Below are 57671 nucleotides of genomic sequence, written 5' to 3'. Positions count from 1 at the left end.
TTTCCTGGAGGTTTAAAACGGCATCCAGTTTTTGGTGCGGACGCTGCCGGAACCTGATAGTAGTGTTTTCAGGAAAAATGGTCGTCAGCATGGAACGGTCTTTATCCGTATCTCCCGATAACACCTGCAAATTAAATTTAGCGAGTTTCGAAACCAGCTGAGCCAATCCGGGCCGCCATTGCTGTTTGATATCAAAACAACCTTTATAAGTATGGTTGATCAGAATATGCACACCGGTTTCACCAGCCGATTTTACCGTTATCGGTATCATGGATAAATGTCCGGCATAAATAGTATGATTATTGATCCGGGCAGATAAACCTTTACCAACCACTTCTTTATAATCGTTAAGTGAATAAAATCTTTCAACATTTAAAGCCTTTAAAATATGCCTGCTTAAAGGATGTGTAGAGTTACGCAATAGCGAAGCTACAATCAGTTTTTCTTCATTTGTTAAGGCCCCACTAAAAGAGATTTCGGCATTTTCATTACTGGTTAAGGTACCTGTTTTATCGAAAATCAAGGTATCACATTTGGCGAGTTCTTCAACCGCATCTGTATTTTTTACATAAAATCCCTTTTTATCAAAAACAGATAAGATAGCAGATAAAGTGAAAGGCGTGCTTAAAGCCAGTACACATGGACAGGCAACAATAATAACTGCGGTAAATGCCGACCAGGCCTTATGGCTATCGTGCTGAAACAACCAGTAAGCTGTAGCCGAAAATGCGATCAGAAAAACCCCAAGGCTGAAATATTTTGCGACAGAATCGTTAAAATTCTGTTTATTGATATTGTTTTTGTAATTCTCGTTATTCCAGAGTCCGGTAAGGTAACTCTGCGAAACCGGCTTGATTACTTCAAGTTCTATGGCTTCGGTAGTTTGCCTCCCCCCTGCATAAATGATTTCGCCCAGCACTTTATGAATCGGCTCCGATTCACCGGTAACAAAACTCATATCTACCCAGGCATCGCCTTTCATTAAAATGGCATCTGCAGGCACCAGTTCTCCGTTTCTGATCCATAATCTATCACCGATTTTAATATCATTAATGGATACAGGTTTCTCTTTGCCCTTCTGTAAGGTAGTAACCGCAATCGGGAAATAAGAACGGTAATCGCGGTCGAAAGAGATGTGGTGATAAGTTCGCTGTTTAAGCCATTTCCCCATGAGAAGTAAAAAGACCAGGCCTGTTAAGGTATCGGCAAAACCTGGGCCGGTGGCAAAAATAACTTCATAAGCGGTGCGTAAAAACAATATGGCAATAATCAGTGCCAAAGGTGTATCTAAATTGATGTGTTTGTGTTTGATACTGGTAATGGCAGAGGTAAAATAATCTCGTCCGCAATAAAAAGCCGCTGGAATGGAGAATGCCAGGTTTAACCAACCGAATAAAGACTGGAACTGTTTTTCAAAACCTGATAAACCAAAGTATTCGGGAAAGCTAAAAAGCATCACATTGCCCATTAAAAATCCTGCGACAGCAATTTTCAGCACTAAAACTTTATCAACCGAGGTACTGTGTGCCTTTACCACATCCTGCAAACTGATCAGGGGTTCGTAACCGATCTGGTTTAAGGTTTCTACCAAATATTTTAGCGAAATTTCTTCATGGTTGAAGTTGATGGTTACCTGTTTTTTGAGAAAATCGATCCGTGAACTGAAAATAGCGGGATTGATTTTATAAAGGTGTTCCAATAACCAGATGCAGGAGCTGCAATGGATGGCGGGAATGTAAAACGTAATGATGCTCGAACTTTCATGTTTGTAATCGAGCAATTGATCGATAATTTTAGGATCGTCGAGGTATTCTAAATGGCTTTCATTTTTTAATTGCCTGCCGGGGTTATTGTTGTACACATAATAATTGCACAAGTTGTTTTCTGAAAGGATTTTGAAAACAGCCATACAGCCCGCACAGCAAAAATCTTTATCATCTGTTTGATATTTTACCTTGGGCAGATCCTCTCCACAGTGGTAGCAAATGGCTTTGGTTGTGGTTTTACTTTGATCTTCCATTGTAATTATTTCTTATATTGATGAACTGAATAGTTGTGTTTTAGGCTGCTTAAGCCATAATTTTTCGTCGAATGCCATGCAAACATTTCTCAGGAAGGACTTTCCTTTGGTGGTAATCCTGATTTCTTTTTCAGTTATCAAGACCAGTTTATCGTTTAACAAGGGTAAAAGCCGCTCATGTACCTTTTCGGGAATGCCTTCGCTGTACGCAGTATTGGCCCTGCACATGATATTAAGAATGTGCTTTCTTACGGTGAGGTCTTCATCCGTTAAAAAATGTCCTTTTTCTACAGGTAATAATTTCTGTGCTATTTTTTCTAAATAAGCTTCTACCGTTTTAGGGTTCTGCGCAAAGGCAGTCCAACTATCGCTGATCGACGAAACGCCGAGCCCGATAAGTAAATGGGTATGCTGACTGGTGTAACCCATAAAATTCCGGTGGAGTTTATCTGTTGCCATCGATTGAAACAAAAGATCGCTTTTCAGTGCAAAATGATCCATTCCCACATCTTTATAACCGGCTTCAAGCAGTAGCTTTCTGCCAAACTGATAAAGCGCAAATTTTTCATCTCCCGCGGGAATATCCTTTTCGGTGTAATGCCTTTGCCCGGGTTTTAACCAGGGCACATGTGCGTAACTATAAAAGGCAATGCGGTCTGGCTGCATGGTAATTACTTCATTTATGGTAGCTGTTAATCCAGAAATGCTTTGTCCCGGAAGGCCATAAATCAGATCAAAATTGATGGAAGTATAACCGATTTCCCTTGCTTCGCCAGTTACTTTAACTACCTGTTCAGGTGTTTGAAAACGGTTAATCAAAAATTGAACTTTCGGATCAAAATCCTGTATCCCCAAACTTAATCTTTTAAAACCAAGCTGGTAGAGTGCTGTTAAATGTGCGTTGCTGGTATTGGCCGGATGCGCCTCAAAAGAGAGTTCGGCATCAGGAGCCAAAGTAGCATTTTGCATAATGCCGTTAATGAGTAGCCCGAGATTTTCTGCACTAAAAAAAGTAGGCGTTCCGCCACCGAGATGCAGTTCTTTTAGTTTAGGTTTCTCCCGCAAGGCATCCACATACATGCCCCATTCTGCAAGTAAAGCCTGGATGTAAGGCGCCTCTACCGAATGATTCTTGGTAATACGGGTATTACAACCACAATAGGTACACAGGCTTTCGCAAAACGGAAGGTGGATATACAAACTGATGCCTTCCTCTTTATAGCTGAGGTAAGTGTTGGCCACACTGGCCAGCCAACCATTTGCATTAAAATTTTTAATATCCCAGTACGGAACAGTTGGATAACTGGTATAGCGTGGGGCGGCTACATTATATTTTTTAAGCAATTCGGCACTTTCCATCTTTACAGTTTTTTAGCCGTTGCACAATCGTTCTGGCAGCAGCAGGCTTTGCCTACGCATTTACCAGCTGCCCACTGATCGAGGTTTTTGATAACCTGCTCCATCCTCGCCTTGGTATCGGCCTGATCGGAAAGCAATGGCACATTGGCAATCTTCATACCGGCAAGTCCGGCAGCGGTAAGGTCGAGGTGATCTGTTTGTGAAGATGAAGTTGCGATATACTTGATACCAAGCGCCCTAAGTCCTAATATCATGTTACCACTGAGTTCATCGTTATTAAAAACCAGAAGGGCTTCTTTACCGGTTGCAAATGAAAGCGTATCGGCTGTTAAGCTATTGGCAATTATGGTGATATCGTGTTTTTTATAATTGGCCAGTACCAACCATTCCTTTTCATCGGGCTTAATGTTGTAAGCTATAGCTTTCATATACAATGTTTATGGATACAAAACTATGAAGGAAGTGTAAGGCAACAGGTGAGAATGCTTAGAGAAAAAAATGATACTGGTTACATTTTGAGTGTAGCGTTGGGCGTTTGGCGTTTGGAGGGGATTAACCGATTTAAAAAGAAACATAGGACCGATGAACTAATTTAAGAATTAAAACTCAGCCAATTTTTATAATAAAATCTTCCCTTCGATCCGATAGCTATGGATCAAGCGCAGCCCCGACTTAAAGTCTACCGTGTATACAGATCTTTTTTAAGAATAGTTTAGGCATTTTGCTAGCCAACTTTAATAATGCACGGATTTTAACCAAGGACGCTGTCAATCCCAAGAGCCAGGGAAATCAAAAAAACAGTTGTAGTTTAGGTATATTGGCACTAACAAACCTGAAACACAGTGGTTTTGTGTTCATAACAATGATTTAATTTTAAAAAATATTGAACACAAAACGAAGTGCCGCTGTTTTTTTGATGTGCATGGGATTGTGCAAAAGGCTCATTGCCGGATTGACAAAGCGCTTTGGGTACTTTGGCGTTCCAAAGTACCATGCCCCGCGGCATAGAGCGGTAGATGATTGTTATAATTAATTGTGTCCCAGCTGAAGAGATTGCTTCGGCTCCCGCTTGCCCGGCCTTATAATGACGAATGTGGCTATGAACTAATGACTAATGAACCAATGAACGCTATTGTTTAATATTCCTGAGTTTTTCGATAGAGAGAATATTAATGGCATTACCTGTTTTATCGATCAGTTTTTCATCTTTAAAATCAGCGAGCATCCGGCTTACTGTTTCGCTGGCAGTTCCTACCAGTGCGGCAAGGTCATCGCGGGAAATGCGGATGGTGCAGCTATCTGCTATGCCATCGCCAAATTTTGTTGCAACCTGCAATAGGGCTTCGGCTACCCGTTTTCTTACGGAGGAATAGGCCAGTTGGAGCATCTGTTTTCCTTTATCGCGTACGTTTCCGGATAACAGACCAATAAATGTTTTAGATACAGCCTGGTGACTGAGCAGGTATTCCATAAAATCTGCTTTGGGAATATGGATAATTTCTGATTCAGTGAGCGTTGCAGCATTTTCAGCATAAAGCTCGCCGTTGCATAAACTTTCGTAACCAAAAAAATCTCCATCATGGTAAAGTCCTGAAGAAAGTTCCCTCCCATCTTTAAAACGTTTGTAGGTTTTCACCTGCCCTTTATTTACGTAATAGAGGTGTGTAGGTTCATCGCCTTCAATATAAATCACCTGTTTGCTGTTTACCCCTCTCGGTTTACCTTTTTTGCGCAGTTCATCCATTACCGTTTCACTATTGCTTTCTGTTGAACTAAAACTGGTGGCCTGCTGCTTTTTCTTAAACCTGCTTTCTATCGCCCTGAAAAGTTCTGTATCATCAAAGGGTTTGGTGAGGTAATCATCTGCGCCCATTTCCATGCCTTTTCTCATATCTGCCCGCTCTGTTTTTGCGGTGATGAAAATAAAAGGAATATTGGCCGTCTTAGGATTTTTATTCAACAGGTACAAAACCCCGTATCCATCCAGTTCGGGCATCATAATATCACACAGAATGACATCAGGTAGATGATTAACAGCCATTTCAACACCGATTTTTCCATGTTTAGCTGTAAAAGTTTTATAACCTGCCAAATCAAGCACTTCAGCAGTACTTTCCCTGATATCGTCGTTATCTTCAATGATTAAAACTTTCTTGTCCATGGGATAGATCTTAAATTATAAAATTATTTTTAAAGGGAAAAATAAGGGTAAATACCGTGCCCGAGTGCTGCTCGCTATTGCAGGTTACGGTGCCGTTCATCAGGCCAACATATCTTTTTACAATGTTCAATCCTAGTCCTGTTCCCGGAATATCGCCGGTATTGTGTGCCCTGAAAAATGGTTCGAAAAGATTGCCCTGATCGGCTGCCGGAATACCAATCCCATTGTCTTTAACCTCTAAAATCAGTTCATCATCTTTTAAAATGGAATTAAACTGGATAAGCGTATCCTCACCACTGTATTTGATCGAATTGGAAATCAGGTTGATGATGCAGTTCTTCAACAGGTTCGGGTCAAGGTAAACCTCTGCGGTTGTTCCGGTATGTTCGTAAATAATATGCTGGTTTTGTTTGGTCATCATCTGCATCTCTTCAGCTATTTCTTCGGCAAAACTGATGATATTAAAAGCTTGTACCGATGCCTCCACTTTCCCGGCCTCCAGTTTCTCGAGCGAAAGGAAATCGTTTAATATCGTAGTGAGGTTATTGATGGAATTTTTAATTTTCAAGGTATGCTTCTCCACACTGGCCACATCCTGTTTGGTGGTATATTTATCAATGAGTGATGCTGAAAGCTGAATGGCACTGAGCGGTGTTCTAAACTCATGCGAGGCCATAGATACAAACCTGGTTTTAAGCTGGTTGAGTTCCTTTTCCTTTTGAAAAAGTGCACGCATATTTTCTTTGGCCATTTCCAGTTCCGACACGAGTTTAACCAGGTCCTGTGTACGTTCTTTTATCTTAACTTCCAGTTTTTCGGTATAACTTTTAATCTGTTCTTCGTTGGCTTTTTCTTTGCTCAAGTCGTGGATAAAACCCGTATAAATTTTACGATCACTAAATTTGATCTCGCTCACCCCCAGCCTGAACGGAAATACAGAACCATCTTTACGCTTGCCAGAAACCTCTCTCCCGATGCCAATAATGTGTTTCTGCCCCGTGTGTTCGTACCTGGACAAGTATCCATCATGACGCGAATGATCGGGTTCAGGCATCAGCACCGAAATGTTCATCCCCACTAACTCTTCCCTTCCATAACCAAAAAGCTCAAGCGCAGCAGGATTTAAATGTTCTATAATCCCCTTATCATCGATGGTAATAATCCCATCAATAGCATTTTCAATAATTGCATCCAAAAATTTCGACCTATCCATTATGCTTCAAGTATATCTCCGTAAATATAGATAAAAGTATTAGCGATCTTTTTTCTTAGCCAACAATCAGTGCATCAAGTTTATGTTTCGAACTTGCCAGCTGTTCATATAATTGCTTAATGTCGTCAGAAGCCTGATCTGTCATTTCGCTGAAAAGCTTTTTATAATAATTGATTCCTTTGGCCAGTTGCTGTTTAAACCCGTTTAACTGTTTTATCTTTTTATCACTAAATTGCTGCAACTGCTGTTTAATATCTTCCTGCAGGTAATCGATATAAAGGTTAAGCTCTTTGATAAAAACGTGAGGCCGCTCTACCTGCTCCAGGAGATTAACTTTACCATAAATATGACCGACCATTTCATCAAAAGAATATACATCGGAGAAATAGGCCAGATTTGGTCCCGGACAGATAGCCACCGCCTTATTTTCTTTGCGTTTAAGAATATTATATTTTAAGTAAGTGGAAGAGCAGAGCCCTTCGCAAAGACATATTTTTCCGGTAATTTCCTTAAATTGCTTTTCATATTCATCAGCGCTTAGGTTAGCTGTTTTAAGGCTGTTGATCTTTAAGTGCTGATATTCCCGCGATGCGGTGCAGATGGCCTGTTCGGTAAATTCGGTATTATTGCAGAGGTATTTCTTGGTACAGGGGCTTCCCGGTCTCCCCTTTTCAATCCGCCCGGTGCGCTGCTGCTCTATGGTACTGTTCCTGAAATTATTAAAACGGATCCCTAATGGTGAGGCATTGCTTAAATAAAAATCCTGTGTTGTTGCGCCGGTAAGTTGTAATAAGGTATCAGCATCTACATTGGTTACCTCTGGTACCAGTAAAAAAGGACTTCCCCAGCCTGTGGCATCGAGATGATAATGTTGCAACAGAAACTGATGTTCTGAAGCAGTTCCGATTCCGCCCTGCACTGTGATCTTTTGCTTGGGTTGTTTTTCGACCGTAATTTCCTTTTGCATCAAGGCAAGCTGATACATTTCAAAAAGCTCCCGGTACATGTCGTTTTTTTTAGTTTTAAATTCCTCCAGAATCGGTCCCAGCAAATAGCCTTCTGTGGCAAATGCATGGCCACCACAATTTAAGCCCGATTCGATCCTGAACTCTGATACCCATAATCCTTTTTTGGCCAAAAATTTAGCCTGAATCAAGGCCGACCTGAAATCACTTACTTTTAAAATAATCCTCTTTTTTAATGAAGCATTTTCACCTGGAAAAAAGTCCGGAAAATGTTCCATATAGCTGTATAATTTGGGGTTCATCCCAGCAGAAAGTACTATTGAAGCATTAAGTTTACTTTCTGCAAAACCGCGTAAAGCCGCTAGCGCATCTGTATTTCCATCACCAGTGTATTTGCCATTCACATAGTTCATTTTATCCACCTTAGCCATAATGTTAACGTCAATGGTACCCATGCGCATCGCATTTTTCAGTAGGGATTGCAAGCTTTGTTTGGTTTCCCCTTCAGGATACCCCATCATCAATTCGTAACCATGCTTTAATTTTGAGTTATCGGGCAAAAGTTCGAAATAGCGGCAGATATCATTCCCTCGCTTAAAATCCTGCTGTTTTAAAGCTTTAAAATCCTGGTTGACGCAATCGGATAAAAGGTTGAGGTATGCAGTAATGCGTCGGCTACGGCTATCGCTTTCACCTTTGGCAATCGCCTCGAAATCCACCGATCTGTTCTGTGAATGATAAGCCCGCATACGCTCTACCAATTCGTCATCAACAATAGAGAGTACGGAAGAAATGCCATACCTGGCAACTTTTAATGGGGTATCAATAGAGTAACCCAAGCCTAAAACAGGAATATGAAAGGAGTGTAACATGGTGTTTCTTGATGTAAAATGGTCCCCGACATAATGAATGACCAAATAATTTCTACAGCAAAACTACCTTGGTTTAATTGATACAGCGATGATAAGGCTCAAAACAAAAAATGACCGCGATCACTTTTTCACGACCAAAAATTACCGTCATCAGGCATTCTCATTAGGTTAAGGTTTTTAACCACTGATGCACACAGATAAAAACAGATTTTTATAGCTGTGTGCATCCTTTTTATCTCCCGAAAGACCGGGGCAAGTTAAGGTTATTTGTTTTTTCACCTATGCCAATGGCTTAAATAACGACATTCTTCATCAGGACAAAAATTGGTCTAAATCAGGTTTTAGATGGTAATGCTATAAGCAGTAGGTAAAACCAAAGGTGATTACAAGCACTTTACTTCTTTACCAGTTTATTATTAATGGGAAACATTAAATTTTCCAAAACCTGATCGCGGCGATATATATCAGGATATACACTGAGCTGACCGTCATTAATCTCGCAGGTGATGTAGGTGATCTTTATCGGAACAGTACTTTTAAGGCGAAAATCTTTTTTAATCATGTTAAGCATTGATGATTTTAAAGCTGGCATTTTATCTGCTGCTCCATCATTCTGCAATAACAGTTCGGCAAGTAAACCAGCATTTTCTACCCTGATACAACCATGGCTAAATGCCCTTTCTTGTTTTTTAAATAATTGCTGTTCCGGGGTATCGTGCAGGTAAATATCAAAAATATTCGGAAACCGGAATACAACCTTACCCAGCGCATTATCACAACCAGATGACTGCCTGGCATGATACAAGTTAGGACTAGCCTTAATGGAGGCGATGGTACTTTTGGTTAAAGGCACCACGTTTTCCTTCCGGTCGTAAATACTGTAATGGTTGCTGATCAGGTAGGTTGAATCTTTCCATATTTTTGGCAACAGTTCGGTTGTAAATATTTTATGCGGAACTTTCCAGTCTGGCGACGTGGTGATTTTATTAACTGTACTTTCCAGTTCTGGCGTAGAACTGGAAGGCTTGCCTACAACGGTTTTAAATACCACTATGCGATCATCCTTTATCAACTTAAGTGTGTATGAGGGGATATTGATCTGTATAAAATAACGATCGTCAGTATTTATCCAGCGTAACCGCTCCATATTAATGGCCATTTTTCTGGCATCACCTTCCGGGAACTCATAACAATCGTCTATATATTGCCCTTTTACCAAATGGAGGTAATCCTGGAGCATTCTATACATATTTGTTTGCGGCTGGGCCGATGTAACATTGCTCATAAAATTAGGATGCCCAATGGCTTTCCCGAGCTGTAACACCGGATCAAAACCCAAAGGTATTTTCGATTCCAATCGCCCGGTGGTAACTACCGGATTAAATTTACCGTAATGAAGATGATTGATCAGGGTAATCAGGGCATCCGTTAAGTAAATATCAAAAACTTCCTGCTCTTGTACTTTGGCACCTGGTTTGGTAAGCGGACGAAGCGCATCATAAGTGAGCTGATCGGGATGAAAATCGTTTCTGTTCAAGCCAAACTGCAATACGCAGTCCATCAATAACATCGACATCCAGACATCTGATTTAACCGTGTCCTGCCTTACCCAGGCATTTTTATATAATCTTTCCTGATAGAAACGGTCAACAAGATTGGGGTAATTCAGTTTTGGACGCAGGCCAGCGATTTCTTTTCTGATAGAGAGCGAATCGGCATTTACTGATTCAGCGTTTTTAAGGGGCACCCCAAAAGCGTTAAATACCAATAAGAAGGCCCAAAACAGCGTTAAAGAAATAAAAATCACCTTAATGGTAGCGGAGCTTTTGCAAATATTTTTATTTTTCATAACACATTGATTTACAGGTATAAATATCAAAACTTAACAGTTCGATATTTATGACTCCCATCATATATTGTTATGATCTACTGCACATTACGGATTTTGAGATGATTTTACAGAATTAAATTACCTCTTAGACCAACTAACTCACAAATGAGCTTCTAAAGGCTTAAAGACTCATCCCCTTTTGCGAGTTAAAAAAGCCAGCGTTTTACAAAACTATATCAGTTTATATTTGCTATATAAAAACAATATATTTAATTAAAAATAATTCATCAGCAATGAAAGCCATAGGATTTAAAACCTCACTCCCAATAAGCGAAAACGAAAGTTTTATCGCGTTTGAAACACCTGTTCCACAGCCGGAAGGACGCGACCTGCTCGTAAAAATAAAGGCCATCAGCGTAAATCCGGTTGATTTTAAAATCCGCCAGAACAGCGCCAAAGACACTGTACTGGAAACACCGAAAGTAATTGGCTGGGATGCTGTTGGAACAATTGAAGCTGTTGGCGAAGGCGTTACCTTTTTTAAAGCCGGAGATGAAGTGTATTATGCCGGAGACTTAACGCGAAGCGGATCAAACGCCGAATATCAATTGATTGATGAACGTATAGTAGGTTTAAAACCTAAATCATTAACGGACACTGAAGCAGCAGCCATGCCATTAACAGCACTTACGGCATGGGAATCACTTTACGACCGCATCCGCATCAGTGAGCAAAAAGATAAAGGAAAAAGCATCCTGATTATCGGTGGTGCAGGCGGTGTTGGTTCCATTGCCATACAGCTGGCGAAGAAAATAAGTGGCTTAAAAGTGATTACTACAGCATCGCGGCCAAAAACAAAAGAATGGTGTAAAGCCATGGGTGCAGACGTAGTGGTAAATCATAAAAACCTGGTTGAAGAAGTACGTGAGGCAGGTTTTAAGGAAGTGGATTTTATTCTCGATTTTGTAGACCTGAACAGTTACTGGGATGACCTGGTAGAGCTGATTAAACCGCAGGGCCATATCGTATCAATAACAGGCTCAGCCACTCCAATTGCGCTAAACAAATTAAAAAACAAAAGTGTTACCTTTTCGTGGGAACTGATGTACACACGCTCGATGTACCAAACTGATGATATGGAACAGCAACATCACATTTTAAATGAACTGGCCAAATTATTTGACAATGGCACACTTAAAACGACCTTAAACCAAACATTGAAGGGATTTACGGTTGAAAACTTAAAAGAAGCCCACCGTTTATTGGAAAGCGGTAAAACCATTGGTAAAGTGGTAATCGAGTACTAGAAAAATCCAGGTCAAAAAAAGAGAGAGGCCGGTTAAGCTTCTCTCTTTTTTTATATCCTGTTTCAACTAAACTTTAGTCCGGTTTTCGGCACTTCTTTTTAATTGTGCATGAATACGTTCAAGCACATCATCAATATCGAAAGGTTTGCTGATGTAATCATCTGCAAGGGCATCAATCGCTTTTTGCTCGCTATTGTTCTGTGCTGACATTACAATAATCGGGATGTGTTTGGTAAAAATATCGTTTTTTAAATCTTCGCAAATCTCAGCTCCGTTTCCATCTGGTAACATTACATCTAACAAGAAAAGATCAGGCATTGCATCCTGGATATTTTTCTTCAGCTCTGCAAAAGATGAGGAAAGCTGTAATTCAAAACCCTCTTCTTTTAACAGGATTTCAATCACGTTTCTGATCTCCTGATCGTCTTCTAAAATGTGTATTCGTTTTTTTTCCATGTTCAAATTATATGTTTGGGATTTACCGTTCGCGTGGAATGCGCTACACGATAGTAACAGTAACACCCAAGCCTTCTAAATGTTTTACAATTTGTTCAGAAATTCCTTTATCTGTGATGATATGGTCAATTTCTTCTAATCCGCATATCTTTCCAAAGCCTCTTTTACCAAATTTGGTAGAATCGGCCAGTACAATTGTTTTTTGTGAAGCACCGATCATTTTGCGGTTTAAATGGGCCTCCATAGCATTTGTAGTGGTTAATCCGAAATCCAGATCAATTCCATCTACCCCCAAAAACAGCTTATTGAAATAAAAATCCTGTAAAACCTGTTCGGCATAAGCGCCCATTACGGAGGAAGAACTTTTTCTCAGCAGCCCACCTAATTGTATTACTTCAATACTCGGTTCGCGCATTAATTCCAGCGCCACATTTAATGCAGAAGTAACAACGGTTAGGTTTGTTGCGGGCGCAATGTTCTTCGCAAAATACAGTACCGTGGTACCTGATGCTATTACGATAGAATCATTGTCGTTTAATAATGCAGCGGCAGCTATCCCAATTTTATTCTTCTCGGTAGATTGTATTTTCTCTTTTTCATTAACCGGACGATCTACCGTATATGGATTGTTTACGGTTGCACCACCGTGTGTTCTAAACAGAAGGCTCTTGTCTTCCAGTAGTTTTAAGTCCTTTCTTATTGTTACAGACGACACTTTCAATTCCTTACACAAATCCACAACATTTACGTATTGATCACGTTGCAGGCGACTTAAAATAAACTGGTGCCTCTCAGCCAAATTCATCATAGTATATTAAATTAGCGTGCTGCAAATTAGTAATAAAAAAATGCTATAAAATATTTTACACAAATATTTAATAAATTTTTAACGCACATATTATATCATTTCACTTACGATTTCTTATAATTGCGTATTGTTTCGTTTTGTTACTTTTAAATATAAAAATGAAAAGATTACATCAGCCGCTGGTAGCAGAAAACATAAATTGGGACCTGATCATCATTGGAGGCGGGGCAACAGGCTTGGGTACAGCGCTTGATGCGGCCAGCCGTGGCTATAAAACCTTACTGGTAGAGCAGGCTGATTATGCAAAAGGAACATCGAGCCGGAGCACAAAACTGGTGCACGGAGGCGTACGCTATCTGGCCCAGGGAGATATTGGCCTGGTGAGACATGCCCTTAAAGAACGTGGATTGTTACAACAGAACGCTAAACACTTAGTACATAAAGAAGCATTTCTGATCCCCTGCTACGATTGGTTTTCCATTATTAAATATTTAACCGGACTTACTCTTTACGATTGGCTGGCAGGAAAATACAGTTTCGGGAAATCTAAATATTTCTCTAAAAAAGAAACATTGTCCATGATGTCCGGCATTAAAGCAAAAGGTTTAAAAGGCAGCATCAGGTATTATGATGGAAAGTTTGATGATGCCCGTTTAGCCATCAATATAGCTCAAACCGCTATCGAAAAAGGTGCTACATTATTAAATTACACTAAAGTAACTGGTTTATTAAAATATGGCGAAACCGTTACAGGGATCGAAACAGAAGATACCATAACAGGTTTAAAAGCACAGTTCAAGGGCAAAGTAGTAATTAATGCCACAGGGGTGTTTGTAGATGATATCCTGCACATGAACAATCCCGATTCGAAAAAGATGGTCCGCCCCAGTCAGGGTGTGCATCTGGTATTGGAAAAAAGCTTTTTAAACAGCAAATCTGCCTTAATGATCCCGAAAACTGCTGATGGGCGTGTATTGTTTGCGGTTCCATGGCATGATCATTTGCTAGTAGGCACCACCGATACCCCATTGGATGAACACAGCCTTGAGCCACGTGCTTTAAAAGAAGAGGTAGATTTTATTATGAGCACTGCGGCAAGCTATTTTAACCGCATGCCCCTTGAGAAAGATATCTTAAGTGTGTTCTCTGGTTTACGACCATTGGCCGCCCCTACCAATGGTGATGGGAACAGTACAAAAGAAATCAGCAGGGATCATAAACTGATCGTCTCGGCAAAGGGATTAATTACCATAACCGGTGGAAAATGGACCACATACCGCCGTATGGCTGAAGAAACCGTTGATTTGGCCATTACTGAGGCCGGTTTAGAACCGAAAGCATGTGTAACTGAAAATCTCAGCATCCATGGCAGCCATATCATTAAAGAAGATCATCATTTATCGATATATGGATCAGACCGTGATAAAATTGAGGTTTTAATCAAACAAAATCCAGGTCTCGGGCAACAGTTACATCCATCTTTTCCTTTTGTAGAAGCCGAAGTAGTTTGGTCGGCAAGGAATGAAATGGCCGAAACCGTAGAGGATATTTTAAGCAGAAGGCTAAGGGTATTATTTATTGATGCTCAGGCTGCAAAGGATATGGCGCCACGGGTAGCCTTGCTCCTGGCCAAAGAATTATCGGCAGATGAAAACTGGAAGGCCAATCAAATTCAAACTTTTAATAAATTAGCTGATGGTTACCTTTATCATCAACCTATAAAATAACTGTTAAGGCATAGACCACTAACCAGATTCTTAATTATGAGCAAATACATCTTGTCTATCGATCAGGGAACCACAAGTTCGAGAGCCATTATTTTTAACCACGATGGCGAAATTGTTGCCATTGCGCAAAAAGAATTCACGCAGATTTACCCTAAAGCCGGATGGGTGGAACATGATCCGATGGAAATCTGGTCGACACAGCTGGCCGTTGTTACAGAAGTAATTGTAAAAGCCAGTCTCACCGTAAACGATATTTCTGCCATAGGCATTACCAATCAGCGCGAAACCACAGTAGTTTGGGACAAAGAAACAGGGATGCCCATTTATAATGCTATTGTTTGGCAAGACAGGCGTACTTCAGCCTATTGCGACGAAATTAAATCCCAAGGTTTGGCGGGCAAGATCCAGGCGAAAACGGGCCTCATCATCGATTCTTATTTTTCTGCAACCAAAGCCCGGTGGATTTTGGAAAATGTAGAAGGCGCAAGGGAAAAAGCTGAAGCCGGAAAACTTGCCTTTGGAACTATCGACACCTGGTTAATCTGGAAATTAACAGCAGGTGAAAAACATGTAACCGATGTAACCAACGCCTCTCGTACCATGCTTTATAATATCCATACCCTTAACTGGGATGAAGAACTGCTGGGATTATTTTCCATTCCAAAAGAGATGCTTCCGGAGGTAAAATCATCAAGCGAAGTTTATGGCGAAACCGCCGGAAGAATACTGGCGGCTAAAATTCCAATAGCGGGAATAGCCGGCGATCAGCAATCAGCACTTTTCGGTCAGATGTGTACCGAAATTGGCATGGTAAAAAATACGTATGGCACGGGTTGTTTCATGCTGATGAATATCGGAGAGAAACCAAAAATTTCTGCCAATAACCTGTTAACAACCATCGCCTGGCAGATTAACGGCAAGGTAAATTATGCGCTTGAAGGAAGTATTTTTATAGGCGGTGCGGTTGTACAATGGCTTAGGGACGAAATGGGCTTTATTTCAAGGTCTGCTGATGTAGAAACTTTGGCTAAAAAAGTAAAAGATACCGATGGAGTTTATGTTGTTCCTGCTTTTGCAGGTCTGGGTGCTCCACATTGGGATCAGCATGCCCGCGGAACGATAACAGGATTAACCAGAGGCACAAACAAATCGCACATTGCAAGGGCAGCCCTGGAAAGTATTGCTTACCAAACCATGGATGTTTTGAAAGCTATGGAAGCAGATGCAGGTGTAAATATCGCCGAATTAAGAGTTGATGGTGGCGCTACTTCCAATGATTTGTTGATGCAGTTTCAGGCTGATCTGTTGAATTGTAAAGTAATCAGACCAGATGTAACAGAAGTTACCGCTATTGGCGCTGCTTATCTGGCTGGTTTGGCTACGGGTTTTTGGGAAAGTATCGATCAGATCCGTTCGCAATGGAAAATTAACAGAACCTTTATTGCTGAAGAAGGAATTGATAATAGCGAAAGAATAAAGGGCTGGAACAGGGCGGTTAAAGCGGCCAGGGTAAATGCTGAGAACTAATAAATGGTGATCGTCGAGGCTGTATCATAAATTGTAATTCAACCGAATTTGTCACGTTGAGCTTAGCCTGTACTGAGCTTGACGAAGTATTGAAACGCCTTGTAAGACATTTAAAGCAAGTCCTTCGAAAAGCTCAGAATGACAGTTCTTATATTTATGAGACAGCCTTATATAAACAGATGCTGGTTACAAATTGCTGTTAATCTGATTGAACCTAATAAATTAATTACAAATTGCTTAAAATTTTATAATGAACGTATATCTTGCAGAATTTATTGGTACCGCGCTAATGATGCTCTTAGGAAATGGTGTGGTAGCGAATGTAGTGTTAAAAGGTACAAAAGGCAATAACAGTGGTTGGATGGTGATTACAACGGCTTGGGCACTTGCCGTATTTGTAGGAGTTGTTGTTGCAGGCCCGTATAGCGGGGCGCACTTAAATCCGGCTGTAACCCTCGGACTTGCTATCGGAAAAGGCTTTAGCTGGGCGTTGGTTCCATTTTACATCATGGCACAGTTAGCTGGCGCAATGACAGGATCTTTTATAGTTTGGATCATTTACAAAGACCATTTCGACGCCACTGATGATCAGGGTTTAAAGGCTGCTCCTTTTGCAACTGCTCCCGCCATCAGAAACATGACGTCAAATTTGTTATCAGAGATTATCGGCACTTTCGTTTTAATATTTGTGATTTTTTATTTTACTGATGCCAGTATGGGCACGAAAGAAACCGTTACCACTCCTATTGGTTTAGGCTCAATGGGCGCAATTCCGGTAGCATTTTTAGTATGGGTAATTGGTTTGGGTTTAGGGGGAACAACTGGATATGCCATAAATCCGGCAAGAGATTTAGGTCCGCGTATTATTCACTTTTTAATCCCAATGAAGGGAAAAGGAAGCAGCGACTGGGCTTATGCCTGGATACCGATTGTTGGGCCAATAATCGGATCAGTATTGGCCGCTGTGGCATTTTTACTGATTAGTAAATAATAGCATTTGAGTCTTCAACTTAATAACTTTTCGCTAGAAAGTTGACAACTCTCTTTCATGATTGCAGCTTTAGTTGTGTAGTCAGATGTTACCATCTGACTATAAACAAATCTAGATTCATTAACCAAAAACGAGAATTGAAGAATTTCAGTTCCAAAACTTATTTGGTATCAAATGGTAACATCTGACATCACGAACAAATCACGCCCCTCAACAATTATTGAAAAGCAGCTCTGCCCACTTGTTCATCTCCTAGGTATATCCAAATAGCACCTTTTAAATATTTCGCAAAAGAGGTTTTCATATCCTGTAAGCTTACTTTGTTGAAATTTGCTACCATATTCTCATTTATACTAAAATCCCCTAGAACTTCAGCATCGCCTAAATCTTTTACAATCGAACCAGCACTTTCCTGATGCCTGTAGTACCTGTCACGATGGTCCTTTTTTAATGCTTCAAGATAACGTTCGCCATACTTCCCTTCTCTGATATCGTTGTAAACAGCAATCATTGCTTTAAACGCTTTTTTAGGTTGTGTGGTGCTTACAAACATAGAAGTATATGGAATCTGCTGAACTTTAACGTATGCGCCTGGCGCATACGATAACCCAAGCTTAGTTCTCAGTTCATAATTCAAACTACCACTTAATGCATTAATTGCAAGCACAAAAGCATAATAATCAGCATTCATCATCGCGGGGGCATTCATAATGCAACTCATATAATTAGTCGCAATATCCCTTTGCTCTATTACCAAATGTTCGCCAGTTAAAGTTTTATTGGTGTAATTTGGCGGGATGTAATCTTTTCCTTTAAGCGCACTAAAAGAAGTTTGAATTTTTTTTTCCAGTTCTTCTTTTGTAATGTTTCCGGCAACTACCAAAAACATTTTATTCTTATTCAGCAATTCATTATGGTAATAATTGCTAACCATTTCTGCGGTGAGGCCGCCAACGGTTTTGCTTGTGCCCAAAGGATTAATGCTATAAGGAGAAGCTTTAAACATCGTTTCCATAGTCAGCTGTTCAATCCTGGTTTCAGGATCAGATTGACTATGATAAATCCCGGTAATCATACGCTCTTTAGTGGTTTGAAACTCTGTTTTATCAAAGGCAGGGTTAATTACTGCATCTGAAAAAAGCTTCCAGCCCTGATCAAGATACTTAGAGATACAATCCATACTAATTGTACCATAGTCAGTGCCTGATGAACCAGCAATATCAATTCCATATTCATCAGCTAGCTCCTTATAATCTACAACGCTATAATTTTTAGTCCCGCAGGTAGCTGCTGATGCCAGAGCCAGGTTTTCTATTCCAGCCCTTTCAGCGTTATAATTCATTACACCACCTTTAAAAAACATACTCATACTAACCGTTTCCTTCTGGGTAGACTTTAAAATCACCTTTAAACCATTCACATCAAATGAAATGGCTTTCGTTTGCGCGTTAACTATATGAAAAACTAAGATAAAATTGATTAAAAATATGAATCTTTTCATTGAGCGTTAAGTTATTTGGGTGATTTAAAAAATGTTTCTGGCTTCACTCCGGTCATACCTGCTTTATCCATCATCAGGCCGGCGCAATAAGGTTTATCTTTAATATACTTGCGTACATAATCTAATAAATCTTTCCTGGTTACTTTATTTACATTTTCTTCGTAATGGGTATAATAATCAATTGATGCTGAAGCCCACCAAAATGAAAGTAAATGAGCATAATCGGAAGTAACCTCTCTCCTTTCTACCTGTTCAATAGATAATAATCTTTTGGCTCTTTCAATCTGTAGATCAGACAAATAATCATCATTACCCCAAAGTGAGATTTGTTTCAACACTTCCTGGTAACATTCTTTTATTTTTGCCGGGTTAGGACTCACCATCAGGCTAATTGGACCAGTATATTTTTGCGTATAATAATTTACATCTGCCTGCTGGGCCAATCCAGAATTAATAAGCGCCTGTTTCATCTTCGAACCGTTTTGATTAACGATAAAAGAAAAAACATCAGCAGCATAAGTGGCAGGAATATCGTTTCTGGTATCTGGACCATGCCAGCTAAAAAGCATAAACGGAACAGGGCTCTTATTTGATTCTACAAAATAATAGTCGTTTTTTTGAAGTGGTTTAAACTCTGGAACTGGCCATTTTACAAAAGGATCAAAAGGCGATCGTTTCCAGCTTCCAAAAATAGAATTTACGTAGTTAAAAGCTTCATCAGCGTTAACATCGCCCGCAATGACCAAAACAGCATTATTTGGCCAATAGTATTTATTTTTAATCGAATCCATTTTTGATGGAGTAGCTGATAAAATCACCTCGTGGCTACCAATTACATTTTTACGGGAATAATTTGCACCCCACATGTGGCGCGAATTAGCCTCCATCAAAGCAAATATCGGACTCGATTCGTGCCTTGTAAATTCAGCATTTACCACTTCATTTTCCAAAGCCATATCTTCCTTTATAAATTTCGGATAACGGATAGAGGAATTCATTAAATTTAAACCAGGCTTTAAATTAGCCGCAGGAAGTGTAAAAAAATAATTTACCACTTCTTCTCTCGTAGTGGCGTTCGAATTGATATCCAGATCGTTCATTCTCGAATTTAAACGTTCAAAATCAGGATAATCTTTATTTGCCTTAAAGAATAAATGTTCGTAAAGGTGACTTAAGCCATTAAATTCGTTGGTTTCAGTAAATGAACCATTTCTGCAGGCCATTTCGATGGTAACCAACGGTACCGTCCGGTCTACTACAACCAGTACTTCCAAACCATTACCGAGTTTTTTAAAGTGCATGTTCTCCTGGAGCTTTTCCTGAGCAAAAGCAGAACCAAGGCACAAAATATAAGCTAGGGAGCTAAATAATAGAGAGCGCATATTTTAATTAAATTTTGGCACCAAATAAGTGTTAATCTTTCACTTTAACAAATAAAAAAAGCTTTAATTATAAATCGCCTTTATTGAAAGGATGCATGAATAATTATAGTTTATGTTCTTAAATAATTATCTTTGAAATAGATCAATCTTATACGCTAACCATTCAAAATTGCAAGCATACTTCCTCGTTGTTGATACTGAAACTTCAGGCCTGCCTAAAAATTGGACGGCACCTTATTCTAAAGAAAAGAACTGGCCGCATATTGTCCAGATTGCCTGGATTATTTATGATCAATCTTATCAGGAAATTAAGCGGGAGAATCACTACATTAAAAATACCGGTTTCACCATTGATAAGGCTGCATTAAAAATTCATAAAATCACCCCTGAATACCTGAATGAATATGGTGAAAACAAAGAAAATGTGATGTTGAAGTTTTCTGAAGATATAGAAAAATATAAACCTTTGGTTATCGGGCATTTTATTGAGCTCGATTATCACATGGTCAATGTTGAATTGTACCGCATTGGAAAAGAAAATATATTTAAAAACCTGACTTTTTTCTGTACGATGAAGGCAAGCGCCCCCTATATTACCAATACGGTGATCAGTCATTTAAAACTGGATAAATTTTATACCGTTTTATTTAATGAACTACCCGAAAATAGCCACAATGCTTTATCTGATACACTAAACACGGCAAAGATTTTCTTTCACCTTTTAAAAACAGGCAAAATTAGCTTAACTTCAGCCTACCATCAGGAGCATACTTTTAACCTGGAGAAGAAAAAGAAAAAAGAATTTTCGTTTAAAAGAATTTTACAGGGACTTTTTAATGGAGGATAAACTAGCTGATCAAATTTATACTGCCCGCATTGGAGACATTACTTTCAAAAAGATAGTGAGCTGCAGTCCTGGCACACCTATTTTTGAAGCGGCAATTAAAATGTCTGAACAGAAAACCAGCTGTCTCTTTATTAAAAGTGATCAGGACGTTTATCTGGGCTTCGTAACCGATATTACGTTAAGAGATAATGTAATTGCCAAACAACTGAACGCAAATTTGCCGATTGATGAAGTGATGGACACCAATATTGTGACCATAACTCCTGATGCTTATGTATATGAGGCAATATTGATGATGTTCAGTAAAAAATCTCGCTATTTATTGGTAAATGACAATGGCAATTATGTTGGTTTCCTCAGCAGAAATCGCCTGTTAAGTGAGCAGGCAGAATCTCCGTTAGTTTTTATCCAATCTGTAAAGTCGGCTGTAAATACCAGCGATTTAAAACTAAAGTGGCAGAAAGTACCTGGTATAGTATCACAGCTATTGACCAGAGGTGTGCATTCGAAAATTGTAAACGAGGTAATTACCACTATTGCCGATACCATTTCCTTTAAAATTATTGAAGAGGTAATTGCCAAATTAGGCCCGCCACCTGCAAAATTTGTATTTATGGTTTTAGGTAGCGAGGGCAGAAAAGAGCTTAGCTTAAAAACCGATCAGGACAATGCCATTATTTACGAAGATACCGGAGAAGAAAATAGAGCAGCTGTACGTTCTTATTTTCTTGACCTGGCTACCCAGGTTTCGGATAAATTAAATTTTGTGGGTTTTGTATACTGTGATGGTGACTACATGGCCACTAACCCAAACTGGACGCATTCACTATCGCACTGGAAGTACAATTATAAAAACTGGATAGAAGAGGCTTTGCCAGAAGCTGCTGTAAAATTTGCTGCATTTTTCGATTGCAGGGCTATTTATGGCGATTTAGCTATTATGGAAAGTCTAAGGTCTTTTGTTGATGAAGAATTACAAAAACCTATTGAAAAATTCTACGTATACCTGGCGAAAAATGCCTTACTCTACGAGCCGCCGCTCACTTATTTTAGAAATATCAGAACGCAAAAAATCCATAAAAAAGAGGTATTTGATATTAAAACAGCCATGACCCCTATTGTAGATCTTGCAAGGGTTTATGCCTTACAGAACAGGATCTTTCAAAAAGAAAATACCGGCGAGCGTTTAAAAGCCTTAAGAGAACTGGGTGTTTTTAGCGAAGAGCAATTTAACGAACTTTCGCAATCGTACTATTACCTGATGGGTTTAAGATTAAAACATCAGGCCAATCTTATTATCAATGATCAGGCTGCCCCTAATAACTTTATTGAAATTGATAGTTTGACTAAAATTGAAAAGGTAACACTGATAGAAATCTTTAAAATTATCCTCAATTTTCAAAGCGGAATCAGGATGAGGTTTACGAATAGTTTGGGGTAGAAACGTTTCACCAGAGATGGGTTAATCGGTTAATTGTCTAAATTGATTAATCGACTCCAAACGTCCCCCAACTACAAATTTAGACGGTCAATAGTCACTTATTCATTGCTACACGGCGTACAATAACCTTAATGTGCCTAACGCCTTAATAAATAAAAAGAAAACGCTTAGCGCTTGGCGGTAAGCGTTTTCAGAACAACTACTAGCTCTATCATAGAATATTCGTTGTTTCGGGCGGACTACAACTAAGTCGGGAACCTGAAGGCTCTTCGAAGCAAAATCTGTCTAATGGCACTTTTGATTTATATCTCTCCATTCCGCGTTACTCCAGTCGAGATGGCGAACAAAATGAAACAAAAAAGGTCCCGATTTGCATCGGAACCTTTTCTAAATATGATTATCGCCTAAGCGAAAATTTCTATTTTACTGCATCAATTACAGCTTTGAAAGCTTCTGGGTGATTCATTGCTAAATCAGCCAATACTTTACGGTTTAAACCGATTTCTTTTGAAGCTAGTTTACCGATCAATTGAGAGTAAGAAATACCATGTTGACGTGCACCAGCGTTGATACGTTGGATCCACAATCCGCGGAATTCTCTTTTCTTAACTTTACGGTCACGGTATGCATATTGCAAACCTTTTTCTACTGTGTTTTTAGCAACAGTATAAACCTTACTTCTTGCTCCCCAATAACCTTTGGCTAAATTAAGGATCTTTTTTCTTCTTCTTCTCGAAGCTACTGCGTTTACCGAACGTGGCATGTTGTTGTTGTTTTTTGGTAAGCGGCGTTCCTTTTAACCGGAAACTTAAAGCCTGATACCTGGTGAATTAATAAATTACTTTCCGATACAAAGCATACGTTTAACGTTACCCATATCAGCATCAGATACGATACTTGCTTGACCTAAGGCACGTTTACGTTTAGTACTCATCTTAGTTAAGATGTGACTTTTGTATGCGTTGTTTCTTTTGATTTTACCTGTTCCAGTAAGCGAAAAACGCTTTTTAGCACTGGAATTGGTTTTCATTTTTGGCATAACCTGTTTTTTAATTTATAAACCTATTTTTATTTTTTTGCTACTTTAGGCGCAACTGTCAGGAACATACGTTTACCTTCTAACTTAGGTAATAACTCTACTTTTCCTACATCTTCTAAAGCCTGGGCAAATTTTAATAATAAAATTTCTCCCTGCTCTTTGTAAACAATTGCTCTACCTTTAAAATGCACGTAAGCCCTAACTTTCTCACCGTTCTCTAAAAAGCTTACTGCATGCTTTAATTTAAACTGGAAATCGTGATCATTGGTGTTAGGACCAAAACGGATCTCCTTAATTACAGTTTGTTTCGCATTAGCTTTAATTTCTTTCTGCTTTTTCTTTTGCTCGTAAACAAATTTACTGTAATCAATAATCCTACAAACTGGCGGTACGGCATTTGGAGATATTTCTACCAAATCCAATTCCAGTTCATCAGCAAGTGCCAAAGCTTTTGCCAAAGGATAAATCCCCGGTTCAACATTATCGCCAGCTAAACGCACTTCGGGCGATTTAATATACTGATTAATGTTATGCTCTGCTTCTTTTTTCTTAAAAGGTGGACGTGGTCCCCTGTTAAATCCTGGTCTTCCTAATGCCAAATTTGTACTATTTAATTTAAACTGTTATTTCTTTTCTTAATAAATTGTTGAACTCTTCCAACGTCATTTCACCTAAATCTCCCTCACCATGCTTACGCACAGAAACTTTTCCTTCTGCCATTTCTTTATCACCGATAATGAGCATGTATGGGATCTTTTTAACTTCCGAATCGCGTATTTTGCGACCAATTTTCTCGTCACGGAAGTCAATCAGCCCGCGAATATCGGAATTATTTAGTTCATCTAAAACTTTTTTTGCATATTCTTCATATTTTTCTGAAATAGGAAGAATAATAAATTGTTCCGGACTTAACCATAACGGGAAGTTTCCGGCACAATGTTCGATCAAAACGGCAATAAACCTTTCTAATGAACCAAATGGCGCACGGTGAATCATTACTGGTCTATGCTTTTGGTTATCGCTACCGGTGTATTCCAATTCAAAACGCTCCGGTAAATTATAATCAACCTGGATAGTACCTAATTGCCATTTTCTACCTAAAGCGTCTTTTACCATAAAATCGAGCTTAGGACCATAGAAAGCAGCTTCGCCATATTCTACAACAGTATTTAAGCCCTTTTCTGCAGCTGCTTCGATAATTGCATTTTCAGATAGTCTCCAGTTCTCATCAGAACCAATGTATTTTGCTTTGTTCTCCGGATCTCTTAACGAAACCTGAGCGGTATAGTTATCAAAACCTAATGATTTAAATACATAAAGCACCAAATCAATTACTTTTTTAAACTCTTCTTTCACCTGTTCTGGCATACAGAATAAGTGTGCATCATCTTGAGTAAAGCCACGTACACGGGTTAAACCATGTAATTCGCCACTTTGTTCGTAACGGTAAACGGTACCAAACTCTGCAAAACGAACCGGAAGATCTTTGTAAGAACGCGGTTTTGTCTTGTAAATCTCGCAGTGGTGCGGACAGTTCATCGGTTTTAAGAAGAACTCCTCTCCTTCCTGTGGAGTTTTAATCGGCTGGAACGAATCCTTACCGTATTTCTCCCAATGGCCAGAAGTTACATATAAGTTTTTATGACCAATGTGTGGTGTTACTACTTGCTCGTAACCTGCTTTAGCCTGTGCTTTAGTTAAAAAGTTCACCAAGCGCTCGCGCAAAGCAGTTCCTTTAGGTAACCATAAAGGCAAGCCCATGCCCACTTTTTCTGAGAAAGCAAACAGTTCCAGCTCTTTTCCTAATTTGCGGTGATCGCGTTTTTTTGCTTCCTCAATCATTAAAAGATATTCAGTAAGCTCGCTCGCCTTAGGAAAAGTTACCCCATAAATACGGGTTAACTGTTTTTTAGTTTCATCGCCGCGCCAGTAAGCACCAGCCACATTCATCAGTTTTACTGCTTTTACAAAACCAGTATTAGGAATGTGTGGACCGCGGCATAAATCGGTAAATGAGCCCTGGGTATAAAAAGTAATTTTACCATCCTCAAGGCCGTCAATTAAATCCAATTTATACTCATCGCCTTTTTCGGTGAAGTATTTTACCGCATCAGCTTTGCTTACACTTTCGCGCACAAAAGTTTCCTTTTGTTTAGCCAGTTCGATCATTTTGGTTTCAATGGCTTTGAAATCATCCGAAGAAAATTCACGGTCACCAAAGTCTACATCATAATAAAAACCGGTTTCAATTGCCGGCCCGATACCGAATTTGGTTCCCGGATAAAGTGCCTCTAAAGCCTCAGCCATTAAGTGGGCAGATGAATGCCAAAAAGTCGATTTTCCGGCAGTATCATTCCAGGTTAACAATTTCACTGATGAATCAGATTCGATCGGTCTTGTTGAATCCCAAACCTCGCCATTAACCTCAGCGGCTAATACGTTACGGGCTAAGCCCTCAGAAATTGACAATGCGATTTGATGGGCAGAAATGCCCTTTTCGTACTGACGGACAGAACCGTCAGGTAAAGTAATGTTAATCATCTACAACTATGATTTAATTTTTAAATAAAAATGTTTTAAAGATCACTTACAATGTGATTTTATTTTGTGCAAAGGTACGAATTTTATAACGTTATTGATAGATAAAGTTGAAATTCTACCTGGCTTGCAGCCCCACTTCGTCGAGATATGTTTTCTGTATTGCCAACACACGATCAGGATATGTATTCAGTTTTTCATACTTCAACATCAGCTGATCATGTAATTTTTTCTTTTCGTTAATGGTTTTTGTCTGCAGCATTTGTTTTGCCGTTTTACCATAATCATTTATGGCTGTCAGATAAGCAATTACACCCTCATTAAATTTTTTAGCTGCTTTACTGGGTTTCAGATCTGCCATGTCAGCAAGATCCATTTTCGAATTATTGACCAGGTTTTCTGCTTTGTTTGATAAAGAAATAGAATCCGGGAATCCTTTTATATAAACCTTCGAAGTATCTTTAAAAACACTATCCGTTTCGTCGATCTGCCTCATCTGTCGCAAAAAAACGGAAGTTACTTTTTCATTATAGGCATAATCACTCGTTGATGATGTACAGCTAAGCAGCAGCATTAAAGAAATAGAAAGCAAAGCAGGTTTAAAAAATTTCATATTTTTTTATCGTAATTGTTTGTTTAAATGATTTACTATCGTGATGGTTCGTGTCTCCACCAACTAATCATAACATTAAAGCAAAAATTTGGTTTTCAAATATTTGCGCAATGGAATATCTAAGAATCTCATTACCATATAAGAGAAAACGATTAAAAGCAGTACTGAAACCGGGATAATCATCCAAAGTGAGGATGCTGGTGGCTGAACTTCGTCTACATAGGTTAAAAATATCCATACAAATGGATAGTGAACCATATAAAGCGGGTATGATATTTCGCCTGAGAGATTACAGATCTTTTTAAGCGATGGATTTAATGCTGTGCCAGCTCCCAATGCCACTAAAAATGGAAAGAAAAACAACACAAGTATCGGCTCGGTAATCCAGTTGTATTTATCATTAAAAGGGACCAAAAAGGCCGCAAGTAAAAGCACGATCATGCCTAAAAAATCAAGTTTATTTTTGATTACCCAATTTAAACGGTAAACCAACATACCGGCTGTAAAAGAATACAGCACACGCGCTCCACCGTCCCAGAAATTCTGTCCTCCCCAGCCACCGCCTATGTTGGAAGCGCGCACGGCAACAAAACAAAGGCATACTGCACCTATAACGACCAGGGCAATCAGTGATTTTTTTCCTAACCGGTAAAGCACAAAAATGTAAAGGATATTGGCGATATATTCCCAAAATAATGACCAGGCCGGGGCATTTAAGCAGAATAAATTGGTGTACCGCTCAGGCATTGCCGGATAAGGGATTAAAAAAGCTGAGGATAAAAACAAAAGAAAGGTTTTCCCGAACCCATAGACTTCATAAAGATCGCTGTATGGGTCGATCAGAAAAGTGAGCAGCCCTAAAACTGAACCTATTACAACCAAGGGATGCAGACGGATCAGCCTCAGTTTAAAAAACTGCGTGATCCCGATATGCGGTGCGCGGTTATCGTAAGCATAAGCAATTACGAAACCCGATAAGCAGAAAAAGAAATCTACAGCCAGGAAGCCATGCGAAAGAAAATTCTTATTATAATTGGTAATCGCGATTTCCATAAAGTGGTAAATGACCACAACAATGGCTGCTACCCCCCTTAATCCATCTAAAATTTCGAAATGCTGTTTGCTTGCTAATAAGTTTGTTTTGTTTTCCGCTGTAATCACTTTTGGTTAGGTTATTTAACCCCAATAATAGTTATTCTCCATTTAGATGCAAAAACTAAAGTAAACCTTTTCAGAAATGATACAAAAAAAGCCCTGAATGCTTACACTTTCAAGGCTGATAGAATCATTATGGTGGTAATTTATGTCAAGACATCCGAAGTTTGAGCATAGGTCTATGCTCAAACTTCGGATGTCTGGAAACGAACTGAATTAATTCATTCCAAACGCTCTTCCCTGACCGCCACCTGGTCTGTTCTGTCTAAAACGTTTCATCATGTTCTCCATTTTATTTTTATATTCTTCAGGAGTAATCAATTTCGCTTTTTTAGGAGCGGTTACATCTTTCGAACTTACATTTCTATATTCAATGCTTTTAGCAATCGAACTGTTACCCCTACCTTCAATGGCCAATACCGCACCTTCTGTCCACATATTTGGGTTTGGAGAAAAATCGAAACCTAAATCTTTCGTATACCAGATTTTGGTTTCTTCCACTACATTTTTATCCATATCCAATATCTTGATTGCTCTTGTTGATCTTACAATGGCCTGGTGACAAGTAAAGCCTAAAATCTGCTTAGTAGAATCTGTTTTCACTACTTCTATTTTTGGTGCCGGAGCAGGTTGCGCTTTCGTGGTATCTTTAGTGTTTCCACCCCCCATTCTCATCGAACCAATCGGACCAGATGTAGACAAAGTTAATTTACTAGGCATGTAATAAGTGGTATCGTTCAGGTCGAATACCTCGGTAAGCCCTTTATCCGCGAAAGTATAATAGTATTCGCGGTTGCCGCCACCACCACCAAAACGCATCATCATACGACCTATTCCGCCGCCACCGCCACCTGCTCCATTGCTATCTTCGGTTTCTTCAACAGGCATATAACTGGCATTTGTAGCGGTAAATAATAACTCAAAATTGGTTTTGCTTGATGAAGGCATCCTGGCTTTCATCTGGTCGGTTAACTGTATACCGCTGGCTGATGCCATAGCGGCAGGATCGATGGTATTTTCAAACTGTATTGCTCCGGAAGTCTTTTTTTGTGCATTTGCCACACTTGCAATCGACATTACTCCTAATAAAGCGATGAATATTTTTTTCATTTTGTTGATTTTGTTTTGTGGTTTAGATATGAAAGCCTGTAAAAGGTTTAACAAAGGTATTTTAGATTCTAAGTAAAGCATGTTAAATTGTGTTAAAATCAATAGCCGGATTGGCTGAACAGGCTGTTTAAAGGCAGATGTAATTTATTTTTTACAATAGCGCTTGTTTTTAAAAAAGCAATTGCAGTGGTTTTTTAATATGAGCCCTAATAAAAACCGTAAAATGCAAATTAATTTGGGCGTTACCCAAGCTACGCAAGGGTCAGGCTTTTCAGGGCTCCGCTTCGCTCCGGTACCGATAAAAATCGGTACTGAACCCTTACAAGCCCTAACGCAGATTTATCGTGATAAACCATTTCCCTCAACATGTGTGCTACCCTTTAGGGGTCGTGGGCTAATATTCTGTACTTTCCAACCAACCATTACAAAGCACATCAGCAATGTGCATGGTTTTAATGGGCAGGTTATTTTTATCGATATAGCCCTGAAGGTGTAAAAGACAGGACAGATCGGTAGAAATGATATAATCGGCTTGTTGTGCCAAAGCATGGTTAACTTTTTGCTCGGCCATAGCTGATGAAATGGCATCAAACTTTACTGCAAAAGTACCTCCGAAACCACAGCACATATCGGTATCTTCCATTTCGATCATTTCTAAACCATGTACTTTAGAAAGCAGCTGGCGCGGTTCATCTTTGATTTTGCATTCGCGTAAAGCACTGCACGAATCGTGGTAAACGGCTTTTCCTTCCAGTTCAGCACCGAAATAATCCTTTTTGGCTATGTTGACCAGGAAATCAGAAAGCTCCCAGATGTTTGATTGCAAACTCCGGCATTTGTTGTGTACAATGGTATTGGTAAAAAGATCATTAAATCCACCTTTCACCATGCCTACACATGATGCAGATGGAGCCACCACATAAGTATTTTCGGTGAAATCGTTCAGAAACTTTGTGCCCACTTCTTTAGCTTCATCCCAATAACCCGCATTGTATGCCGGTTGTCCACAACAAGTTTGCTTCGAATTGTAAGCAACATTACATCCCGATTTTTCCAATAACCTTAAGGTATTAAAAGCAGTTTCGGGGTATAACTGATCTACAAAACAAGGCACAAATAATTCTACTTTCATCATATTCTAAACGACTGCAAACTTACAAATTTGCGGTTTCATTGCGCCCGATTTTTTTCAGGAACGCTAAAAACACCAATCCTACTATAAAAAATGATGCCAAAGCAATAATGGATTGGCGCATATTGTGTGTTAAACCCTCGATAAATGCAAAACTAAACAGACCAATTACGATTGCCAATTTCTCTGTGGCATCGTAGAAACTAAAAAATGAAGCAGTGTCGGTTGTATTTTCCGGAATATGTTTTGAATAAGTAGAACGCGATAAAGATTGTATTCCGCCCATAATTAGGCCGACAATGGCGGCCAAGGCATAAAATTGATATTGATTGGTTATGGAGTATCCATAAATGCAACAGCCTATCCAAATCAATACAACGATCATTAAAACATTAATATTTCCCATTTTTTTGGCTAAAACCGACATTAACCATGCACCCAGAATTGCAACAAGCTGAATAATTAAGATAACAGCAATTAAACTGCCCGATTCCATTTTTAAAACCTTGGCGCCGAAACCGGCAGCAGCAAGCATAATGGTTTGTACCCCCATCGAATAAAAAAAGAAGGCAATTAAATAAGTTTTTAAAAACTTCATTTGCCTTAGCTGATTCCACACCTTTACAAATTCACCAAAACTGCTTTTAATAATTCCCTTGTTCAGATAGCCTGCGTTAGGAACATCTTTAGGTAACACTTTAAAAGGAATCTGAGCAAATAAAAACCACCAGATACCAACCAGCAAAAATGATATTTGAGCCGGTAATGATTTATCAGTAATTCCAAACAGTTCGGGTTTTAGTACAAAAACAAAACAGATTAACTGCAATATCACGCTACCAACATAGCCGTATGAAAATCCCTGGGCACTTACTTTATCCTGATTATTGGTTGAAGCAATTATGGGCAAATAGGCATTATTAAACATTACACCGCCCACATAGCCCATTGCAGCCAGAACGAAGCAAATAATTCCAGCTTCTAAAGTTTCCAGTTTGAAGAAAAACAAACCCATACAGGCGAAGGATCCGATATAGGTAAACAATTTCATGAAGAATTTCTTTTTGCCTTTTGCATCTGCATAGGAAGATAGTACCGGCAACAAAACCACCATTAATAAGTAAGCGAAAGCAAGCGCATAATTAGAAAGAACGGTATTTATAAACGTTTTGCCAAAAAAAGTTACTTCGTCACCATGCGCTTTTGTTGTAGTAATTGCAACATAGTAAACAGGAAAAATGGTTGAGGTAATCACTAAATTATAGGCAGAATTTGCCCAGTCGAAGAAAGCCCAGGAGCGTATGGTTTTCTTATTATCTTTTTCTATCATTTGTTTTTCGCTTCTCGGAAGACTACACTAATTAAATAGTTCATTACAAAACTAATATTTATTACTAACTTAAGGGGCATTTTTCTCACCTTTCACCTTTCACCTTTCACCTTTCACCTTTCACCTTTCACCTTTCACCTTTCACCTTTCACCTTTCACCTTTCACCTTTCACCTTTCACCTTTCACCTTTCACCTTTCACCTTTCACCTTTCACCTTTCACATCTCACATCTCACATCTCACATCTCACATCTAAAGATAATATTTCTTCCCATCAGTTTTAATCTTACCAGCATCTAATAATTCTCGAATGGCATCAATTCTTTCTGATTCAGCGCCATTTTTAATGTTGGTAACAAGATCATCAAGACTTAAAGGCTGTTGTTGTAATAAAGAGACAACCTCGAACTCGATTTCCTCTCCCATTTGATTTTGGCTCTCGGCTCTTTTTTCAGCCAGACAAACATCGCATACCCCACATTTTGTAGCATGATGCTCATCAAAATAGTCCAGCAATTGAACACTCCTGCACAAATTAGATGAAGCATAAGCCACCACCGCGTTAATCTGTTTATGTAAAATCTCTTTTCTCAGTTCCAAATATTTCACATCCAGATCAAAATGATCCATATCAACCCGTGGCCGAACATATTGCAGTTGTGGTTGATCGGTTTGCTGGATATAGGTAAGCAATTCAATGCTTTGAAGTTTATTGAGTAAAGTAATGATTTCCTTATAAGATAAACCCGTTCTTTTGGCTAAATCGGCTTCATTGATTTTCACAAAACCATCAAAAGCGCCGCCGTGCGAGCGCAGAATAGTTTTGATAATGCCATCGTAAGACTTATTTTCGATCTGAAAACGATAAATATCCTCATGACTGGCGATGAACATTATCCTTGAAGGTAAAAAAACACTTTCAGATAACGTAAGATAACCATCATGCTCTAAAAATTTCAACGCAGAAATGGTTTTTAAAACACTAATATTAAACCGTTTACAGAAATCAGCGATATCAAAAGTAAAGGTTAAACCTTCACCGGCACCAAAGGCCAATTGAAAGTAATTGCCCAGGTAGTGATAGGTTTTTCTGATTTCATCCGGTGAAGGAAAGCTATCTAAATACCGGGATTCTAAGCCAAGGATATCAGATTGATTGGCCAATAGGACCGCATAACTTCTTTTTTCATCGCGTCCTGCCCTGCCTGCTTCCTGGTAATAAGCTTCCAGACTTTCGGGCAGATCTAAATGCACCACAAAACGGACGTCGGCTTTATCGATTCCCATTCCAAAAGCATTGGTAGCCACCATGATACGGGTTTTATTGTTTTTCCACTCTTCCTGTTTCAGGAAACGAACATCTCGTTCCAATCCGGCATGATAAAAATCCGCTTTAATACCATTTCGGTTAATAAAATTGGCTACTTCAGCAGTTTCCCTGCGGTTACGAACGTAAACCAGGCCTGTTCCTTTTACATTCTGGCAAATATCGATCAGTTTTTTGTATTTGTCTTCATTCCCAAAAACCACATAACTTAAATTGTCCCTGGCGAAACTTTTAACATAAACCTGCGGGTCTTTCATTTCCAGTTTCTCGATAATATCCTTCCTTACAAAATCTGTTGCTGTGGCCGTAAGTGCCAGCACCGGAACATTGGGAAGAATTTCTCGGAGTTTGGCAATCTGTTGGTAAGGTGGACGGAAATCGTAACCCCATTGAGAAATACAATGCGCTTCATCTACGGCAATCAGGTTCACATTCATATAGGAAATACGAACCCGCACCAAATCTGACAATAAACGCTCTGGAGATAAATAAAGAAATTTAATTTTTCCGTAAATACAGTTATCCAGCAAGATATCGATTTCCCGTTTCCCCATCCCGGCATAAATGGCAATGGCTTCAATCCCTTTTGATTTCAGGTTTTCTACCTGATCCTTCATCAGCGCAATTAGCGGCGAAACCACTATACAAATCCCATCTTTAACCAAGGCCGGAACCTGAAAACAGATCGATTTTCCCCCACCCGTAGGCAATAGTGCTAAACTGTCGTTTCCTTCCAGAACAGAAGCAATAATATCTTCCTGTAAAGGTCTAAAAGCCTGGTGTCCCCAATATTTTTGTAAAATCTCTATTGCTGTCATAAATCGGCAGTATCAAAACTATACATTTAATCCAAAATCGTCACTTATTATTGTTAGAAATTGAAAAATCATCTTTAGAAAAGATTATTAACTTTGCTAAATAAGAAGGATTAAATGTTAGAAACGCAGTTTGCAGATGTTGTCAGCTTAATTAAAAATGCCCGGGCAGTGGCATTGAAAACTGTTAATTCTACATTAATAAACCTATACTGGAATATTGGTGAGTATATACACAACAGAGTTAAAAACGCCGAATGGGGACAATCAGTAGTAAAGCAACTAGCAGAATTTTTATCAAAGAACGAACCTGATTTAAAAGGTTTTTCGGATAAAAATCTTTGGCGTATGAAACAGTTTTATGAAAGTTATAAAGATTATCCAAAACTCTCACCACTGCTGAGAGAAATTAGCTGGACGCACAATCTGATTATTCTTTCCAGGTTAAAATCAATTGAGGAAAAAGAATTCTATTTAAAACTTTGTCTAAAAGAAAAATACAGTAAGAGAGAGCTTGAAAGACAGATATCCGCTAGTCATTACGAAATATCTATAATGGGAAATACAAAACTCTCACCAGTGGTGAGAGTTTTACAAAACGAGATTAAAACCATATTCAAAGATACTTATGTATTTGAATTTCTAAATCTTTCCGAACCTCACAGCGAAAACGATCTACAGAAAAATTTAGTTTTAGAAATGAGAAATTTTATTCTTGAACTCGGAAAAGACTTTTTATTTATTAGTGAAGAATATAAAATACAGGTCGGGAATAGCGATTTCTATATTGATCTTCTTTTTTACCATCGTGGCTTACAATGTTTAGTTGCATTTGAATTAAAGGTAGATAAATTTAAGCCCGAACATTTAGGTCAGTTAAATTTCTATTTGGAAGCTTTAGATAGAGATGTTAAAAAATCAAATGAAAACCCAAGTATTGGTATTCTCCTCTGCAAAGATAAAGATAACGAAGTGGTAGAATATGCCTTGAGCAGAAGTCTATCTCCCACTTTAGTCGCAGAATACAAAACACAACTACCCGATAAAAAATTACTTCAAAGAAAAATACAAGAATTATTCAAATAACCATCCAATATATAATGAAACACCTTTATTTTTTATCCGCTCTTTCACTATTATTTTTCAGTTCTGCTGCCCAGGAAAAAAAGTGGGACGTTGAAAAATACCAGGGCACTACAAAAAATTTCACGCTAAACACAGATGAAGGTACCTGGATGAACCTTGATGTAAGTGCTGATGGACAGGAAATTGTTTTTGATTTACTGGGCGATATCTACGTGATGCCCATTAGCGGTGGAGTAGCTAAACTGATTAGCGGAGGTGTTGCCTGGGACGTACAGCCTCGCTTTAGCCCTAACGGAAAATACATTTCTTATACGAGCGATAAAAGTGGAGGCGATAATATCTGGATCATGAACCGTGATGGTTCGGGCAAAAAACAGGTTACCAAAGAGAGTTTCAGGTTATTGAACAATGCCACCTGGATGCCAAACAGCGAATACATAATTGCCAGAAAGCACTTTACGGCAAGCCGTTCTTTAGGCGCCGGAGAAATGTGGATGTACAGTATAAACGGCGGTGATGGTGTGCAGTTAACTAAACGTAAAAACGACCAACAGGATGCGGGTGAGCCTAACGTTTCGCCGGACGGAAGATATGTTTACTTTAGTGAAGATGTAAGCCCTGGCCCAAATTTCGAATACAGTAAAGATCCTAATGGAAGTATTTATGCCATCCGTCAGCTGGATTTAACAACAGGTAAATTAATTACCTTAATTGATGAGCAGGGAGGTGCTTGTCGTCCGCAGGTTTCTCCAGATGGAAATTTAATTGCTTTTGTGAAACGGGTAAGGTTAAAATCTACTTTATATGTTCAGAATCTTAAAACAGGCGAAGAATGGCCTGTAAATGAGGACTTATCACACGATCAGCAGGAAACCTGGGCGATTTTTGGCGTTTATCCGAATTTCGCCTGGACACCAGACAGCAAAAGCATCGTTTTTTATGCTAAAGGAAAAATCAGGAAAACCGAAATTGGAACACTGATCAACAGCACCATTCCTTTTCAGGCAAATACCATTCAAACTGTACAACAGGCTTTACATTTTGAGCAACAGGTTTTCAGCAATGAATTTTCGGCGAAAATGTTGAGACAACTTACCACCTCACCTGATGGCAAAACAATCGTTTTTAATGCGGCAGGATATCTATACAAACAAGAATTAGCTACCGGAACACCAGAAAGATTAACGAATGGTCTGGATTTCGAATTTGAACCGGCTTTTAGTCCTGACGGAAAATATGTAGTTTATACTACCTGGAGTGATGAATTGCGTGGAGCAATAAAAAGAACTGATCTAAAATCAGGTAAAACCATCACCCTGAGCGATGAAAAAGGTTTTTATTACTCTCCACAATATTCGACTAAAGGTGATAGGATCGTTTTCAGAAAAGGAAGTGGAAATGATGTCTTAGGTTATAATTATGGGCGTGGAACCGGAATTTTCATTATGCCAGCCAATGGAGGTGCAAAAATTTTAATTTCTGACAATGGAATCCGTCCGCAGTTTAACAATACTGATACCCGGATTTATTTTCAAAGTTATGCTGATGGTAAAAAAGCCCTGAAAAGTATCGATTTAAACGGGGCAAACGAAAGAACACATTTTACTTCTCAATATGCTACCCAATTCGTTATTAGTCCTGATAATAAGTGGGTAGCCTTTAACGAATTATTTAACGTTTACATTACACCGATGATCAATATTGGTATGGCGCAGGATGCATCGGGAGGTAATAGTGCTATTCCGGTTACAAAAGTGACTACTGATGGTGGAACCTATATTCAATGGAGTGCCGACAGTAAAAACCTGCATTGGACGTTAGGACCGAAATATTTCACCATTGATGTAAGTAGTGCTTTCAATTTTGATGGCACCACGCCTAAAACTGAAGCTTCATCTATCGATATCAATCTGGTTTTAAAATCAGATGTTCCTAAGGGAATTTTGGCTTTAAAAGGTGCCAGAATTATTTCAATGAAAGGTGATGAAGTAATTGAAAATGGAACCATTCTTACCGATGGTAATAAAATTACTGCAATCGGGAAATCGGATGCGGTAACCATCCCTGCCAATGCCAAAGTAATTGAGGTAAATGGCAAAACCATTATGCCGGGCATTGTTGATGTTCATGCGCATTTACGCACCAGTCCGGATGGCATTACGCCACAGAGCGACTGGAGCTATATGGCCAATTTAGCCTTTGGTGTAACCACTTCACATGATCCATCAAGCAATACAGAAATGGTTTTTAGCCAAAGCGAAATGCTTAAGGCAGGTAGAATGGTTGGTCCGAGGGTTTATTCTACCGGCTCTATTTTATACGGTGCTGATGGGGATTTTAAAGTAGTAATTAACAGTTTAGATGATGCTTTGGCCAATTTACGCCGGTTAAAAGCCGTTGGTGCCTTTTCGGTAAAATCGTACAATCAACCACGCAGAGAGCAGCGCCAGCAGATTTTAGAAGCTGCCCGACAGTTAAAAATGGAAGTTGTACCTGAAGGAGGTTCTACTTTTTTCACCAATATGAATATGGTTGCTGATGGCCATACCGGAATTGAGCACAGTATCCCTGTTTTACCGGTTTATAAAGATGTAACCACGCTTTGGAACAATACCGAAGTGGGCTACACCCCTACTTTAATTGTGGCATACGGCGGTCAATGGGGCGAAAACTATTGGTACGATAGAACCAACGTTTGGGAAAACGAAAAATTAATGACTTATACCCCACGGTCCATTATAGATGCGAGGGCAAGACGTAGAACCACATCCGAATACAGTGATTATAACCACATTGATATTGCTAAAGCCACGAAACAGATTGCCGATGGTGGCACAAAGGTTAACCTTGGCGCACACGGACAAATCCAGGGTTTAGGAGCGCATTGGGAACTGTGGATGCTGGTTCAAGGTGGCTTTAGTCCGATGCAGGCCATCAGGGCGGCAACATTAAATGGGGCAAGCTATTTGGGCATGGATAAAGAAATTGGTTCGCTAGAAGTTGGTAAACTGGCAGATATGGTGATTATGGATGCTAACCCATTGGATGACATTAGAAATTCGGAAAAAATCAAATATGTGATGATCAATGGCCGCCTTTATGATAGTGCCACCTTAAACGAAGTAGGTACAAGAGAAAAACTTCGTGGCAAATTGTGGTTCGAGAATATCAGAGGAAATGGTTATATTATTCCAAACGGAGAATCAGAAACCTGGACTTTTACCGTTCCACACTGTGATTAAACCTAACAAGTATTTCAGAAACATTTTTTGACCATATAAGACATATGAGGTACATATAAGCTTCCATGATCTTACATCCCTTATATGGTCAAAAATATAGCATTAATATTTTCTTATTAGTTAATGTTTTGAACGCACAACACCTTAACCATCAATCAGAATATAAATGACTAATAATTAAATACTTACCTCAAAATACCAAAATGAATTGGCTATTAAAAGATTTGAAAAGCAGTTAATTTAGAATATACAATATGAAACCAAACAAACTCTATACCTCCGCTTCAGTTATATTCTTAATATTAAGCTTACTGGTTTTCTCTTATAGTGGCTATTACATTTTAGGCATCCAAACGGTAAACCTGTTTTTAGCATTGATTGCAATGGCTTACATCACTTCTTTTATTGCAGTAATGAAAAACCGGAGGGCTGTTATTTCCTGGTTGCTGCTCATCGTAAATTCAATTATACTCATCTGTATTATCTATTTTCTCACGCATTTTAAAATGAAGATGTAATTTCAGCGATGTTTGCACTCGTTTTTAATAGATAATCGTCATCTCGATCGGATAGCTATCGGATGAAGCACAGCGAAATGGAGAGATCCATCAAGAAAGATTTCTCAACTGCGGTCGAAATGATGAACTTTCGTAACATATTATCGCCATTTTAAAGCTCACATTAGCTTATAAAACCAACAAACCGTATTCTCTTAAAGTATTAACAGGCTTAGAATACCAGAAAAGCTCAAAGTTTTCCAATTCTATCTCAAAATCGACCTTAATTTCCTGAAAAGTATATACTTTCTCATTAGAGATAGAAATTTTATTCAAAATGGCAGTTAACCACTCTCCTTCTTTTTTATTGGTTTGAACGGTAAATGTTTCCTTTTTATGATGGAAGGTAAGAGAGGCCATTTCCCAGGTATTTCCTTTTTTCGATTTCGTAAAATAACCGGCCGAGGGCTTTCCCCCTATCCACACTACTTTTGCAGTCGGTTTAGTGTTAAAATGATCGTCCTCATTTAATGCTCTTTCAATAAAATCAGCAGGAATTTTCGTCCTGGGGATCTTAAAATCGAACCAATCCTGCAGTTCGTAATCAAAACAGATGCCATGCATAAAATTAAAGAGCGATTTCTTTAATCCATAGCTGAATTTATTGTGGTCTATCCCCGTTTTATCGGTATAATTGATATCATTATTGGCAAAAGTTCCAATTAGTTCAGTTTCTTTAACCACGCCAAATTTTTCAGGGTACATCCCCACCGGACTATGTGCCGTCATGGCAAATTGATGCCAAAAACCCGATTGTAGTATACCTACTTCAAATAATTGACGTACCATTTCTAAGCTATCAACCGTTTCCTGCACCGTTTGCGTAGGATAACCATACATTAAATAAGCATGAACCATAATTCCTGCTTCGGTGAAGTTGCGGGTAACCTTTGCTACCTGTTCTACGGTTACCCCTTTGTCGATCAGTTTCAATAAACGATCGGATGCTACTTCCAATCCACCCGAAACAGCAATACAACCGGAAGCTTTGAGCAACAAACATAAATCCTGACTAAAGCTTTTCTCAAAGCGGATATTGGTCCACCAGGTAACCGCTAATTTCCTTCTGATAATTTCTAAAGCCACTTCACGCATCAACGCTGGTGGTGCCGCTTCATCCACAAAATGGAAACCATTTTGTCCCGTTTTGGCATATAAATCCTCAATGCGGTCTACAATTAATTTAGCAGCAACGGGTTCATACACTTTGATATAATCCAATGAAATATCGCAGAAAGTACATTTACCCCAATAACAACCATGAGCCATGGTGAGTTTGTTCCAGCGTCCATCGCTCCACATGCGGTGCATCGGGTTAACAATTTCAATTACTGAAATATATTTATCCAAAAGCAGGCCTGTATAATCGGGTGTGCCTACGTCTGCTTGTTTGTAGTCGTTTCTGAAAGCATCGTTACGGTAAACTACTTTACCATTTTCGAGAAGAAAAGTTCTTTTGTAAAAATGGGCTTCAGCCGGGATGGGGTGCGTAATGTTATGGTACAACAATTCGATCGGCAACTCGCCATCATCCAATGTAATGTAATCGAAAAACTCAAAAACCCGTACATCTGACAACGACCTTAATTCGGTATTTGGGAAGCCGCCGCCCATAGAAATTTTGATTTCAGGATGATTAGCTTTTATCCATTGCGCACAGCGGAAAGCGCTGTATAAATTACCCGGAAAAGGAACCGAAATCAAAAATAATTTAGGCCCTACCGTTTTAATTTTCTCTTTTAAAACCGAAATCAGGATCTGATCGATGTAAGTAGGTTCTTTTAATAAAACATTATACAACTCATCAAAAGAGTTCGCACTTCTGCCTAAACGTTCAGCATATCGGCTAAAACCGAAATTTTCGTCGATGCACTCTACAATATAATCGGAGATATCCTCCAGATAAAGTGTGGCCAGATGTTTTGCTTTATCCTGTGTACCCATCGCCCCAAAGGCCCAGTCTAATTCTTCTAAAGCAGCAAACCGTGAAGCCTGGGGCAAAAAATCATCACTACAAATCTGTAAGGCCAGGGTTGGGTTTTTCCCCTGAAGAAAGGCGATTACGGCATCAATGGTTTTTAAATATTCATCCTGTAAAGCAAAAATCCGTTTGGCGTTTTCGCTTTTAGGTTTTTGATTGTCTACCGCAAATAAATCTTGTAATCCTTTTTTAGAGAACAATTCCAAAATTACTTCAATTCCTAAGTCGGCCTGTGTTGAGCTGATATTTTTGGTATTCAGAAAACCTTTTATATACGCCGTTGCTGGATATGGAGTATTCAGTTGGGTAAACGGCGGCGTAATGGCAAGAATTTCGGTTTTCAAAAGGAATTGTTTTTCTGCAAAAGTACGGGAATTTTAGAAGTTTAGGGCTGTAATTTTAACACTATTGAACTAACTGAAAATGAACTGCGATTAATCCTCCGTGTTTTCTGTGATTCCGTGGCTGTTAATTGTCTTTGAACTTAATGACAAACTAAAACCCCGATAAACACGTTTTATACTCACATCAACACCTTTTTCTACCTGAATGAAAGTTTTTTGTTTATCCATCCTGATGCTCTGTGTGCAAATCAGCTTTGCGCAAAAAACATTTATATTTCCTAAAATTAAAACACAAGGCACTTCTGTTGAACAATTTACACCAGCCAACTGGATGATTATTGACCAGGTTGAGGGCGACCTGAACAATGATGGTTCAGCCGATTTAGCAGTGGTTTTTGAGTACAACAAACCAATTGATGAAACCCGGGTTTATGGCGATAACAGCAGCGCAATTATAAAGGAAACACAAAAACCGAGGATTTTAGCCATATTTTTCAAAGATAAATCAACAGGTGCTTTAAGTTTATCTACACAGAACAACGATTTTATTTTACGCTCGGAAGAAGGTGGTAAACTGGGCGACCCGCTACAGCAGATTGCGATTAAAGACCAACAACTCTATCTCCGTTTTCAAGGAGGATCAGAGTGGCGCTGGGAATTGGGTTATACCTTTAAATTCGAAAACAAAGATTGGTTTTTAACCAGTGCCATCAATCTTTACTTTAACCAGAACAGCGGCGATATGACAGAAAGGGTGTACGATTTCAAAACGCGTGAATTATTTACCACTGTTGGTAACCTGCACCGAAGAGACATTGCTAATAGGAGAACAAGTGAGGTATTATATTTTTCTCAACTGAGAACTTTCAAAACCTTTAAAAAGCCATGGGCCTGGGAAATTATGCCAAATGTTTATTTGTAGGTAATGATGTTTGCACCAACTTTGAGATTCGATTTCAGTAATAATAAAATTTGAGGTATAAATTCTTTTAATGTCAGATAAGTATTATCAAATGCATTCAAAACGATTATCGGAAGTGTATATTTTGAAAAATTTTGTTGAAATTGAAGATTTTTATCAAAAGTAATAAATACATCAAATTCATCGGCAATCATTAACTTCAGTAATTCTCCATTCTTAACACCATTCCAGCCCATGTCACGAACAGTATAAATCTCATGACTTTCAAAATGTTCTTTTAATCTTTTGGGAAGATTTTCATCAAGAAGCAATTTCATAGATTTTATCTATATGATCTGATGTTATCAGTTTATTAGCAACCTCTAATACACTAATAACCTGTTTCTTAGAAACACTTGGAAAATCTTCTAAAAATTCATCAATGGTGATTCCCTTTTCGACATGAAAAAATAAGGTTTCAACCGGGACTCTTGTACCTGCAAAAACAGGTAAACCTCCCAAAATATCGGCGTTGGTTGAAATAATATCTTTTAATGATTCCATAGTATATCAAATTTACTAAATTTAATCGTAAATTTTAAAGCGTAAAGTGGTTTTATTGCATCTGAGATTTTTGCAAAAGAACCACTGTTTTAGGTTAAATAAACCTGATAAAGTGGAAAGCGAGGAGCGAGTGAGGGCTTGGAACGATAGCAGGGCTGCAATCCGAAGCACTACAGCCGTTCATTTCCAAAACGATATTGACCACCTTAGTCACCTGAGCGACTTACAAACCTATCGGGTTTTAAAAACCTGATAGGTTTAGGAATCGTCAAATATGCTGCGCAATTACAAAACCACTGGCCCAGGCCCATTGAAAGTTATAACCGCCCAACCAACCGGTTACATCTAAACATTCGCCACCAAAAAACAGGTTCGGTATTTTTTTACATTCCAGCGTTTTAGAAGAAATTTCGTTGGTGTCAATTCCGCCACGCATTACCTCGGCCTTATCGTAACCTTTATCGCCTGCGGGTTTAACTTTAAAATGGTGGATTGTTTGTTCAATTAAATCGATTTCCCCTTTAGTTAATGCAGCAACAGGTTTATTTAAAGGCAAAAACTTGCCCAAGGCATCTGTAAACTTCTTGGTATAAATCCGGTTCAGCAGCGTCGACAGTAAAGTTTTACCATTTGTTTTTCTTTCCTCGTCCAATAATGCTACGATATCCTGATAGGGCAACAGGTTTAAATTAATCGTTTCGCCTCTTCTCCAGAAAGAAGAGATCTGTAAAATAGCGGGACCACTCAATCCCCAATGGGTAAAAAGAATATTTTCTTCGAAAGCGATTTCATCATTGCTGACTTCGCAAAAAACAGAATTTCCCGAAAGCTGTGAAAACCACTCTTCGTCCTTGCCGGTAATGGTTAAGGGAACCAAAGCCGGAGCAGTTTCAATTATTTTTAAACTATTTTTTTTGGCAAAACGCAAGGCAAAATCGGTAGCGCCCATTTTTGGAATTGGTAAGCCACCAGCTGCAATTACCAGCTTGGCTGCTGTTAAAACAACAGTTTTACCATTCTTCTCATAACTTACTTTAAAGCCGTCAGGTAATATTTCAATGTCTTTTACATCAGCACTACACCTAACTTCCTGATCAAAATCCTCGCAGATGGAAGTAAAAACCTGTACCACATCTTTGGCGTTTTTATCATCAGGAAATAATTGTCCCAAAGTTTTTTCTTTGCCTGCTATGCCATAAGTTTCAAAAAAACTGATGGTATCATCAACTGTCCACTGGGTAAAGGCAGATTTAACAAAATGAGGATTGGCTGATATAAACTGCTCAGCTGATGCGAATTGGTTGGTATAATTGCAGCGGCCGCCACCAGAAATTAAAATTTTGGCACCAGGTTTTTCGTTTTTTTCGAGCACAATTACTTTTTTACCCAGATAGCCTGCCTGCACCGCACACATCAATCCACAAGCACCTGCACCAATAATTATTGCATCAGCATTCATCAATAAAATTTATTATGGTTACTTTTGTGCAAAAATAGCATTATTTTCAAGCGCATGGCAAAACAGATTAGCGAATTAAAATTAGGTATTTTAGGTGGCGGGCAATTGGGCAGAATGCTCATACAACAGGCAATCAATTATAATGTAAGCACTTTGGTTTTAGATCCTGATCCTGATGCTCCCTGTAAGCATATCTCAAATTATTTCGAAAATGGTTCCATTACCGATTTTGATACCGTTTATAACTTCGGAAAAAAGGCCGATATCATCACCATTGAAATTGAAAAAGTAAATATCGATGCGCTTGAGCAGCTGGAAAAAGAAGGTAAAAAAGTTTTTCCCCAATCGAGGGTAATCCGTTTAATTCAGGATAAAGGCGTACAAAAACAGTTTTTTAAAGAAAATGATATTCCTACCTCCCCTTTCCAGATTGTAAATACAAAGGAAGATATGGAAAATAGTCCTTTTCATTTTCCTTACATTCTGAAATTGAGGAAAGATGGTTATGATGGTAAAGGCGTAATGAAAATCAATAGTGCGTCAGATCTTGACAATGCTTTTGATGCGCCTTGTATTATTGAAAAACTGGTCGATTTTGATAAAGAAGTTGCAGTGATTGTAGCCCGTAATGCCAATGGCGATATGAAAACCTTCCCAATGGTAGAAATGGAATTTAATCCTGAAGCCAACCTGGTAGAATTTTTAATTTCCCCTTCAACTTTTGCCGAGAGTTTGCAGCAAAAGGCAGAAAATATTGCCAAAAACATAGCTTCTGCGATGAATATTACCGGAATTTTAGCGGTTGAGATGTTTGTTTGCAAAGACGGAGAATTATTAGTTAATGAGGTAGCCCCTCGTCCGCACAATAGCGGTCACCAAACAATTGAAGGCAATTATGTTTCTCAATTTGAGCAGCATTTACGCTCAATTTATAACTTACCATTAGGCGATACCAGCAGCATTACCAATGCCATTATGATTAATTTACTTGGCGAAAAAGGTTTTGAAGGTGTAGCCAGATATGAAAATTTAGAAAAAATATTGGCCATTGATGGCGTTTATGTTCACTTATATGGCAAGAAATACACAAAACCTTTTCGCAAAATGGGCCATGTAACCATTGTAGATATTGACAGGGAAAAGGCGATTGAAAAAGCAAGGTTTGTACAAAAAACATTGAAGGTAATCGCTTAAGCCACCTAGCCCCTTGAAGGGGAACCAATATCGAAGTGGAAATACAAAATTATAAAAGAAGTTAAAAAAGAAATAAAATAAATATGAGTCAAGGAAATTCAAATTCGGCCTTAGTAGGAATTATCATGGGTAGCAAATCAGATTTACCTGTGATGCAAGATGCTGCTGATGTATTAAAAGAATTTGGAATAAACTACGAAATTACGGTTGTTTCTGCACACAGAACACCAGAACGCATGTTTAATTATGCTAAAGAAGCACAAGGCCGTGGCCTAAAGGTAATTATTGCAGGTGCCGGCGGTGCTGCTCACCTACCTGGGATGGTGGCTTCTATTACTACTTTACCGGTAATTGGTGTTCCGGTTAAATCATCAAACTCTATTGATGGCTGGGACAGTATTTTATCGATTTTACAAATGCCAAATGGTATTCCCGTTGCTACGGTAGCTTTAAATGCTGCTAAAAATGCAGGTTTACTGGCTACGCAGATCCTGGCTACAGCTGATGAATCTTTAACGGTTAAAATGCAGACTTATAAAGATGAATTAAGAAGAAAAGTTGAAGAAAGTGCTGACAGTCTTGAGTCCTAAGTCGTGAGTCTTTAGTCTATTCAACTGTAAAAATAAAACGGGCGATATAATCTATTTACATTGCCCATTTTATTATAATATTACTTTTCTGGAAACTGAAAACTGCCAATTACCAACTGAAAACTAACTAATTCAAACTCGGATCTACCGGAAAATTACTGATATGCGCATATTTCGGGCCTAGATTTACAATTACATCCCGCCAAAGCTTTTCATCATCATTACTAAAAATAAGGTCCGGATTAAAAATATCACTCACCATCCATGCATTTTGATCTATTTCCCGGTCAAGCTGTCCATAATCCCAGCCTGAATAACCCATAAAAAATTTCACTTCATCCTGGCTTACTGCGTTAGTATTTAAGAGGATTTTAAGTGTTTCAAAATTTCCACCCCAGTATAAACCATTTCCTATATCTTCACCACTTTGCAATTTATCATAACACCTATGAATAAAATGTAAGGTATCCGCAGCAACAGGTCCACCGAAGTAAATGTAGTTTTTTGCATCCCGTAAATCCTGAATAACATCGTTCAGGATCAGGTTTCCTACTTGATTAAGTATATAGCCTACCGTACCATCATCACCATGTTCGGTTAACAATACCACAGATCTTTTAAAATTAGGATCGGCCATAAAAGGTTCCGAGATGAGTAAGCGGCCGGTTTTTGGTTTTATATTGTTCAGCATGATGATAATCATTTGTTACACCGTAAAAGATGCCTATTTTTGTTGTATGCAAGTTACAAATGAATTTCTACAAAACCTGCGCCAAGATTACAAAAGCGCTTCGCTAGACGAATCTGACGTTGATCAAGATCCGATTGTCCAGTTTCAAAAATGGTTTCAACATGCGGTTGATGCCCAGATATACGAACCAAATGTAATGACTTTGGCTACAGCTGATAAAGCTGGCCGACCAGATGCGCGTATTGTGTTATTAAAAGGGGTTGATGGAGACGGTTTTAGGTTTTTCACCAATTACCTGAGTGCCAAAGGGAAAGAACTTAAACGCAATCCTTACGCTGCTTTGGTATTTTTCTGGCCTGAACTGGAAAGACAGGTGAGAATTGAAGGAACAGTGGAAAAACTGGATAAAGAAACATCTGAAGCCTATTTCAACACCAGACCGATTGCCAGTCAGATTGGAGCAGTAGTTTCACCACAGAGCCAGATTATTCCGGACAGAACATTTTTGGAAGAAAAAGTTGAAGAACTTAAAGCTAAAAGTACCGACAAAGGTGTTGCTAAACCAGCGCATTGGGGCGGTTATATCGTAAAACCGACAAGAATAGAGTTTTGGCAAGGAAGAAGAAGCAGGTTGCACGACAGGATAAACTTCGAACTGATAAAAGGCATCTGGACTAAAACCAGGTTAGCACCATAAGGTTTTTTATAAAAATCAAAAGAGATCAGCTTTACAGCAAGATCTTTATTTCAACTAATCGTTTACTCGTAAATTCTCTTTTTCTAATCTCCTAAAGGATGAAACAAATCGCAGTTATAGGATCTGGTACTATGGGAAATGGCATCGCCCATACCTTTGCACAATTCAATTATAAAGTCAACCTGATTGATATCAATCAGCCTGCATTGGACAATGCCATACAAACTATTACTAAAAATTTAGACAGACAGCTTGCAAAAGGAACCTTAACAGAAGATCATAAAGCAGCCACTCTGAATAACATCTCTAGCTACACGTCAATAAAAGATGGTGTTCAAAGTTCCGATTTAATTGTAGAAGCCGCTACCGAAAACGTAGACTTAAAATTGAAAATTTTTAAGGATTTAGATGAGTATGCGCCTGCACATGCTATTCTCGCTTCCAATACCTCCTCTATTTCCATTACGCAAATTGCTGCTGTAACCGGAAGAGGTGATAAGGTAATCGGAATGCACTTTATGAACCCGGTTCCGGTAATGAAGTTAGTAGAAGTAATAAGAGGTTATGCCACCAGTGATGAAACGACCAGTATCATTATGTCGCTTTCCCAAAGTTTGGAGAAAGTTCCTGTTGAAGTAAATGATTATCCTGGTTTTGTGGCCAACCGCATTTTGATGCCGATGATCAATGAAGCCATTTACACGCTTTATGAAGGCGTAGCTGGTGTGTATGAAATTGATACCGTAATGAAATTAGGAATGGCACACCCTATGGGACCTTTGCAGTTAGCCGATTTTATTGGTCTGGATGTTTGTTTGGCCATACTAAAAGTATTAAACGATGGTTTTGGTAATCCCAAATACGCGCCATGCCCGTTACTGGTAAACATGGTGGCGGCAGGGAAAAAAGGTGCTAAAACTGGTGAAGGCTTTTATAAATATATTTCGGGATCAAAAGACCTCACTGTTTCTGATAAATTCAAAAGATCCTAATTTTTTTAGCATTTAATTTTATATTTGCCGTATGAATGAGAACCTGGACCCTGAAGCAAGCAATCTGACCCCTACCGATCGTGATATTGAAAGGGTTTTAAGGCCACAGGCTTTTGAAGATTTTACGGGGCAGGAAAAAGTGATGGAAAACCTGAAGATTTTTGTTCAGGCGGCGAAACTCCGCGGTGAGGCTTTAGATCATGTTCTTCTGCATGGCCCTCCCGGATTAGGTAAAACCACACTTTCTCATATCATTGCCAATGAAATGGCAACTGGAATAAAAGTAACCTCTGGTCCGGTATTAGATAAACCTGGCGACCTGGCTGGTTTATTAACTGGCCTGGATGAAGGTGATATCCTTTTTATTGATGAGATCCATCGTTTATCTCCTCTTGTGGAAGAATACCTGTATTCTGCAATGGAAGATTTTAAAATTGATATTATGCTTGAAACTGGCCCGAATGCCCGTTCCGTACAGATATCGCTTAATCCTTTTACGTTGGTTGGTGCCACTACGCGTTCTGGGTTGTTAACGGCGCCTTTAAGAGCTCGTTTCGGAATTAATGCCCGTTTGGCTTATTACGATGCTAAGCTACTCACCACAATTGTACTACGCTCTTCTGATATATTAAAAACCCCTATAAGTGACGAAGGTGCCTATGAAATTGCCCGCCGTAGCCGTGGTACGCCCCGTATAGCAAATGCTCTTTTACGCAGAACAAGAGATTTTGCGCAGATTAAGGGAAATGGAAATATCGATACCGAAATAGCCCGCTATGCCTTAAATGCACTAAATGTGGATGAACATGGCTTAGATGAGATGGATAACAGGATTCTGGTTACCATTATCGACAAATTTAAGGGCGGTCCGGTAGGTTTAAAAACCATTGCGACGGCTGTTGGAGAAGATGAAGGTACTATTGAAGAGGTTTATGAACCCTTTTTAATCCAGGAAGGCTATATTATGCGTACTTCACGTGGCCGCGAGGTTACCGAAGCGGCTTACAAGCACTTAAAGAAAAATTATCCTGGCCAAACCGGTAAATTGTTTTAATACAAGATTTTTTCTTGCTAAATCGTCATTTCGACTGAAGTGCAACGGAATGGAGAAATCTAGTATCGTAGTGTTTAAAGATCTCTCCACTGAGATTGAACAATAAGATTTAAAGACCCTGAAATAAATTACCTTCGGTGAACTCGCTTAAAGCTCAGTTTACTTCGTAGCTTTCCGTTTCACTACAGGTCAGGGTGACGCATCGCAGGAGGATTTTGATAAATCTCGTGGCTCGTCCTCCTGAACTTGTTTCAGGATCTTCAAAGAAATATATAATCCATCTGAACATTTAAGCCCTTTTGGTGTTCATAAAATAGAAATCAAACATTATGAATATTGAATTACGTAAACTAACGCTCGAAGATTACGCAGATCTTAAAGAATCTATGCTCCAGGCCTACGACAGTATGGGCGGTTCCATCTGGCCAAAATCAAGTATTGCAAAACTTATAAATATTTTTCCCGAGGGGCAGCTCTGTATCGCAGTTGATGATAAGGTTGTAGCCTGTTCCCTTGCCATTATTGTAGAGTACGACGAATATGGAGATCGGCATACCTACAAGTTGATTACTGGTGATTATTCTTTTACAACACACGATCCAAATGGCGACACCCTGTATGGTATCGAAATTTTTGTGCACCCGGAATATCGGGGTTTACGGTTAGGAAGGAGACTATATGAAGCCCGGAAAGAACTCTGTGAAAGCCTTAACCTCAAAAGCATTATTGCCGGCGGAAGAATTCCTGGTTACCATCAATATTCGGAGAAGTTAAGCCCAAGACAATATATAGATAAGGTAAAGGCAAAAGAAATTTACGACCCAACGCTAACTTTTCAGATTTCGAATGATTTTCACGTCAGAAAAGTATTAAAGAATTATTTGCCAGGCGATAAAGAATCGAAAGAATATGCGACCTTAATTGAGTGGAATAATATTTATTACCAGGGTATTGATGCCTCTGCCCGTTCGGCAATGACTATCCGTTTAGGTTTAGTGCAGTGGGAAATGCGTTTGTTCCCAAATATGGAAGCTTTTTATGAACAGGTAGAATTTTTTGTTGATGCTTTGAGCGGTTACAAATCAGATTTCGTGATGTTCCCTGAGTTATTTAATACGCCACTGTTGCAACCGTACAATCACTTACCAGAAATTGAGGCTATGCGAAAGCTTGCTGAAAAAACGGAAGAGATTGTACAAAAAATGCATGAATATTCATTAAGCTACAATACAAACATTATTACCGGCAGTATGCCACTTATTGAGGATGGTAAACTTTACAATGCTACTTACCTTTGTCACCGTACGGGTAAAATAGATGAGTATAGAAAAATTCACATCACACCAAATGAGCAAAAATATTACGGCATGATTGGTGGAGATAAAGTGCAGGTTTTCGATACTGATTGCGGTAAAGTGGGCATCTTGATTTGTTATGATGTAGAATTCCCTGAATTAAGCCGTATTTACGCCGAGCAGGGTATGCAAATTTTATTTGTACCATTTTTAACCGATACACAGAACGGTTATACACGCGTACGCCATTGCGCGCAGGCAAGAGCAATAGAAAATGAATGTTACGTGGCCATTGCAGGGTGCGTGGGCAATCTACCTAAGGTAAATAATATGGATATTCAGTTTGCCCAATCAGCAGTCTTTACCCCGTCCGATTTTGCTTTTCCAACCAATGCCATCAAAGCAGAGGCAACACCCAATACCGAAATGGTACTGGTAGTAGATGTTGACTTACATTTATTAGACGAACTACATCATTATGGAACGGTAAAAGTATTAAAAGACAGGCGGAAAGACCTTTACCAGGTTAAACTTTTAAAATAAGTACTATAAAAATGCCGGTCAAATTAATGTACCGGCATTTCATTTTTGATCTAAAGCTAATTATTTTCTCATCACAAACCAGATAATCAAACCGATAATTACCGCTAGAGGTAATACCCACTTCAAGGCTTGTCCTCCTCCATTTTCATCTTTCTCTGTAACGGCTGGTTTTGCCGGTCCCGGATCTTCTTTATGATTTTCGTAATCTTTTTCAATCGGTTTAGGAGCTTCTCCTGATTCCGTATGTTGTGGATCTATATTTTCCATAGCTAATGCTTTAAAAGCTCTCCCTGCGTAGTGTTACAACAATCAGGAGGAACCATAATTAATTAATTTAGTTTCTGTTTCTAGAACAAGTGATTAATGAAAATGTTTTAAATCCTAAGCCTTATCTTTGCAGATCGGTGTACAACAATTATGCAAAATATAGCCAGCTGATCAAAGATGAAGCCATGCGTTTAGGTTTCATGGCCTGTGGCATTGCTAAAGCTGAATTCCTTGAAGAGGAAGCGCCAAGATTGGAAAATTGGCTCAACCAAAACCGTCATGGCGAAATGAAATACATGGAAAATTATTTTGATAAACGCCTTGATCCCAGATTACTGGTTGATGGCGCTAAATCGGTAATTTCCTTATCGCTAAACTATTATACTGAAGAAAAACAGTCAGACCCCAACGCACCAAAAATTTCCAAGTATGCGTACGGACAAGATTACCATACCGTAATTAAAGAGAAATTAAAAGAACTGACTCATTTTATAGAAGAAAATATTGGAGAAGTTTCCGGAAGGGCATTTGTAGATTCTGCTCCGGTTTTAGACCGCGCCTGGGCAAAAAAATCAGGAATTGGCTGGATTGGTAAAAATTCTAACCTGATTAGTAAAACCGATGGTTCTTTTTTCTTCCTTGCTGAATTGATTGTTGACCTGGAATTGGGTTACGATCATCCTTATCAGGCAGATTACTGTGGAAGCTGCACCCGCTGTTTAGATGCCTGCCCTACTGATGCCATTATTGCACCACAGGTTGTGGATGGAACGAAATGCATCTCCTACCTCACCATTGAGCTCAAAAATGAAATCCCAAATGAGTTTAAAGACAAAATGAGCAACTGGATGTTTGGCTGCGATATCTGTCAGGATGTTTGCCCATGGAACCGTTTCTCAAAAGCGCACAATGAAGAGGCCTTTAAGCCCGGGAATGGATTACTGGATTTGAACGCAAAAGACCTCACTGAAATTACAGATGATGTTTTTAAAAAGGTTTTTAAAGGATCGGCAGTTAAGCGCACCAAATTTACCGGACTGAAAAGGAATATCGATTTTCTGAAACCTGAAAATTAGTTTGATATTAAAAGTTCTATCTGATCAATCCAAACTGCCTTGCGATCGTAAGTTTTATTAAAATTATCTAGTATAATTTTTTTATCATAAACAGCCATTTTTTCAGTGCGTTTAACTCCATTTATAAAAACAGATACCGGTTTACTTACATCAATCATTTCTGGTGATAGAAAGATGGTCAGCGATTTAACCTGTGAAGTTTCTATATGAAATTCGTTATTGCTAAATGTAGCCTTAACTGCCCCCGATTTTCTTGGAAAGTTAAATGCTTTAAATAATGTATCGGTTGTAATAACTGTATCTTTTGATTGATCATAGTCAACTACTTTAAATATATCGAAATTTATTATTTTGTGCCAATCTGCTGGTTTATTGACCGTATCCAATGCTGTAATCTGGATCCAGTCTGTTTTACCATATTTCACATCATCGCATTCCCAATAAATGGATTTTTGAAATGGATTTCTGGTTCTGCTTTTTAAATCCTTAAATAATAACTGGTAAGCAGGCTCAGATTCATCAAATTGCGGAAACCAGTGAGGCCACCCTTTATATCGGTGATCCTGATAATCTGCCCCCATTTTTTTCATTATTATATTTAAAGAATCATTTGCGTCTGGTGGGAAGTAGTAATCTTCATCCGTAGACACATTAAAAAACGATCTGTTTAAAATATTGCGCACAAATGTGCCTCCGGTTCTAACCTTTGGCTGCGTATTAAATCCATAAAAGCCGGCAAACGGACTTTGTTGCTTCATTAAATAAGAAAAAGAACCTGTTGCTCCGTTTGAATGCCCGGTGATGAAAACTTTATCATCATCTACATTGATGGATTTTTTAATTTCCTTTAGCATTGCTGGTACCATAAAGAAACCATCATCAGGTTTCATCCAGTTAAATTTCTTTGAACCTTTTGGATAAACCATTATTACCTCATTTACAGCAGCATATTTGGTATAATATCTGTTCCAGCCATCCATAACCCAGGATGCATTTTGAAAACTCGAAAGGCCATTACCACTTACCGCTCCATGAAGAAAAAATAGTACAGGATAGCTTTTTTTCGGATTATAGTGTGATGGTAAACTAACATAATACGAGGTAATTAAACTATCTGTCACTTTAAATTCGACGGAATAACCAATGTACTTTTTTGCCTGATAGGCATTGAAGGATTTAATCTCCTGATATGCTTGTTTGCCATCCTTAGCTTTAAAATAAGTGTCCTGTTTTAAGGGGCCAGCCTGGAATTCATCCTGCCGATCGTGCAACTTTTTAAAAAAAACTGACTTCATCTTTTGAGCTTTCGCCAATACGACCGGCCATCTGCTATCTTTAAAAAGATTTTTATATTCATTTTGAGGATATTCAAACGTTAAATAATCCCATGTAGTTCTTTCATCATTATTTAGCGCCAGGAAATGATTTATATATTCGAATGCACCGTTATTATCTTTAAGTTCTGAAGCTAAAACAGATGCTTTATATAGAGACTGGTCGCTTACCTCTTTTGGAAATTGTATAAATGCCTTTTTGTATAAGTTTAGAGATTTCCTGTAATAGACAGTATCCTTTGCATCCCACATCACATTTAATGCACTATCGGTTAACCTGGTATAGGTTTGGGCATTTAATTTTAAAACAATACTTAAAAATAAAAACAGGATCAGAATTTTCTTCATGGCTATTGATTTAGATCCTCAAATTTAAGAGAGAATTGGATGCCATAATTGTAAAATTGGGACATTTGGCTAACTGCTAAACTTCCAGAAGGTATCCTCTTTACCGATAATCTTTCCATCATTAAAAAACTTGGCTGGAGCAACACCTGTGAGTAATTTGCAGGCTTTAATAAAATGAGATTGATCGGTATAGTTTGCCTGATGAGAAAGATCAGATAGATTCTGATCTCTGTTATTACTTAACTTATTCGACATTAATTCTCTAAAACGCACAATCGACCTGTATTTCTGTGGACTGATATTAAGATATTTATGAAATAGCCGGTTTAAATGTTTTCTGCTGATGCCAAGTTTATTTTCAGCAATCGAGTCAATTGAAATATCATCAACGTTATCGCGAAATAAGTCTAATGCTTTTTCAATGTATAAGTTCTCAACTTTAGCATATCGCTTAATAAGCAGATGATCAACGAAAGTAACAAGTTTTTCAATATTACTTGTTCCGAATAACTGCTTAATTTCTTCCTCCTCAAAAAACGAAAAATTTGCATCGAATGTCAATAATGATGAACCATTTAAAAATTGATTAATTCCAAAGGGGTTAAAAACAATAGCTATTTTACAAACAAATCCAATTTGCGTAACCTTTAATGGCCGTTCTCTGATCGGGGTATAAATCTGAACGGGTTTCGACTCAATATCAAATTCCAAAATGGCATGGTCTGGTTCGTATTTAAAACGATGACTGCTATATAACGAGATGGTATTGTTATAATGAGGGTAGCAAATATACTCGTTTTCTTCATTTTGATTATCGGTGATGTGCAGGTAATAATAACTTACATATTTCCTTATTAGTTCACTTTCTGGCTTAAAGGTTTCGAATATGCGCATTAAACAAGCTCATTAAATATCAATTCACCGTCCCCCGCTTTAATTCACCGAAAAGCTGTTATCACTTTTAATCTTATCAGGCGTGTGTGGGTTCCCCATCACAACTTTAGATAATTTTTTAGTAGTCTTCACTTCAATTTTTACCAGTCGATCACCTTTTTCCCATACGCCAATAGTACTGTGATTTTTTTCTTTGGTACCGTCTTCAAAGGTTAGCGTTAAATCAATAGGCAAAGGCTTAACACTTTTATTTTCAATACTTACTGTATATCCACCTGAAGTTTTATCTACGGCTTTAATGGCCATATCGGTCACACCATCTTCAAAAAACCAGGCTTTCCAAAACCAGTTCAAATTTTTACCACTGCCCTCGTTTATACTGTTAAAGAAATCGTAGGGCATTGGGTGTTTGCCATTCCAGTTTTGGATATAAGTATGCAAAGCCTTAGTAAACAATTCATCTCCCAGATAATCTTTAACGTACAAATATCCTAAACCAGGTTTAGGATAGGAGTTGGTAAAAGAGCCTGATCCTTTTAAATCAGGCGTCAAAGTCATAATTGGTGTATCGTCTTTCCCGCCAGAAGATGAAGCAGTAGGCTGCACACCATATTCATCTACAATGCTAGAATCAATCATTGGTGATATTAGCCACTCACCGATAGTTGCCCAACCTTCATCCATCCAACCATACTTGGTTTCATTTATACCCATATAAAACGGGAACATGGTATGAAAAATTTCATGATCAGTTAGGGTAATGGCATCCGTACGATTATCAACCGGATTATCATTTACCATCATTGGGTATTCCATCTGGTCTAAACCATCAAATATTGTTTCATGGCTATAAGGGAAAGGCCATTTTGGAAAAGTATAACTCATCGCTTCTACCGTTTTACGGGCAAAATCGATCACTTCATAATAATCTTTATGTTTATGGTTAAAAACAGCATCTACACGGGTTCTTCTTTTCGTTTTAGGATCAACCACTAAACTGCTCGATTTCCATAAGTAATGATCACTCAAAGCAAATACAAAATCGGTTACATGCCTGGCTTCAAATTTAAAAGTATTATAAGCATTAGGCTGCGTTACTTTTTTATCGGCTAAATCTTTATCAGTAATCACATCAATTATAGCATCGTTCTTTTCGGCAGATAACATTCTCGAAACAATATCTTTCTGGAAAACTTCCGAAGGATTTTTCAGGTCTCCTGTGGCCCATACACCATAACCTCCTGGCACCGTAATTGAAGCATTAAACTGATCAAAGTCGTTGTAAAATTCTTCAGCACCTGTATATGGAAATTTGTTCCAGCCATCTACATCGTCATAAACTGCGATACGCGGAAAAAAGTAAGCCACAAAATGCGAACCTTCATCAACCTGTCCGGTACGCGTATGCGATCCTTTATTTAAAGTATAACTATAATCAATAGAAAAGCTAATGGTTTTGCCTGGTACAACAGCAGGGACATTAACGGTCATATTTGTTCCATCAATTTTAAAATCGGCTATTGATTTGCCGTTTGCTGCCATTTTTTCTATAGTCACTCCATCACCAAGATCAGATTCTGCCAATTTTGATTTTCTTGGTGTACCCTTTTTATATAGATTTGGATATAGTTTAAACCAGATTTCCTTCAAAGTATCAGGACTGTTATTGGTATAAGTTACCTGAACCTTACCCTTTAATAACCTGCTGCCAGGATTAAAATCTACATTCAAATTGTATTTAGAAGTATTTTGCCAATAATGCTTACCGGGTTTCCCATTCGCATTTCTGGTTTCCTTTTGATAAGTTTTCTGAAATACGGGTGCTATCGGTAAAGTAGTTTGCGCACTAGCGTAAAAAGCTGCACACAGTAAAAGGCTAAATATTTTTATAGATTTCATTTTTTTAGCTTAGGGCTTAGCGCAATGCGCATAGCGTTTAACAATTATCCGGTCTACTACTTACCAAATTTCATCTTCAATTGTTCCAACATATCCGTATTAATCGGCTGAGCAGGTTTTTCTGGCTTCGGCTGAGGTTTCTGCTGATACTGAGGCTTATTTGCAGGCGTGTTATTTTGAGGTCGTGCTGCCTTGTTCTCATTTTTCTTCGCATTGAACTTTGCCCACTCCTCGTCTAATTTCTTCTTTGTGTACAATGGAAAATCGCCATTTTTCATCCAGGCATAATAGCTAGGTTCTACCGAAAATACCTGAGCAGTAGTTTTACCTTTGTGTTTACCAAAGTTAAAACATACCTCATCGCTATCATTGTAAACCAAACGACCAGCAAAATCTACTGGTTTGTTAATATTAGTGAAGATATGCAGTGCATCTACGTCATTTACAACTGGAATGCTTTTTACACCTTGTTTATTCTCAAACTCAGTTTCTTTGTACATTTCCAGCTGCCCAAGTAAAACCTTGTAAGTGGCAATAACATCAGCTTCTGCAGCATGCGCATTAATTAAATCTTCCTGACAATAGAACTTATACGCTGCTTTTAAGGTACGCTGTTCCATTTGGTGGAATATATTCTGTACATCAACAAATTTACGGCTGTTCATGTCAAAATCAACTTCTGCTCTTAAAAATTCTTCTAAAAGCATTGGGATATCAAATTTGTTTGAATTGTATCCAGCCAGATCACTATCTCCGATAAATTCAGCAATTTCTACTGCTAAAGTTTTAAAGGTAGGCTCATTAGCAATGTCTTCATCATAAATACCGTGTATTAACGAAGTTTGCAAAGGAATTGGCATTTCCGGATTTACCCGCCAGGTTTTAATAAGTTCGGAACCATCTGGCATGGCTTTTAAAATCGCTATTTCAACGATCCTGTCAGCTCCAACATTAACTCCAGTAGCTTCTAAATCAAAAAATGCTAGAGGACGCTTTAAATTTAATTTCATTTCTTATGATGTGAGATTAGCGACATTAGATTTGAATCGGAATGTCAAATTCTTTTTTTCCAAAAATGCTAAAAAGGTTTCATTAGTTCTGTAAAACAGCTTTATTAATTTATAAATTTAATTGTCATATTATTTTAGAATGTTACTTTGCAGCGTTAAATTGCGGCAATTTATATACGCTCAAAT

At 38.6% G+C, this 57671-nt stretch carries 49 protein-coding genes (2 of these 49 cut by a window edge); 18 read left to right on the top strand and 31 right to left on the bottom strand.

Annotation, left to right across the window (positions count from 1 at the left end; genetic code table 11):
* The 7 genes from FFJ24_RS07495 to FFJ24_RS07465 form a co-directional block, all read right to left on the bottom strand.
* Nucleotides 1–2020: the 5' portion of a heavy metal translocating P-type ATPase metal-binding domain-containing protein gene (locus FFJ24_RS07495; RefSeq protein WP_138820868.1), read on the bottom strand. Its footprint begins 365 nt before the window's first position; 2020 of the gene's 2385 nt are visible here — the first part of the coding sequence; it begins with the start codon at nt 2018–2020; the stop codon falls past the left edge of the window.
* A gap of 12 nt (nt 2021–2032) precedes the next feature.
* The gene (gene hemN / locus FFJ24_RS07490) at nt 2033–3379 is read right to left on the bottom strand and encodes an oxygen-independent coproporphyrinogen III oxidase (protein ID WP_138820867.1); all 1347 of its coding nucleotides are present in this window, start codon (nt 3377–3379) and stop codon (nt 2033–2035) included.
* A 2-nt stretch (nt 3380–3381) separates the two neighbouring features.
* Complete coding sequence (locus FFJ24_RS07485) at nt 3382–3807, bottom strand: lactate dehydrogenase (protein ID WP_246862763.1); 426 nt, start codon at nt 3805–3807, stop codon at nt 3382–3384.
* 701 nt (nt 3808–4508) lie between these two features.
* Nucleotides 4509–5540, bottom strand: a complete 1032-nt coding sequence (locus tag FFJ24_RS07480) for a response regulator (RefSeq protein ID WP_138820866.1) — start codon at nt 5538–5540, stop codon at nt 4509–4511.
* A 10-nt stretch (nt 5541–5550) separates the two neighbouring features.
* On the bottom strand, nt 5551–6753 hold the full coding sequence (locus tag FFJ24_RS07475) for a PAS domain-containing sensor histidine kinase (protein WP_138820865.1): 1203 nt from the start codon (nt 6751–6753) through the stop codon (nt 5551–5553).
* 55 nt (nt 6754–6808) lie between these two features.
* Nucleotides 6809–8590, bottom strand: a complete 1782-nt coding sequence (locus tag FFJ24_RS07470; RefSeq protein WP_138820864.1) for a hypothetical protein — start codon at nt 8588–8590, stop codon at nt 6809–6811.
* A gap of 394 nt (nt 8591–8984) precedes the next feature.
* Nucleotides 8985–10439, bottom strand: a complete 1455-nt coding sequence (locus FFJ24_RS07465) for a L,D-transpeptidase family protein (RefSeq protein WP_138820863.1) — start codon at nt 10437–10439, stop codon at nt 8985–8987.
* 275 nt (nt 10440–10714) lie between these two features.
* Between FFJ24_RS07465 and FFJ24_RS07460 the strand changes: the two genes are divergently transcribed.
* Entirely contained in the window at nt 10715–11728 is a 1014-nt protein-coding gene (locus tag FFJ24_RS07460; protein WP_138820862.1) for a zinc-binding alcohol dehydrogenase family protein, read from the top strand.
* Nucleotides 11729–11794: 66 nt separating this feature from the next.
* On the opposite strand, the gene FFJ24_RS07455 is transcribed toward FFJ24_RS07460, so the two are convergent.
* On the bottom strand, nt 11795–12184 hold the full coding sequence (locus tag FFJ24_RS07455) for a response regulator transcription factor (protein ID WP_138820861.1): 390 nt from the start codon (nt 12182–12184) through the stop codon (nt 11795–11797).
* A gap of 43 nt (nt 12185–12227) precedes the next feature.
* On the bottom strand, nt 12228–12992 hold the full coding sequence (locus FFJ24_RS07450; protein WP_138820860.1) for a DeoR/GlpR family DNA-binding transcription regulator: 765 nt from the start codon (nt 12990–12992) through the stop codon (nt 12228–12230).
* A gap of 158 nt (nt 12993–13150) precedes the next feature.
* Between FFJ24_RS07450 and FFJ24_RS07445 the strand changes: the two genes are divergently transcribed.
* From FFJ24_RS07445 to FFJ24_RS07435, 3 genes are all read left to right on the top strand, one after another.
* Nucleotides 13151–14719 carry a glycerol-3-phosphate dehydrogenase/oxidase gene (locus FFJ24_RS07445; RefSeq protein WP_138820859.1) on the top strand — a complete coding sequence of 523 codons (1569 nt, stop codon included), beginning with the start codon at nt 13151–13153 and terminating at the stop codon, nt 14717–14719.
* 36 nt (nt 14720–14755) lie between these two features.
* Nucleotides 14756–16246 carry a glycerol kinase GlpK gene (gene glpK / locus FFJ24_RS07440; protein WP_138820858.1) on the top strand — a complete coding sequence of 497 codons (1491 nt, stop codon included), beginning with the start codon at nt 14756–14758 and terminating at the stop codon, nt 16244–16246.
* Nucleotides 16247–16496: 250 nt separating this feature from the next.
* Entirely contained in the window at nt 16497–17237 is a 741-nt protein-coding gene (locus FFJ24_RS07435) for an MIP/aquaporin family protein (protein WP_138820857.1), read from the top strand.
* A gap of 217 nt (nt 17238–17454) precedes the next feature.
* Here the strand turns inward: FFJ24_RS07435 and FFJ24_RS07430 are convergent, their stop codons facing one another.
* Both FFJ24_RS07430 and FFJ24_RS07425 read right to left on the bottom strand, forming a co-directional pair.
* Entirely contained in the window at nt 17455–18738 is a 1284-nt protein-coding gene (locus FFJ24_RS07430) for a pitrilysin family protein (protein WP_138820856.1), read from the bottom strand.
* A gap of 11 nt (nt 18739–18749) precedes the next feature.
* On the bottom strand, nt 18750–20120 hold the full coding sequence (locus FFJ24_RS07425; RefSeq protein ID WP_138820855.1) for a pitrilysin family protein: 1371 nt from the start codon (nt 20118–20120) through the stop codon (nt 18750–18752).
* A 169-nt stretch (nt 20121–20289) separates the two neighbouring features.
* On the opposite strand from FFJ24_RS07425, the gene FFJ24_RS07420 reads away from it, so the two are divergent.
* Nucleotides 20290–20967: a 3'-5' exonuclease gene (locus tag FFJ24_RS07420; RefSeq protein WP_168202407.1), complete on the top strand. Its 678-nt coding sequence runs from the start codon at nt 20290–20292 to the stop codon at nt 20965–20967.
* Complete coding sequence (locus tag FFJ24_RS07415) at nt 20957–22408, top strand: DUF294 nucleotidyltransferase-like domain-containing protein (RefSeq protein WP_138820853.1); 1452 nt, start codon at nt 20957–20959, stop codon at nt 22406–22408. Before FFJ24_RS07420 ends, FFJ24_RS07415 begins: the two co-directional genes overlap by 11 nt.
* A 418-nt stretch (nt 22409–22826) precedes the next feature.
* Here the strand turns inward: FFJ24_RS07415 and rplT are convergent, their stop codons facing one another.
* The 10 genes from rplT to FFJ24_RS07365 form a co-directional block, all read right to left on the bottom strand.
* The gene (gene rplT / locus FFJ24_RS07410) at nt 22827–23171 is read right to left on the bottom strand and encodes a 50S ribosomal protein L20 (protein WP_025144714.1); all 345 of its coding nucleotides are present in this window, start codon (nt 23169–23171) and stop codon (nt 22827–22829) included.
* A gap of 75 nt (nt 23172–23246) precedes the next feature.
* On the bottom strand, nt 23247–23447 hold the full coding sequence (rpmI, locus tag FFJ24_RS07405; RefSeq protein ID WP_029279105.1) for a 50S ribosomal protein L35: 201 nt from the start codon (nt 23445–23447) through the stop codon (nt 23247–23249).
* Nucleotides 23448–23476: 29 nt separating this feature from the next.
* Entirely contained in the window at nt 23477–24046 is a 570-nt protein-coding gene (gene infC / locus FFJ24_RS07400) for a translation initiation factor IF-3 (RefSeq protein WP_051691975.1), read from the bottom strand.
* A 16-nt stretch (nt 24047–24062) separates the two neighbouring features.
* Nucleotides 24063–25988: a threonine--tRNA ligase gene (gene thrS, locus FFJ24_RS07395; RefSeq protein WP_138820852.1), complete on the bottom strand. Its 1926-nt coding sequence runs from the start codon at nt 25986–25988 to the stop codon at nt 24063–24065.
* A 115-nt stretch (nt 25989–26103) separates the two neighbouring features.
* A complete protein-coding gene (locus FFJ24_RS07390) occupies nt 26104–26598 on the bottom strand; it encodes a hypothetical protein (RefSeq protein WP_138820851.1) in 495 nt (164 codons plus the stop codon).
* Between the two features lie 75 nt (nt 26599–26673).
* The gene (locus tag FFJ24_RS07385) at nt 26674–27759 is read right to left on the bottom strand and encodes an acyltransferase (RefSeq protein ID WP_138820850.1); all 1086 of its coding nucleotides are present in this window, start codon (nt 27757–27759) and stop codon (nt 26674–26676) included.
* A 210-nt stretch (nt 27760–27969) separates the two neighbouring features.
* On the bottom strand, nt 27970–28863 hold the full coding sequence (locus tag FFJ24_RS07380) for a hypothetical protein (protein WP_138820849.1): 894 nt from the start codon (nt 28861–28863) through the stop codon (nt 27970–27972).
* Between the two features lie 394 nt (nt 28864–29257).
* Nucleotides 29258–29995, bottom strand: a complete 738-nt coding sequence (locus FFJ24_RS07375) for a (Fe-S)-binding protein (RefSeq protein ID WP_138822254.1) — start codon at nt 29993–29995, stop codon at nt 29258–29260.
* 22 nt (nt 29996–30017) lie between these two features.
* Nucleotides 30018–31325 carry an MFS transporter gene (locus tag FFJ24_RS07370; RefSeq protein WP_138820848.1) on the bottom strand — a complete coding sequence of 436 codons (1308 nt, stop codon included), beginning with the start codon at nt 31323–31325 and terminating at the stop codon, nt 30018–30020.
* A 252-nt stretch (nt 31326–31577) separates the two neighbouring features.
* Nucleotides 31578–33470, bottom strand: coding sequence for an ATP-dependent DNA helicase RecQ (locus FFJ24_RS07365; RefSeq protein WP_138823960.1), 1893 nt, complete (start codon nt 33468–33470; stop codon nt 31578–31580).
* 114 nt (nt 33471–33584) lie between these two features.
* Here FFJ24_RS07365 and FFJ24_RS07360 point away from each other — a divergent pair, with 114 nt between their 5' ends.
* From FFJ24_RS07360 to FFJ24_RS07350, 3 genes are all read left to right on the top strand, one after another.
* Entirely contained in the window at nt 33585–34553 is a 969-nt protein-coding gene (locus FFJ24_RS07360) for a YhcG family protein (RefSeq protein WP_138823958.1), read from the top strand.
* A gap of 14 nt (nt 34554–34567) precedes the next feature.
* Complete coding sequence (locus FFJ24_RS07355; RefSeq protein ID WP_168202406.1) at nt 34568–37795, top strand: amidohydrolase family protein; 3228 nt, start codon at nt 34568–34570, stop codon at nt 37793–37795.
* Between the two features lie 254 nt (nt 37796–38049).
* Nucleotides 38050–38313: a hypothetical protein gene (locus tag FFJ24_RS07350; RefSeq protein WP_138823956.1), complete on the top strand. Its 264-nt coding sequence runs from the start codon at nt 38050–38052 to the stop codon at nt 38311–38313.
* A 168-nt stretch (nt 38314–38481) separates the two neighbouring features.
* Here FFJ24_RS07350 and FFJ24_RS07345 read toward each other — a convergent pair whose 3' ends face one another.
* Complete coding sequence (locus FFJ24_RS07345; protein WP_138823954.1) at nt 38482–40677, bottom strand: radical SAM protein; 2196 nt, start codon at nt 40675–40677, stop codon at nt 38482–38484.
* A gap of 205 nt (nt 40678–40882) precedes the next feature.
* On the opposite strand from FFJ24_RS07345, the gene FFJ24_RS07340 reads away from it, so the two are divergent.
* Nucleotides 40883–41599 (top strand): hypothetical protein, encoded by a 717-nt coding sequence (locus FFJ24_RS07340; RefSeq protein WP_138823952.1) that lies wholly within the window; start codon nt 40883–40885, stop codon nt 41597–41599.
* Here the strand turns inward: FFJ24_RS07340 and FFJ24_RS07335 are convergent.
* The 3 genes from FFJ24_RS07335 to FFJ24_RS07325 all read right to left on the bottom strand — a co-directional run bounded on the left by FFJ24_RS07335 (nt 41590) and on the right by FFJ24_RS07325 (nt 43601).
* Nucleotides 41590–41916, bottom strand: a complete 327-nt coding sequence (locus FFJ24_RS07335; RefSeq protein ID WP_138823950.1) for a DUF5615 family PIN-like protein — start codon at nt 41914–41916, stop codon at nt 41590–41592. The two genes, FFJ24_RS07340 and FFJ24_RS07335, sit on opposite strands and share 10 nt — an antisense overlap.
* The gene (locus tag FFJ24_RS07330) at nt 41900–42142 is read right to left on the bottom strand and encodes a DUF433 domain-containing protein (protein WP_025144700.1); all 243 of its coding nucleotides are present in this window, start codon (nt 42140–42142) and stop codon (nt 41900–41902) included. The genes FFJ24_RS07335 and FFJ24_RS07330 overlap by 17 nt, the downstream gene beginning before the upstream one ends.
* Before the next feature lie 268 nt (nt 42143–42410).
* Entirely contained in the window at nt 42411–43601 is a 1191-nt protein-coding gene (locus FFJ24_RS07325) for an NAD(P)/FAD-dependent oxidoreductase (RefSeq protein ID WP_138823948.1), read from the bottom strand.
* Nucleotides 43602–43655: 54 nt separating this feature from the next.
* Here FFJ24_RS07325 and FFJ24_RS07320 point away from each other — a divergent pair, with 54 nt between their 5' ends.
* Nucleotides 43656–44795 carry a 5-(carboxyamino)imidazole ribonucleotide synthase gene (locus tag FFJ24_RS07320; protein WP_138823946.1) on the top strand — a complete coding sequence of 380 codons (1140 nt, stop codon included), beginning with the start codon at nt 43656–43658 and terminating at the stop codon, nt 44793–44795.
* A gap of 83 nt (nt 44796–44878) precedes the next feature.
* The gene (purE, locus tag FFJ24_RS07315) at nt 44879–45385 is read left to right on the top strand and encodes a 5-(carboxyamino)imidazole ribonucleotide mutase (protein WP_138823944.1); all 507 of its coding nucleotides are present in this window, start codon (nt 44879–44881) and stop codon (nt 45383–45385) included.
* A gap of 127 nt (nt 45386–45512) precedes the next feature.
* Here purE and FFJ24_RS07310 read toward each other — a convergent pair whose 3' ends face one another.
* Nucleotides 45513–46076 carry a YqgE/AlgH family protein gene (locus FFJ24_RS07310; RefSeq protein WP_138823942.1) on the bottom strand — a complete coding sequence of 188 codons (564 nt, stop codon included), beginning with the start codon at nt 46074–46076 and terminating at the stop codon, nt 45513–45515.
* A 46-nt stretch (nt 46077–46122) separates the two neighbouring features.
* Between FFJ24_RS07310 and pdxH the strand changes: the two genes are divergently transcribed.
* From pdxH to FFJ24_RS07290, 4 genes are all read left to right on the top strand, one after another.
* A complete protein-coding gene (gene pdxH, locus FFJ24_RS07305) occupies nt 46123–46773 on the top strand; it encodes a pyridoxamine 5'-phosphate oxidase (protein WP_138824049.1) in 651 nt (216 codons plus the stop codon).
* A 98-nt stretch (nt 46774–46871) separates the two neighbouring features.
* Nucleotides 46872–47765: a 3-hydroxybutyryl-CoA dehydrogenase gene (locus FFJ24_RS07300; RefSeq protein WP_138823940.1), complete on the top strand. Its 894-nt coding sequence runs from the start codon at nt 46872–46874 to the stop codon at nt 47763–47765.
* A gap of 31 nt (nt 47766–47796) precedes the next feature.
* Entirely contained in the window at nt 47797–48819 is a 1023-nt protein-coding gene (gene ruvB / locus FFJ24_RS07295) for a Holliday junction branch migration DNA helicase RuvB (protein ID WP_121283333.1), read from the top strand.
* 329 nt (nt 48820–49148) lie between these two features.
* On the top strand, nt 49149–50657 hold the full coding sequence (locus FFJ24_RS07290) for a bifunctional GNAT family N-acetyltransferase/carbon-nitrogen hydrolase family protein (protein WP_138823938.1): 1509 nt from the start codon (nt 49149–49151) through the stop codon (nt 50655–50657).
* A 60-nt stretch (nt 50658–50717) separates the two neighbouring features.
* Here FFJ24_RS07290 and FFJ24_RS07285 read toward each other — a convergent pair whose 3' ends face one another.
* Nucleotides 50718–50924, bottom strand: a complete 207-nt coding sequence (locus FFJ24_RS07285; RefSeq protein WP_138823936.1) for a hypothetical protein — start codon at nt 50922–50924, stop codon at nt 50718–50720.
* Nucleotides 50925–51061: 137 nt separating this feature from the next.
* Between FFJ24_RS07285 and queG the strand changes: the two genes are divergently transcribed.
* Nucleotides 51062–52000 (top strand): tRNA epoxyqueuosine(34) reductase QueG, encoded by a 939-nt coding sequence (queG, locus tag FFJ24_RS07280; RefSeq protein WP_138824047.1) that lies wholly within the window; start codon nt 51062–51064, stop codon nt 51998–52000.
* Here queG and FFJ24_RS07275 read toward each other — a convergent pair.
* The 4 genes from FFJ24_RS07275 to FFJ24_RS07260 all read right to left on the bottom strand — a co-directional run bounded on the left by FFJ24_RS07275 (nt 51997) and on the right by FFJ24_RS07260 (nt 57485).
* Nucleotides 51997–53682 carry an alpha/beta hydrolase-fold protein gene (locus FFJ24_RS07275; RefSeq protein WP_138823934.1) on the bottom strand — a complete coding sequence of 562 codons (1686 nt, stop codon included), beginning with the start codon at nt 53680–53682 and terminating at the stop codon, nt 51997–51999. The two genes, queG and FFJ24_RS07275, sit on opposite strands and share 4 nt — an antisense overlap.
* Before the next feature lie 69 nt (nt 53683–53751).
* Nucleotides 53752–54576 carry an AraC family transcriptional regulator gene (locus FFJ24_RS07270; RefSeq protein ID WP_138823932.1) on the bottom strand — a complete coding sequence of 275 codons (825 nt, stop codon included), beginning with the start codon at nt 54574–54576 and terminating at the stop codon, nt 53752–53754.
* A 39-nt stretch (nt 54577–54615) separates the two neighbouring features.
* A complete protein-coding gene (locus FFJ24_RS07265) occupies nt 54616–56475 on the bottom strand; it encodes a M1 family metallopeptidase (protein ID WP_138823930.1) in 1860 nt (619 codons plus the stop codon).
* Nucleotides 56476–56531: 56 nt separating this feature from the next.
* On the bottom strand, nt 56532–57485 hold the full coding sequence (locus tag FFJ24_RS07260) for an exonuclease domain-containing protein (RefSeq protein WP_138823928.1): 954 nt from the start codon (nt 57483–57485) through the stop codon (nt 56532–56534).
* Between the two features lie 184 nt (nt 57486–57669).
* Between FFJ24_RS07260 and FFJ24_RS07255 the strand changes: the two genes are divergently transcribed.
* Nucleotides 57670–57671, top strand: partial view of a DUF3857 domain-containing protein gene (locus tag FFJ24_RS07255; RefSeq protein WP_138823926.1) — a 2-nt sliver only. The gene runs 1972 nt beyond the window's last position; only 2 of the gene's 1974 nt are visible here; the start codon is cut by the window's right edge — 2 of its three bases fall inside, at nt 57670–57671; the stop codon falls past the right edge of the window.

The organism is Pedobacter sp. KBS0701, from assembly GCF_005938645.2.
Taxonomy (GTDB): domain Bacteria; phylum Bacteroidota; class Bacteroidia; order Sphingobacteriales; family Sphingobacteriaceae; genus Pedobacter.
Note: the sequence above shows the minus strand (reverse complement) of the source record. Positions and strands in the feature narration are given on the sequence as shown.

Coding starts and splice junctions, on each gene's coding strand:
- FFJ24_RS07460 (WP_138820862.1), top strand. CDS start 10,715: ATGAAAGCCATAGGATTTAAAACCTCACTCCCAATAAGCGAAAACGAA.
- FFJ24_RS07265 (WP_138823930.1), bottom strand. CDS start 56,475: ATGAAATCTATAAAAATATTTAGCCTTTTACTGTGTGCAGCTTTTTAC.
- FFJ24_RS07290 (WP_138823938.1), top strand. CDS start 49,149: ATGAATATTGAATTACGTAAACTAACGCTCGAAGATTACGCAGATCTT.
- hemN (WP_138820867.1), bottom strand. CDS start 3,379: ATGGAAAGTGCCGAATTGCTTAAAAAATATAATGTAGCCGCCCCACGC.
- pdxH (WP_138824049.1), top strand. CDS start 46,123: ATGCAAGTTACAAATGAATTTCTACAAAACCTGCGCCAAGATTACAAA.
- FFJ24_RS07310 (WP_138823942.1), bottom strand. CDS start 46,076: ATGCTGAACAATATAAAACCAAAAACCGGCCGCTTACTCATCTCGGAA.
- FFJ24_RS07300 (WP_138823940.1), top strand. CDS start 46,872: ATGAAACAAATCGCAGTTATAGGATCTGGTACTATGGGAAATGGCATC.
- FFJ24_RS07355 (WP_168202406.1), top strand. CDS start 34,568: ATGAAACACCTTTATTTTTTATCCGCTCTTTCACTATTATTTTTCAGT.
- FFJ24_RS07380 (WP_138820849.1), bottom strand. CDS start 28,863: ATGAAAAAAATATTCATCGCTTTATTAGGAGTAATGTCGATTGCAAGT.
- FFJ24_RS07455 (WP_138820861.1), bottom strand. CDS start 12,184: ATGGAAAAAAAACGAATACACATTTTAGAAGACGATCAGGAGATCAGA.
- FFJ24_RS07350 (WP_138823956.1), top strand. CDS start 38,050: ATGAAACCAAACAAACTCTATACCTCCGCTTCAGTTATATTCTTAATA.
- FFJ24_RS07415 (WP_138820853.1), top strand. CDS start 20,957: ATGGAGGATAAACTAGCTGATCAAATTTATACTGCCCGCATTGGAGAC.
- FFJ24_RS07390 (WP_138820851.1), bottom strand. CDS start 26,598: ATGAAATTTTTTAAACCTGCTTTGCTTTCTATTTCTTTAATGCTGCTG.
- FFJ24_RS07475 (WP_138820865.1), bottom strand. CDS start 6,753: ATGGATAGGTCGAAATTTTTGGATGCAATTATTGAAAATGCTATTGAT.
- rpmI (WP_029279105.1), bottom strand. CDS start 23,447: ATGCCAAAAATGAAAACCAATTCCAGTGCTAAAAAGCGTTTTTCGCTT.
- FFJ24_RS07450 (WP_138820860.1), bottom strand. CDS start 12,992: ATGATGAATTTGGCTGAGAGGCACCAGTTTATTTTAAGTCGCCTGCAA.
- FFJ24_RS07445 (WP_138820859.1), top strand. CDS start 13,151: ATGAAAAGATTACATCAGCCGCTGGTAGCAGAAAACATAAATTGGGAC.
- FFJ24_RS07270 (WP_138823932.1), bottom strand. CDS start 54,576: ATGCGCATATTCGAAACCTTTAAGCCAGAAAGTGAACTAATAAGGAAA.
- FFJ24_RS07480 (WP_138820866.1), bottom strand. CDS start 5,540: ATGGACAAGAAAGTTTTAATCATTGAAGATAACGACGATATCAGGGAA.
- FFJ24_RS07260 (WP_138823928.1), bottom strand. CDS start 57,485: ATGAAATTAAATTTAAAGCGTCCTCTAGCATTTTTTGATTTAGAAGCT.
- FFJ24_RS07320 (WP_138823946.1), top strand. CDS start 43,656: ATGGCAAAACAGATTAGCGAATTAAAATTAGGTATTTTAGGTGGCGGG.
- FFJ24_RS07375 (WP_138822254.1), bottom strand. CDS start 29,995: ATGAAAGTAGAATTATTTGTGCCTTGTTTTGTAGATCAGTTATACCCC.
- FFJ24_RS07335 (WP_138823950.1), bottom strand. CDS start 41,916: ATGAAATTGCTTCTTGATGAAAATCTTCCCAAAAGATTAAAAGAACAT.
- FFJ24_RS07285 (WP_138823936.1), bottom strand. CDS start 50,924: ATGGAAAATATAGATCCACAACATACGGAATCAGGAGAAGCTCCTAAA.
- FFJ24_RS07425 (WP_138820855.1), bottom strand. CDS start 20,120: ATGCGCTCTCTATTATTTAGCTCCCTAGCTTATATTTTGTGCCTTGGT.
- FFJ24_RS07365 (WP_138823960.1), bottom strand. CDS start 33,470: ATGACAGCAATAGAGATTTTACAAAAATATTGGGGACACCAGGCTTTT.
- FFJ24_RS07360 (WP_138823958.1), top strand. CDS start 33,585: ATGTTAGAAACGCAGTTTGCAGATGTTGTCAGCTTAATTAAAAATGCC.
- ruvB (WP_121283333.1), top strand. CDS start 47,797: ATGAATGAGAACCTGGACCCTGAAGCAAGCAATCTGACCCCTACCGAT.
- purE (WP_138823944.1), top strand. CDS start 44,879: ATGAGTCAAGGAAATTCAAATTCGGCCTTAGTAGGAATTATCATGGGT.
- FFJ24_RS07370 (WP_138820848.1), bottom strand. CDS start 31,325: ATGATAGAAAAAGATAATAAGAAAACCATACGCTCCTGGGCTTTCTTC.
- FFJ24_RS07340 (WP_138823952.1), top strand. CDS start 40,883: ATGAAAGTTTTTTGTTTATCCATCCTGATGCTCTGTGTGCAAATCAGC.
- FFJ24_RS07435 (WP_138820857.1), top strand. CDS start 16,497: ATGAACGTATATCTTGCAGAATTTATTGGTACCGCGCTAATGATGCTC.
- FFJ24_RS07465 (WP_138820863.1), bottom strand. CDS start 10,439: ATGAAAAATAAAAATATTTGCAAAAGCTCCGCTACCATTAAGGTGATT.
- glpK (WP_138820858.1), top strand. CDS start 14,756: ATGAGCAAATACATCTTGTCTATCGATCAGGGAACCACAAGTTCGAGA.
- FFJ24_RS07330 (WP_025144700.1), bottom strand. CDS start 42,142: ATGGAATCATTAAAAGATATTATTTCAACCAACGCCGATATTTTGGGA.
- FFJ24_RS07275 (WP_138823934.1), bottom strand. CDS start 53,682: ATGAAGAAAATTCTGATCCTGTTTTTATTTTTAAGTATTGTTTTAAAA.
- rplT (WP_025144714.1), bottom strand. CDS start 23,171: ATGCCACGTTCGGTAAACGCAGTAGCTTCGAGAAGAAGAAGAAAAAAG.
- FFJ24_RS07485 (WP_246862763.1), bottom strand. CDS start 3,807: ATGAAAGCTATAGCTTACAACATTAAGCCCGATGAAAAGGAATGGTTG.
- FFJ24_RS07430 (WP_138820856.1), bottom strand. CDS start 18,738: ATGAAAAGATTCATATTTTTAATCAATTTTATCTTAGTTTTTCATATA.
- FFJ24_RS07470 (WP_138820864.1), bottom strand. CDS start 8,590: ATGTTACACTCCTTTCATATTCCTGTTTTAGGCTTGGGTTACTCTATT.
- thrS (WP_138820852.1), bottom strand. CDS start 25,988: ATGATTAACATTACTTTACCTGACGGTTCTGTCCGTCAGTACGAAAAG.
- FFJ24_RS07325 (WP_138823948.1), bottom strand. CDS start 43,601: ATGAATGCTGATGCAATAATTATTGGTGCAGGTGCTTGTGGATTGATG.